Below are 57,671 nucleotides of genomic sequence, written 5' to 3'. Positions count from 1 at the left end.
ACCAATTTAACGCGATCACCGGACGCGGCGTGAGCGGCAGGATTTCAACGCAAGACATACTGCTGGGTAACCACGCCCTGATGCGTGAGCAAAACATCAACACCCAGGCCGTTAGCGACGCCGTCACACGCTTAACACAAACCGCTCACACACCCATCTTCATAGCCATAAATGGCCAGCTAGAAGGCGTACTCGCAGTTACCGACCCGATTCGCCACGACTCTGTCAACGCCATAAAGCGTCTGCAAAAAGCCGGCATTAAAGTAATCATGCTTACCGGTGACAACCAACAGACAGCGGCGGCCATCGCAAAACAAGTGGGTGTTGATGAGTTTATTGCAGAAGTCATGCCTGCAGACAAAGCCCGCAAAGTTAAAGAACTACAACAGCAAGGCTCCATTGTTGCAATGGCCGGTGATGGTATTAATGATGCCCCTGCTCTGGCACAAGCCGATGTGGGCTTTGCTATTGGTAATGGCACAGATATCGCTATCGAGAGCGCTGATATGGTACTGATTCGCAACTCTTTACACAGTGTTGCTGATGCTATTGAGTTGTCTAAGGCGGCTTTAAAAAATATCCGCCAGAACCTGTTCGGCGCATTCATCTACAACAGTCTGGGGATACCAATTGCGGCAGGGATACTGTTCCCGTTTACAGGCATTCTGCTAAGCCCGATCATTGCAGGTGGCGCTATGGCATTTTCATCAGCAACCGTGGTCGCCAATGCAAATAGATTAAGATTATTTAAGCCATCAGCCTGATAGAAGAAATAAACGAACAGCCAGATGCATGGGATAGAAAATAAGCACCAGAAAGCAGGAAGAGGAAGTGAAATAACAGCTCAATGACATTCAGGAATGGCGTCGCCAATATGACGACGCCAAGAACAATCGTGTAGTGACGCCTTTATCCTAAACTTGAACTTTTTTGATGCATCTAAAACAGTAGGAGGCTCTCGCTGATAGCCTGAACGGTCAGCTAATGATTAATCCGGCACTTTCTCCGAAGCTGTGAGAAAAGCCTCTGCGTCTGAGGTCGCACTATGAGGCACAGAAGAAGGATCAGCACTGGTTTCAATCAGCTTCACCCAATCGGTCATTATATTCAATTGCGCTGCTGCGAGCTTGAGGCATACCAGTAACGGGACGGCCAGCAGTACACCCGCCGCCCCCCAAAGCCAGCCCCAGATAAATAGCCACACGACTAATATCAATGGATTTAATCGTAAGTGACGCCCCAACACTGTCGGTGTTATAAATTGAGCTTCTAACAGATTAATTCCAAAATAGACGGCGGCCGGCAATAGTGCAATCCATTCCATGCCGTATTGAGTAACGCCCGCAAGACTGAGTACCATTAGAGCGAAAATAGGACCAACATACGGGGCAAAATTGAGTACGCCAACCAGCGCACCCCAGAGCAACGCATCGTCTACATCCATCATCCAAAATACGCCTGCAGTGACTATTCCCAGCCCTGAATTAATGATAGTGACCGTCAGAATGTAGCGTGATAACTCTTTCTGCAGCTTTCCTTTAAGCGTAGCTGGCCGACGATGCTTTTGCTCTGAGAGGAAGATCTCCAGGTAGCTGTCATATAATCGCGGACCAAAGACCAACAGAAACAGCACCAGAATAACGAAGGCGACAAACTGAGCAATGACTACGGGTGTTGCGCCCAATATAGAGATGATTTTTTCTATCCCACCACGCATAACGTGCTCAGAAAGCTCGCTATTCACATGGACGCCTCCCTCCTTCCCATCGCTGACTATTACTTCTGGCGCGTCATCTTTACCGAATAAACCAAATAATTTGAAGCTTTTGTCCTTAGGTGGCGATGCTTGTGTATCGACCTTAGGCGCAGACTCAGGACTTATAGCCAGGCTAATATCATCTAGCTCTTTGGTCAGCTTAGTCGACAACTGAGGCAGCTGCGCCAACCATTTTTGTGCAGGTTCTGTTAGTTCAATAGCCAACATCGTCACAGGCCCGCCAATCATGGCTAGCAGTAAAATTGCCGACAGTGTTCGCGGTATGTAAAAGCGCTTAAAGAGTGTCACCAACGGGCTGAGTAGCAACGAAAACAACAGCGCAACGAGTATAGGCATTAATAATGATTTAGCGAAGTACAACGTATATAAAAGCGCCAGGGCCAGCAGGACGTAGATGGCCATAACATAGCCTGAGCGCTTAGGCCCAACGCCCGCGGTTACTGGCTTATTTGTAGCGGCTGGCTCACTTTCGTTATTAATCATCATGCATACTCATTAAGCGACGCGCGCAACCAGTCAGAAAGGGAGAAAAGCTATAACCAGCTTTCGCCACTGTAAAAACTTTACGCCAGCCAATAACACCCGCCATTAATCCGGCACACAGGCCACCGCCTACTATCAGATAAGGATTGATCTTTTTCAGGGCGGCTTTTGATTGCTCGTTAGTCAGCTGAAATTGCGCCTGACGTAGATTCAGGCGCTGGTGTACGGATTGAATATCGCGACATAAGGATTTACGCGTCACTGTTCCTATCTCCAACCAGCCGACTTATATGCTGCCGGGTTAATGGCAGGGTCAGGCTTTTCTTATAATGCTTCCAGCCTATAGAAATACCCACCAAGCCTAAGAACTGGATGATAAAAAAAGTGAGCAAGCCCTGTGTTACTGACGCATTTAACAGGTAAATCAGCCATGCGAGCAACGCACTAAAACTAATCCATGTTAACATCAGAACCGGGATAAACAGCAGCGCCAATACCAGTAAGCGCGGGCTATCGGAAAGAGCGAGTCGCAACTCAAGCTGTAATAGTTTAAAAATATCGGAACCGCTAGCAGACGCCTGCTCCAGCCAACGCGCCCATAACTGCAACTCATCTAACTGCCTGGCTTTGTCAGCATTGTCTTGCGGGCTTGCCGTATCAGACTGCTCAATCATTTACGCGTAAATAATTGAGAAATGACAAAGCCGGTAATAAAGGCAATACCTAACGTAGCGAGTGGCTTTTCGCGGATAAAGCCAGATGCTTGCTCACCTAGCGCTTCGGTTTTGTCGCGGCCTTTAAGCAATTGCTCGGTTGCTTCATCCTTTATGTCGACGCCAGCGGCTTCTGCGGCCAACTTAAAATGCTCTTTCGCCTCTAATAATTTATCGAAAGCGCTCAACATGGCATCTTTACTGGCGGCCAGTTCATCTGCTTTGGTTTTATTCGTAGTTGTTGGCATTTTTATTCTCCTTGAACCTTGCTGCATTTTGTCACGGATATCATCAGGCTACTACAGTCCGCTCTTTAGTGTCACGCCTCTATACCCAGCGCGATCAGTTAAAAACCACTTACCTGAAAAGCATATATCTTCAAACCAGGTTATATAGCGACGCATAGTGCTGATTTCGTGCTGAACTTAATCGAATATTTCCTTAGAGGGCAATATACAATCAATAGAAATATAATTGGAATATATTATTTTTTGTCTTTCTCGCACTGTTAATCATTTCAGTTAATGATGGGTATTCTGCATGGCAGGCCGTTTATCATTTAATAGCGCACTATTTAAACAATTTAATTTGCCAGGTCGGCGTCATGAACACAGGTATTACTGATGAGAAATGGAAATAAATAAACATGCCGGAAACAACAACGTTACACAGGGAGAGAGCAATATTTAGCGTGCAGGGGTGAGTCTTAAGTGGAACCGGGAGGCTTTGAGCCTTTCGCGCCCAAATTTACCAGTATTATTACTACTATTCGTATCTACGCCTGAAATGGTGCGCCCAGTAGGATTCGAACCTACAACCTACGCCTTAGAAGGGCGTTGCTCTATCCGGTTGAGCTATGGGCGCGTAGAAATCTAAGCGAACTAGATCCTTTATGTGGCCTTGCTGCTGAACCGAGATTCAAAGGCCCCATAAAGGAGGGCGTATCCTAAAGGAGCACTGGTATGCCGTCAATATCTTTTTAAGCAGCATAGCATTTATTCATCCTTCTTAGGCCTAATCACCCAGCGACTACTTGGCCGCAGCGCCTTAACATGAGAAAATCTGCGCTATTTTGATATATTGCCAGCATCGGGAATCGCCAAATACAATGAGCGCACAGATTATTGACGGAAAACAGATTGCTGCCGACGTTCGTCGACAGGTAGCACAACGCATACAAAATCGATTAAACGAAAATAAACGCGCTCCCTGCCTGGCCGTTGTTATTGTCGGCAACGACCCCGCTTCCCATGTTTATGTTCGCAATAAAAAGAATGCCTGTATTGAGGTGGGAATCGAATCAATTTCATACGACCTGCCATTTGAGACAACACAAGAACACTTACTTTCTCTGGTAGATGAACTCAACAGCAACGCTGATGTTGATGGCATTCTGGTCCAGCTGCCACTGCCCGCACACCTGAATAGCAATGAGATTCTGGAGCGTATTCAACCCGCCAAAGATGTCGATGGATTTCATCCATTCAATCTTGGCCGATTAGCACAACGACTACCCGCCTTACGCCCTTGCACCCCCAAAGGGGTTATGAAATTGCTTGAATCTACCGGCATCGACCTACACGGACAGGAAGCCGTGGTGGTTGGGGCTTCAAATATCGTCGGCCGCCCTATGTCGCTTGAGCTACTCCTGGCTGGCTGTACAGTCACAACAACGCACCGCTTCACGCGCGACCTGGCCTTTCATGTAAAACGTGCCGATATTGTCGTCGTGGGTGTAGGCAAGCCGGGTTTGGTAAAAGGTGAATGGATTAAACAAGGCGCTATTGTTATTGACGTAGGCATAAACCGTTTGAGCGATGGCCGTTTAGTCGGTGATGTAGACTATGAAATAGCTGCTAAAAAAGCCGGCTGGATTACCCCAGTACCTGGCGGCGTAGGCCCAATGACAGTTGCCTGTCTGATGGAAAACACGCTGGAAGCAGCATCAAAAGAAGATTAACGCTTTGCAGACAATAAAAAAGCGAGCAACATGCTCGCTTTTTTACATTCAAACCTAACTAGCTTTCACGAAACCAACTGGTCCCTTCACGACTATCCTTTAAAATCACACCCTGCTCAGCCAAAGCATCACGAATTTTGTCCGATTGCGCATAATCCTTATTCGCTTTTGCGGCATTACGCTGCTCAATCAACTGCTCAATGGCAGCGGCATTGATCTCACCTTCTTTATCCGCACCTTTCAAAAAAGCATCCGGATCCTGCTGTAACAAGCCGAGAATTCCCGCCAACTCTAGCACCTTTGAGGCAAGAGCAACTGCCGCCGATTCAGAGGTTTTCTTTAATTTGTTCAGCTCATTGACCATTTCAAAAAGCACCGAGATTGCTTTAGGTGTATTGAAATCATCATCCATTGCCTCATAAAAACGTAATTCAAACGCTTTAGCACCCTCATCGACACAAGCCGATTCATCAGCACTTTTTGATAGGCTAACGCCATTCAAAGCCTGATAAAAACGCTCTAACATGACGCGCGCTTCCTTCAAACTGTCTTCGCTGTAATCGATATAGCTTCGATAATGTACGCGCGCGAGGAAAAAACGTACCACTTCAGGATCATACTTCGCCAACACATCCCTGATCGTGAAAAAGTTGCCTAATGATTTAGACATTTTTTCACTGTTCACCCTTACCGGCCCTGCATGCATCCAATGATTAGCATAGGTACAGCCATTTGCCGCTTCGGACTGCGCTATTTCGTTTTCATGATGAGGAAAAGGCAGATCTGGGCCGCCTCCATGGATATCAAATGTATCACCCAAACAACATTTAGACATGGCGGAACACTCAATGTGCCACCCGGGCCGGCCCGCCCCCCAAGGAGACTCCCAGCTCACTTCACCAGGCTTGACGGCTTTCCATAACACAAAATCAAGCGGACTCTCTTTAGCCTCATCAACCTCAACACGAGACCCGGAGCGCAACTCATCGATATTCTGGTTCGTTAACTTGCCGTATTCTGCAAATTTTTCAACACGATAATAAACATCACCGTTTGACGCTGGATAGGCATAACCTTTTTCAATCAGCGTACTAATAAGCGCAATAATCTCATCAATGTGCGCTGTTGCCTTAGGCTCCTGATCCGGGCGAAGCACACCTAACGCATCTTCATCCTCGTGCATTGCTGCAATCATTCGCTCCGTCAATTGCTCAACAGTTTCACCATTCTCATTGGCGCGCTTAATAATTTTATCGTCAACATCAGTGATATTACGTACATAATTGACACGCCAGTTGCGCGCACGCAGGTATCGCGTAATGACATCAAAACACACCATCACTCTTGCATGCCCGATATGACAATAGTCATACACTGTAATACCGCAGACATACATATTAATCTGGCCTTCTACTAACGGCTTAAAAGGGGCTTTTTGTTTGGTGAGTGTGTTATAAATCTGAAGCATGATCTACTGATGTATTCCTGAGTAATATAAAAAACAAAACTGCTCAATATGACCAGATAAACGACGATTATAATAGAAATCCGTGGCTAATGTGGTAATTGCAGCGCTCTTTTGGGCTGCATCCAAACACAATTTAATCAGATAGCCTTAAACGACCCACCTGCTGCGTTCCCAAAGGACTCTTTTCAGACGTCAGCAACAAGGTTTTATCATCCTGCCAGATCACCGCTTCCCACTGCCCATAAGGTAAAATCGTGTGATATCTTGCACTCTCCCATACCGGCAGATCAGATTTAACATCAATAATCCAAATAAACGACTGACCAAATACACTGGCTTTCTGGTAGCCAAGCAAGACCAGCTTGCCGGTCTTCTGATTATAATCTGCCGCAGTAATAAGTCCTGAGACAGGTAAGGTGACGCTAGAACGAACGGCTTGTTGAGATTTTTTGGCATTTAAAATATACAAGCGAGACTGTAAATCTCCTCGATTTTTAGTAAACAACCATAGCTTTTCACCGACAACAGTTAATGCTTCACAATCATAATTATGCTCCTTACCAGGATCATCTTCACCCCGGTCGGTGTATTGAAAACTGATTTTTTTAGCCGTTACTTTCTCTTTATCTTTTGCCTTAATAAGTTTTTCCCAGCTCACCTTATAAATATCAAGAGTCTTGCGCTTTCCCTTGTTGTTACCACAATCAGCTATAAATAAGTGTTTATCCGTTTGCGCTAATGACTCCCAATCAATATTTTTGGAACCACCAATCTTTATTCTCTTTTCAAATTCATAATCCTGAGCCCCAAAGGCATAGACTGCATCCTTACCGCCACTGTCATTAATCGTCCACAAATAACCACCGAACAGAGCAAGCCCGGATGTTTCGGATACCTCCTCTGGCAAATACTTTAGACTTTCATTCGACAAAGTCTGCCCTAACTGATCTCTGGATACCGCTAACGCAGAGCATCCCACTAACAGCCCAGATATAATCAACAGCAAAAAAAATCTTCTGTATATCATTGAAATACCGCACATTTTATTAAATTTTAACATAAACAAACCAAGCTAAAAAAACCGTAACACCGGGTGATGTAATGACGCATTTTTTTATTGCTGAATATCAGCCTTCAGTATATTGAGCAAACAATGCTTTAACACTCTGTTACGTCAGAGTCATTACATTTTTTATACTGTCTTTAACACTTTTTCTAATCTGGTTGTAATAGACTTATTACGCTACCATGAAACATACATAGATTCCCTTACGGACATCAATTATGCCCAGCGTTGATAAACATTACAGCCAAAGCTTACAACCGGATGAAATTTTAAAACGGCTTAACGAAGCGTATCCCGACGGCCCCAACGTCTATCAGCTTGCACCTATTGATCAGTTACATATAGGCGGCATAAAAGCCTCAGAAAAACTGGCTCAACGCCTAAGTGAGTTCAAAGCCAGCAAAGTACTGGATATTGGCAGCGGTGTGGGCGGATTATTGCGCGTGTGCAGCCAACAGCATGAGGCTATTTATGTAAGCCTGGATATTACCCATGAGCTTAGCTGCATTAACCAACACCTCAATAAACTAAGCAAAACGAACTGCCCCAGCATGGTTGTCACCGGCAATGGCCAACAACTTCCTTTTCCCAATCAATCATTTGATCTGATTATAATGCAGCACAGCCTGCTGAATATGCCTGATAAGCGCGCTGTACTCAATGAATGTAAACGCATTCTGAGCCCTGACGGACATCTCATTCTTCATGAAGTATTAACAGGAAAAAATTCAGATAAAATGTTATTCCCCGTGCCTTGGGCAAGCACATCTGACCTATCTCACCTTATATCCTCAGCAGAGATCAGCGCACTAATAAGCTCCGTCTCGATGAAAGTTGAATCCATGCAAGACTGGTCAGCCGAAGCCTTATCCTGGCGGTCGCGTCAAACCAGCAAGCAGCAAACGCTGCATGCTCCGGTAGTGACTCCCGGCATGATCCTAGGCTCTGATTTTGCTTTAATGGGAAAAAATGTACAGCGCAATCTGGAAAAAAGCGCAATAGAGATTGTAGAAATTGTGATTAGCTGATGAAAAACATATCAATTATTTGTTTTTCATATACTCAGTAGTATCAAAATAGATGGTTTGCTGGCCCTGCTTCACCTGGCCACTTAAATCCACCAGACGAATTCCTAGCAACACCGATTCGTAAAATCGACCGCCGATCTCATCTACAGAGCCCCCAAGAATATCCCAGCTTAATTGCTTGTTACGACCCAAAGCCCAAAGTATAGCTTTCTGAACGGTTCGTTTATCATGAATGCCATCCTGGTGAATAATGATAGCCGTCTCTATGGTCCGGCCATTCCCACCGGAAATCGACGCATTAAACCCAGAGTGTTCTAACACTAATGCTTTCAGCTCAACTGACATTACATCCCCAACTAACATCCATATCAACTGAGCATAGCCATAGTTTACAAAATAGCTATTATGCAAAACTAAACACCTGTCCGGGCTTAACGCCCGGACAGGGGAAATGCGATTATTTAGCCTTCAGCCTTCAGTTCCGCTTCAGCCTCTTCCATTGCAGATTTGGCTTCTTCAGCGGTATCTTCAACATCATCTGCAGAATCACCCACGACGTCTGATACAGCACTCTTTGTTGAATCTACAGCACTGCTTGCAGCACTTTTAACGGCATCTACAGTGTTAGCAGTCGCTTCTTTTACAGCATCAACAGCCTCTGCTGAAGCTTCTTTAGCGTCCTCTACTGCTTCAGCAGTGACTTCTTTAGCACTATCAACAGCTTCAGCTGCGTTCTCTTTAACAGCGTCCATTGCAGATTTAGTGGCGTCAGACGCATCTTCTACTGCTTCAGTTGCTGTCACTTTAGTTTCTTCAGCTACTTTTTTAGCTTCATCACTATCGCAACCGGTTAAAATAACAGCGGAGGCCAATACAGTAGCCATCAATACGTTATTAATTTTCATCTTCAACTCCTTGGTTTTCAAAAAAAGTATGAGTATTCCATCAATAATGGCTAATACCTTAAGCCAATAAACCTTAACAATTACTCCATTATGCCGCATTGCACAAATATAATCGATTTATCAAAAGCTCATAATGTCTCAAAATCAGATATAAACATAATAAACAATAACAAGGCGCCACGTATTGAATCTTTTACTCGCCCTTCATTAGTCGTATGCTTTACGCATGGAACCTTACACGCTCAGAGCATACCAACAAGACGCTGTCGATCTTACCATCCGGCACTTTCGACACAGCAACGATTCAGCGGTCATTGTTCTCCCTACCGGGGCAGGCAAAAGCCTGGTCATTGCTGCACTCGCTAAATACGCACGTGGCAAAGTATTGATACTGGCTCATGTAAAAGAACTGGTGGAGCAAAACCACCAAAAATTTATCGCTTCGGGCATCTCCGCAGGTGTTTACTCTGCTGGCCTTAACCAGAAAGAAACACACCACAGCGTAACCTTTGCCAGTATTCAATCAATTTCACGCAATCTACAAGCACTCGATTCTCCCTATACACTATTGGTCATAGATGAGTGTCATCGCTTAAGTGATGATGAGGATAGCCAGTATCTAAAAACTATCGAGCATCTGAAAAAACTCAACCCGAACCTGAAAGTGCTGGGGCTGACAGCCACTCCCTACCGTATGGGGCTTGGCTGGATTTACCAATATCACTATCGCGGCTATGTTCGCAGCGATACACCCAGGCCATTTATACGCTGCATTTATGAACTACCCCTACGATACATGATCAGCCACAATTATCTTACACCACCGCACATAATTGACGCGGCTGTCAGCCAATATGACTTTTCAGCGATTACTCCTGACGCCTTCGGCCGCCTACCGGAAAAACCTGTTAACGAGCTGCTTACCCGTTGCAAACGGGTAACCCAAGCCATTGTCCAGCAAGTTGAGAAGCTAGCCACCGACCGCCAAGGCGTAATGATTTTCGCTGCTACGGTTCTGCATGCGCATGAGATTGCCGGTTATCTGCCTGCAGGAGAAACGGCACTGATCACCGGCGAGACCTCTCAACTGACACGTGACCAAACTATTCATGCCTTCAAACAGAAGCAACTCAAATACTTAGTCAATGTTTCTGTTTTGACGACGGGCTTTGACGCTCCCCATGTTGACTTTATTGCGCTACTGCGTCCAACCCAGTCTGTCAGCCTGTATCAACAGATTATTGGTCGCGGCTTGCGCCTCAGCCCAGGGAAAACTGATTGCCTGATTATTGATTATGCAGGCAATAACTTTAACCTACATCACCCCGAAATTGGTGAAGCAAAACCTGATGCTGAATCAGAACCGGTACAGGTGTTCTGCCCTTTATGTAATTTCGCCAACATTTTTTGGGGAAAAACAGATAACGATGGCCAGGTAATTGAGCATTTTGGGCGTCGCTGCCAGCAGGCAGAAAAAGCAGCCAATGGGAAAATTGTACGTTGCGACTATCGTTTTCGTTTTAAAAGTTGCTCTTTTTGCGGTGCTGAAAATGATATTGCGGCAAGACAATGCCATCAATGCAAAGAAGCACTAACCGACCCTGATGATCAGTTAAAAAAAGCGCTTCAACTCAATGATGCGTTTATTTTACGTTGCACAGGCATAAGCCTTGAATCTAGCGGCAGCAAAATAACGGTGATATATCATGATGAGCAAGGCGAAACGCTCAAAGAAAGTTTCAACTTTAACAGCGCCGCACAAAAATATATTTTTAACCAGGTCTTTGGCCGGCGCTTTCTCAACAGCTCTCGCCCGGTAACTTTTGACAGCACCGATGAGGTGCTGCAGGCAGAGAACAAATTAACACCACCTGACTTCGTCATCGCCCGCAAAAAAGGTAAGTTTTGGCGAATACAAACAAGAATATTTGATTATGACGGAAATTACAGAAAGGCTCATCAGTTAAGATAAGTAAACGGATGACTTTCAGACCACCACCTTATTAAAGAGCCCAGACAAGCATTGAGGTTTCAGTTCAACGAAACCTCAATGATAACGCCAGGCGTTACAGTGACAAGTTACGCTGACTGGCTTTTAAAAACTCTTTTTTCAGCTCAGTAAAGGTGTGAACGGCAGGAAATTGCGGAAATTCATCAATCACATTCTGAGGCGCATGGAACAAAATGCCCGACTCCGCCTGTGTTAGCATCGTGGTATCATTATAGGAATCTCCCGCTGCAATCACGCGGTAATTCAGCAATTGAAACGCCCTTACCGACTGACGCTTAGGATCTTTCTGGCGCAAAGTATAATCAGTAATACGACCACTCTCGTCAACTTCAAGTTTGTGGCATAAGAGTGCAGGATAACCTAGCTGTTTCATCAGCGGCGCAGCGAAATCGTAGAAGGTATCTGAAAGAATCACTACCTGAAAACGCTCGCGTAGCCAGTCGATGAACTCACGCGCACCCTCAAGAGGGGCCAAGCCGCTGATTGTGTTCTGAATCTGGGGTAATGTCAGACCATGCTCATCAAGTATGCGTAAGCGCTGCTTCATCAATACATCATAATCCGGAATATCACGAGTTGTTGCCTTTAACTCTTCTATGCCGGTTTCTTCAGCAAATGCAATCCAGATTTCTGGGATTAAAACACCTTCCAAGTCAAGACAAGCCAGTTCCACAAGCAACTCCTCCAAAGTAAATTCAATTAAAAAGCGGCGGCAATGAAACCTCTGCCAGTCCTGCTTAGCAGACAGCTTCTGGTCGACATAACAGAGACGCCTATTTAAGGATCAGGTTAAAGATCAGGTAATACCTGATGAGCAAATATTTCATCAATTTCTGCACGGCTAGCGCACTCAAGCACCTGCTTAATAACATCTTTCGTCAGATGCGGTGCAAAAAGATTTATAAAATCATACATATAGCCACGTAAAAAGGTTCCTTTCCGGAATCCGATTTTGGTTGTACTGGGCTCAAATAGATGACTGGCATCCAACACCACCAGATCTTTATCAACCTCAGGTTCATACGCCATGGTCGCGACAATACCAACCCCCAGATTGAGACGTACATATGCCTTGATAACGTCCGAGTCTACGGCGGTAAAAACCACTTTAGGCTCTAACCCTTCTTTCGCAAAGGCATCATCAAGTTTTGATCGTCCGGTAAAGCCAAATACATAGGTGACAATCGGATAATCCGCAATATCCTTCAGCGTAAGCTTAGATACTTGTGTCAGCGGATGATCCTTGGGAACAATAACAGAACGGTTCCAGCGATAACAAGGCATCATAATCAGATCAGAAAAATGCGTCATAGCTTCGGTTGCGATAGCAAAATCGACCGTACCATCGGCCGCCATTTCAGAAATCTGCATCGGGGTGCCCTGATGCATATGCAAAGAAACATCCGGATAAGATTTTATAAACTCGGTAATCGTTTTCGGAAGTGCGTAACGCGCCTGAGTATGTGTTGTTGCTACCGCCAGGCTGCCTTTCTTTTCATCGCTGAATTCCTGAGCAACCTGTTTAATGCTTTCTACTTTTTGCAGGATCTGACCCGCGACTTCAAGAATGGCTTCACCCGCAGGGGTTACTCGCGTTAAGTGCTTACCACTTCGCGCGAAGACCTCGACACCTAATTCATCTTCCAGCAAACGAATTTGCTTACTAATGCCTGGCTGAGATGTATACAGACTCTGAGCAGTCGCCGATACATTTAAATCGTGACGTGAGACCTCCCAAATATAACGCAATTGTTGCAGTTTCATGTCAGCCTTCCGCCCAGATTAATCTTATCCATTCAATCCATACTATTATTACAACTTTGCATTATAACTGTAAAGAATAACAAAACAGCAAACTGCTCTATCAGAGACATTACAGGCGTGAATTCAACCTGCGAAGCTCCTCATCCTGAGTGATAATACGCTTTTCAAGGCTGGTCAAACGGGCAAGCGTTCTAACTAACTCGTCTTCCTTGTCTTTTAATACTTTGCGTAAACTGTTTTCACGACGACTCCAGTCGACCGTGGAGTTATGCTGCTTTTGATTCAGACGCCGTATCTCACCATCCAAATCACGCGCCTTATCTTCAAGACGCTTAGTTTTATTGGTTTCAGCTAAAAGCGACGAGGTATAACGAGATAACTCCCGACTCTGCAAGGCGCTGTCCTGCTTAAGCAGCTTCAACTCCGCATCCTGGCTACGCAACTGTGTTCGCTGCGTTTCAATCTTGACATCTTTTTTGGCTAACTCAGCTTTCATGTCATGAATCGACTTGGTGAGTGCAGATTCTTTTTTGCCCACTTCGTCACGTAATTTTTCCAACGCATTTTTATAGTAGCGAGCATCAACATCCGCTTTGCTGACGGCCTCAAGCATATGTCGCTGTTCATCTTTTATACGCTGATCAAAAGTACGTTTTGAGTCTTCATAGGTTTTACGTAAGTGTGCTAACTCATGTTCAACATTAGAACGTATTTGCTCTTCTTGCTTACGTTGGGTTGTTTCTGACGCGAAGCCGCTCTTTAATACTGACAACTCAGCTTCAAGCGCTTTATTCTGCCCCCCCAGCTCACCTACTTTCTGGTTTTGCTCACGCAAACGATTTTCAAGATCCTGCTGACGATATTGCATCTCTTTAATCGTATCGTCAGTAACACGCCCGGCTTCCTCGACATTAGTACCCAGATGCCTTTGATCACTAACCAAACGTGAACTGGCCTCCTCAACAGCCTGCTGCCAGATCCGACCAAACACTATACTCAATGAATCAGGTGCATCAGGCACATAGACGTCCTTTTGACCAAAACTGATACGCGCAGACAAATCACGCTTCCAGCTTTGCCAGTGAGGCAGCACCTCTTCAATACTCATCTGACAATCGATGCTAATATCTTCTGGAGTTGGCTGAACTCCGGTTGTCAAAATACGATCTGCACAACGATAAATTTGCTCTTTTATCATTCAGACTCTTCCTGATATGCTTTATTCTGTTGTTCTGTCAACCGTTCCAGTGCACTGCTTAACGCTTGCTCCAGCGGCGCACTGACCCGTAAAACTTCGTTTTCCAGCAGAGTTACTTCTAACATTGCCGAGTGTAAAAACAAACGTTTAATTCCTTGTTTTTTCATGTCTCGGTTAATCGATTCCACGCCATATTTGTCATCGCCAATAATCGGGTGTCCGGCGAACTGAGTATGGACACGAATCTGGTGCGTTCGTCCGGTAACAGGCTTAGCCTCAACCAATGTCGCCTGTGTGCCGAAGCGCCTGAGTACTTTAAACCGGGTTAGCGAGGCCTTTCCATCCGGCTGAACCCTGACAATCCGTTCACCTGATTGAAGTTCGTTCTTGCGCAGCGGCGCATCGACAGAGCTATCTTTAGATTCCCAGCGCCCGACTACCAAGGCGTGATAAACTTTATTAACCCGGCTTTGACGCAGCGCTTCGTGCAGATGACGTAACATGCTGCGTTTTTTGGCAATCATGATACAACCGGAGGTATCACGATCAAGACGGTGAACTAACTCAAGAAAACGTTCATCCGGTCTTAATTGACGCATCGCTTCTATCAAGCCAAGATTGATCCCACTTCCACCATGCACCGCCAGTCCGGAGGGTTTATTAATAACGATCAATGCTTTTGATTCATAAAGGATAGATTGCTCAAGCAATTCAAGCAGCGCTTTACCCACCATAGGTACATCGGTTGGCTCTGGCACGCGAATAGGCGGAATACGCACAACATCTCCGCCTTGAATCCGACCATCAGGCTTTATACGCTTCTTATTAACTCTCACTTCGCCTTTTCTGATAATGCGATAGATCATGCTTTTAGGGACGCCTTTCAAAGCAGTGCGTAAGAAATTATCAATACGCTGCCCCGACTGATCTTCTTCTATTTCGATATAACGAACGCTATTGATGGCCGACGGCTTATTATCTGACATTGAGGGAATTGTGTTCTCGATTGATGCTGTATGGGTTAGCTGCTATATTGTAGCGTCGCCGAACGCTGTTGGCTTTAGCTATTGTTAAAAAAATAGATAATGGGCTACTGTGAAGATATTTTTTCACTCGTGTCAACTCTAGTATCACTATTCGATTGAGTACTTCGTTTTAGTACTTACAGTTTAGTTAGTATCAGTAAGATCTAAGCCTAGAGCAGCTAAATCTAGCTAGTATCTTCCACTGGTCACCTGACAGCGCGGCAGTATGTGTATTTAATAAAGTTTTTAAGAGAGTGCATTCCCCCCCTGAATATCCCCTGTTGGATTTGATTGGAGGTGGAGAAGCATTAACAGCCTGGAACCTGCGACTTTATTGCGCAGACACAAACACTTAGAAGAAAAACATTGGCTGTTTTTTCCTCCACCGCAGATGCATTTGCGCAGTACTATCATCTATAGATACTGGCATCCTCAATACTGGACGGCATCGAATGATTGAATCGTGTAACGTTTTCACCAGACGGATCGAACAGGTTGGAGCGCACTCTCTGTAATAGAGAATTAATCTAAAATGAAAAGAATGTTGATCAACGCAACTCAACCTGAAGAGCTGCGTGTCGCACTCGTGGATGGCCAACGCCTTTACGACCTCGATATAGAATCAGAAAGCAGAGAGCAGAAAAAAGCTAATATTTACAAAGGTAAAATAACCCGCGTAGAACCAAGCCTTGAAGCTGCTTTTGTTGATTATGGCTCAGACAGACATGGCTTTCTGCCATTAAAAGAGATCTCCCGCGAGTATTTCTCCAAACAACCGCAACGAGGAAGCCGTCCGAGCATTCGGGATGTCCTGAAAGAAGGCACCGAAGTCATCGTACAGGTTGATAAAGAAGAGCGTGGTAATAAAGGCGCCGCACTCACTACTTTCATCAGCCTGGCTGGCCGTTATCTGGTATTAATGCCGAACAACCCTCGTGCGGGCGGTATTTCACGTCGTATTGAAGGTGAAGAGCGCACCCAACTAAAAGCGGCTCTGGATGGCGTCAACATTCCAGACAAGATGGGCATTATCGTAAGAACAGCAGGTGTAGGCCGTTCGTCACAAGAGCTACAGTGGGATCTTGATTACCTCAAGACCCTATGGGATGCGATAAAAGAATCCAGTGACAAACCCTCCCCTTTCCTTATATATCAGGAAAGCAACGTTGTTATTCGTGCTATTCGTGATTACCTGCGTGCTGATATTGGCGAAGTCCTGATCGACGACGACGAGGTTTACCAGAATGCGCTTGTGTTCGTTCGACAGGTTATGCCTTCTTACGAAGCAAAACTGAAACTATATAAAGAACAGACGCCTCTGTTTAACCGGTTCCAGATTGAAAGCCAGATTGAAACAGCATTCGAACGCGAAGTTCAACTGCCATCAGGTGGTTCGATTGTTATTGATCCGACCGAAGCACTGGTATCAATTGATGTAAACTCGGCTCGCGCAACACGTGGCGGAGACATTGAAGAAACCGCATTACAAACCAACCTGGAAGCAGCAGAAGAAGTATCCCGACAATTACGTTTGCGTGATATTGGCGGCCTTGTCGTTATCGATTTCATCGATATGACGCCGATCAAAAACCAGCGGGCGGTTGAGGATAAGCTCCTGAATGCCTTGAAACTGGATCGCGCTCGCGTTCAGATGGGCCGCATTTCCCGCTTTGGTTTGTTAGAAATGTCTCGCCAGCGTTTACGCCCTTCACTTACGGAAAGCCGTGGTGTTGTTTGCCCTCGCTGTAACGGACAAGGCTCTATACGAGATACTGAATCACTCGCACTCTCCATTATGCGTCTGATCGAAGAAGAGTCCTCTAAAGATCGCACAGCACAAATCCGGGCTATATTGCCGGTAACGGTAGCGACCTATCTGCTCAACGAAAAACGCCGTATCGTCCACGACATTGAGCTACGTCACGATGTTCGTATCGTTATTGTTCCTAACCCAAACATGGAAACCCCTCACTATGAGGTGGTACGCCTGCGTGATGACCACACCATCACAACGATTAACGATGCCAGCTATACGCTTCAACCGGAACCAGAAACAGAAGCTGAAGATATTGCACGCACCCCGCCAGTGAAGCGCGAAACCGCTGCTGTTCGTAGCGTCACACCGCCATCACAGGGACCCGCAACCACAACAAGCGCACCCGATACGGCTACAGAAGCAGCAACGCCCCGCAGCCCAGCAGCCACTAAACCGGCAGCACAACAAGCCGCAAGTCAGCCGGAAAGCTTCGTAACTCGCATCATTGCTGCGCTTAAGTCATTGTTTGCACCTGAAGTAGAGAAAAAAGAAAAACCTGTAGTACAACAACCAGCTGCAAAGGAAAGCTTCAGCAAGAAGAGCAACAGCAGAGACAGAGATAGCAACCAACGCAACCGTAAACCACGCAGAAACGGGCGAGATTCATCAGACCGCCAACGCTCTTCAAAGCAGCAAGATGAAATTATTACGGTGACTGCGGAGCAAGCTCCTCAAGCCGTGGGCGCTGTTGGTGCTGGTTCAACTACAAACTCAGCTTCTGCCCAGTCATCAGACGATGATAAGAACGGTAAGCCGCGTCGCCGTCGCCGCACACGCAAAAACAATGACAAAGTCGAAAAAACGGATGCAAGCAAAACGACCAAGGAAGCAGATAACGCCAGCGAACCGGCCAGCGAACCACGCAGCCGTAATCGTGGACGCCGTCGCAGAAACAGCGAACGCTCTGCAGAACGAACCTTAGTTGCTGACTCGGAAGCTTTACAGCCTGACGAGGCAGTTGCACCCATCGCTGCAGCCGCAGCAGCCATTGCTGCTGACGCATCAGAAAGCACCAAAGCAGTCACTACTGAACCTAAAGCTGAACCTAAAGCTGAAGGTAAAGCCGAAGTAACGGGCGCAGCTAAACCTGCCAGCGAAACGACAGGGACTGAAGTAACTGAAACAGCAGCTGAAGCGACAGATGCCGTAGCGGATACAGCAGCTGAAGCAACAGATGCCGTAGCGGAAGCAACAGCTGAAACAACAGATGCCGTAGCGGAAGCCGCAGCTGAAACAACAGATGCCGTAGCGGAAGCCGCAGCTGAAACAACAGATGCCGTAGCGGAAGCCGCAGCTGAAACAACAGATGCCGTAGCAGAAGCCGCAGCTGAAACAACAGATGCAGTAGCAGATACAGCAGCTGAAGCGACTGATGCTGTAGCGGAAGCAGCAGCTGAAACAACAGATGCCGTAGCGGAAGCAGCAGCTGAAACAACAGATGCCATAGCGGAAGCCGCAGCTGAAGCGACTGATGCCGTAGCGGAAGCCGCAGCTGAAACAACTGATGCCGTAGCGGAAGCAGCAGCTGAAGCGACAAATGTTGAAGTCGCCCCAGAAGAAGCAGCCACTGCCAAGGAAGCACCGACAGCAGTAGTCGCAACTGAAGCAACTGAAGCAACTGAAGCAAAAACCTCGTCAGCACAAACACCTGCTGAACAGCCTGCTCCACGTCGCCGGGCCCGTCGCACCAGCAGAGCGCCTAATGATCCGCGTGAAATACGCCGTCGTCAGGAAGAGTCTGCTAAGGGCAACAACGCTGATTCAAGCAATTAAGTAAAAAGCAAAAACAAAAAAACCGCGACAATTGTTCGCGGTTTTTTTATGAACTAAAAATACCAGAAAATCCGGAATGTGTTTAGACAGCCATAGACACTAACGTAGCGATACAAAGCTGCTTTCGGTGTTTTTCACCCCCCCCCCCCTCAAGTGGTTAATGCCTCTTGCCTCGTTTAAACGGCAAACCTGTACTCAATGCTTGCTGTTCGGTTCAACTAACTCATCCATCACTCAGCGCTTTTGAAGCAAGGTCTCGCCTCCCTTAAGGCCTGATACAATCTCAACCATACCTTGCTGATAACCCAAGCCCGTTTTCACAAAACGCTTTTCAATGCGCGCGCCTTCGGGTAAGGCATTTACTACCCAGACAATATCTAACTGGCCGACTTCCGCCACAAACTCTTTCGGCACTAAAATTTGTTGTGCAGTTCCGGCTGGAACCAATAAACGTGCGTACAATCCGGGCAATAAGCCATCAATATCACTGATCTGGCTTTTTACTAAAAAAGTCCGCGAAGCAACATTGCCGGCTGGCACTAATTCTTCAACTACGGCCGTCAGGGATAGCCCTTTAGATGGAATCTCCATTTTTAAGGTTTGCCCCAGTTGCAGCTGAATGGCTCGCCCCTCTCTGACATTCGCCTCAACTCTTACCGAAGCAGGGTTGTACAAAGATAATAGTGGCAAACCAGGCTGTGCCGTACTGCCGGGGTCGGCCAACCTATCGACAATCAAACCATCAAAAGGTGCCAATACCGTGGCATACCCTAAAGCCGTTTCAGCCTCAACTAAGTTTTGTTGTGCGCTTTTCATTTGGGCTTGTAAACTGGCGTAGTTTGCCTGATTAGCCTCCAGAGGCGCCAAGGCAAGTAAGCCACGCTTATTTAATTCCTGTGAACGGCCCAGTACTTGTTTTGCCTCTTTTAAACGCGCTTCAATCGAGCTAATTTGTGCTTGCGCTTGTGACACTCGTGACTGCAGATCCGCTCTTTCCATGAGCACTAATTCTTGGCCCTTTTTCACATAATCACCAGCACTTACTTTTATATCTTCGATACGCGCCAGAATACGTGCTGAAATGAGCGCTGTTTGTTTGGCAGCAATCGTCGCTGGTACAGGCTCTAAGACTTCAACTGTCGTAGTTTTCACCTCAAATAAACGATCAAGATCCAGCGGGGCCAGACTTTTCTCCCTTAAACCCAGGGCCTCTTTTTTATCAAAACTACCTGCCAGCCATGCGACCACCAGTCCCAAAATAAGCACCGTGAATAAAGGCACAAAGTATTTCGTTAGTAACAACTTAGCGTGTTGCATGTTGATCTTCCCTCTCGATAAGCTCACTTTGGGGCGAATCAAATACTAAAAAATAAACAATGGGCACCAGCACCAAAGTAAATAAGGTTGAAGCGATAATGCCAAAAATAATGGCCAAGGCTAAACCACTAAAGACCGGGTCCAGAATAATAACCAAATTACCTAATATCGTGGTGCCTGCCGTTAACAGTACCGGCCTCATTCTTACGGCTCCTGCCATTACTAAGGCATCTTTTATTGGCGCGCCCTGCTTTCTTGCCTGAGTAATAAATTCAACCAGAATAAGCGAATTTCTGACAACAATACCGGCTAAAGCGATCATCCCTATCATGGCGGTAGCTGTAAACAGTACAGGATCGGGCGACCCAGCCACCATGCGCTCACCAAAAAGATTCAAAATCGCAAAACCCGGCATTATACCAATCACCGTTAACGGAATGGCTGAGATGATAATTAAAGCTAAACGAGTCGAATCTGTTTGAAGCTTGAGCACCAAAAAGATACCCACCAAGGCAAACAAAAAGGCCAACCCCATATCTCTGAATACATCAATCGTGATTAACCATTCACCCTCGCCTCCCCAATTCAACTGCGCATCTTCCGGTAAATGCCAGCTATCTCCTGGTGCGTTGCCAAGAAATACTTCAATAAAGTTTCGCTCTTGCCATGCTGTAACTTCATTGGCATTACTTGTTATTGACGCAGTATTCAGATCGGCACTTACATCCGCAATAACTTCAGCGGGGGTGCGGCCGGATAACTCAGCCATGACATAAACCACTCGTTGTAAGTTCTTATGCTGAATAGATGTATCTTCCTGCAACGTAATAAATTCACCCAACTCCCCTAAAGAAACTAAGGGTTGCGGCACGCTATCCAAACCGTTCTGACTACTGGCTTTGACCACGCCGGCACGCCCTTTTACCTGTAAACGCTCAATATCTTGCAGCGCACTTCTTTCAGCTAACGGGAGTTGCAAAATAATGGGCAAGGACTCGGTCTCTCGATCTGTCTGAAAATACCCTGCTTCAATACCCCTGGTTACCAACATCAAGGTTTGGTTAACATCCTGGGTAGAAATACCTGAAAGCGCTGCCAGCGTTTTATCAGTTTCAAAGCGTAAACGTGTCTGCGCATCTTCAATACTGGTATCGACCTCAACGACAAAAGGCTCTCGCTGCAAACGGGCCTCTACTAATTTGGCGGCGGCCTGAAGGTCTTCATAAGAGGTCAATGCAGAGCCGGTAATTTCAGCCACCAGGGTGCTCAACACCGGTGGACCCGGAGGCACTTCAACCACTGTCAAACGCAAGCCCGGTTGCTTTAATTGCTGCGCGGAAAACACCGCTAAATGCTCACGCATCCGTAAAACCACGGCATGCGACTGGTGCTCCCGGAGTGTTCTGTCTAATAAGGTCAGCCTGAGATCCGCTTGATAAGGTGCCTGGCGCTGGTAGTAATGACGAACCATACCGTTGAAATCAATAGGAGAAGGCACGCCCACAAAACTCGCGACGGCCTCAACTTCATTAAATCTTAGTAATTTCTGGGATATTCGTTTGGCGATAGTAGCCGTCTGCTCAAGCGTCGAAGATTCTGGCATATCAATGATCACCTGCACTTCATTCTTATTATCAAAAGGGAGCAGCTTCAACGGAACCCAGCGCATCATTGGCAACATAGCTGCGGCGATAAAAAGCAGCAGTACCGTCCAAAGAAATATTTTAGATTTCCGACGGCTGGTAAAAAACGGCATCAACAGCTTGTGGTAAAAACGGTACAAGCCAGTTGCCGTCTCAGGGTCAAGCCCATTAGCGGATGAACCATCTTCTGATGAAGAATGTACCCGCAAAATTTTCCTAGCGAGCCACGGCGTTACCAAAAAGGCCACCAAAGTACTAACGATAACGCTAACAGGTACATTAAAAGCCATTGGTGCCATATAAGGCCCCATCATGCCGGTAATAAAAGCCAAAGGAATAAATGCAAGAATAATGGTAATGGTCGACATAATCAGCGGTATTTTAATCTCGGCAATGGCCTCCTGAATTCTGGCTAGCTTATCCTGAGCAGGATCAGTAGCGTGCTTTTTTAAAAAGCGCTGAATATTATCGACACCCGTAATGGGATCATCAACCAATAATCCAAGGGATAAAATCATTGCAAACAGGGTGACGCGATTAATGGTATAGCCAAATGCCATATCCAGGGCCAGAGTTACGCCATAACTTATGGGCACTGCAATACCGACTACCACCGCAGGTCGCCACCCCAAGAAAATGGCAATAAAAACCACGACAGTAAAAACCGCAAATAACAAACTATTGGTTAAGTTGGTCACTTTTTCATTGGCGGTTTGACCATAATCCCGCAAGGTTTCAATGTAAACATTGCCGGGTAACAGCTGAACTTTCAGATCATCAATTAAAGCATGCACTTCTTGCGCAACGGTCACCGCATTGCTCCCCGGTTTTTTAGCAATACTCAGGGCGACCATGGGGTAGCTTCCGCCAGCCGACTGCGGCTCACCCTGCTTAGTAGCGGCAAAATCAATCCAGGTATAACTATTGGCTTCTTCCGGGCCATCCTCAATACTGGCGACATCTTGCAAGAATACCGGCACACCATCGACAACATTAACAACCAGTTGTTGTAAACTCTTTAAATCACGCAGCACATCACCAGACTCTAATTGCACCGAGGATTGCGCCAAGGTCCAATAACCCGCTCGCTTCAGGACATTGGAAAGCTGCAAGGCCTGCAATACATCCATTGCCGTACTTTGGCGGGCAGCCAGGCTTTCCGGTTGCAGCAAGATGCGAATATTGCGGGCTCTACCTCCCACCACTTTCACTTCGCTTGTATTGGTGATGGCTTGCAGGTAATTGGCAAACTCGTCGGCGACCCGCTTTAATTGATAATCGCTGACCAAAGGCTCGCTTAAATCCGTCCACAAACCGAGCATTAAAATAGGAACGTCATCGACCTCAATGGGGTTCACTTGCCAGGTGCTGACGCCCGCCGGAATATTGTCTTGATTGGAATAAAGTTTGTTATAGGTATTGAAAATGGCGTCTTCTCGATCTTCCCCCACATAAAAGCGCAGGGTTACCAGCGCCTGGCCACTCATTGAGCGTGAATAAACATGCTCAACGCCGGGTATTTGAGCGAGTAATTTTTCGAGTGGAAAAGTGACCTGACGCTCTACCTGCTGAGCGGACATTGCCGGCGCTTGTACGCTAATATCGACCATCGGCACTACAATCTGAGGCTCTTCTTCGCGGGCGGTGAAATTTAATGCCAAGCCCCCCATGAATAAGGACAACACAATAATCAGTACCGGCAAACTTCCCGACAAACTATAGGCTACCGCTCTATCAATGAAGGATCGCGATGCTCGCCTGGATGCATTCTTTTGCATTTAAATATTCACTTTAGCTGTATTAGATCAAACTAAACCTGACTAACAGAAAAAACACAACACCTGTCCCATGAGGACGAGAGAATAAACGCCGAATGAACCCGTTTAAGAAGTCATTAGCTGATCTGAATCACCCCTCAGCCACTCTCCGCCCATAAAAAAACGCATCACTTGGATGCGTTTTTTTGTAAAAATCTGCTGACTGCTACACCTCGTCTAATGCTTCGACCACATACTGTGGTAAAGCAAAAGCAGCCACATGCATTTCAGGATTATAATAACGACTCTTAATACCTGACTGAACAAAGCGCTGTTTCAATGTATCAAGATCAACCTGACGCAGAGCCGCATCATCGGCAGCCCATGCCAATGTCATGTTGCCCCCTATATAGGTGGGTACAGCAGCACAATAGAAAGTCTGATCTGCAAAATAAGGGCGTAGACGTCGGCGCGTTGTCTGCACTTCGCCTACCTGCATGAAGACCACGCCATTTTGTGCCACAAAGACACCTCCTGTATTCAGGCAACGTTTGCAACCTTCATAAAAACGGCTACTAAAAAGCACCTCGCCAGGGCCTACAGGGTCTGTGCAGTCAGAAATAATAACATCAAATTTTTCATTGGTTTCACAAACAAACTCGATACCATCTGCAATCACTATATTGGCACGCGGATCATCATAAGCGCCATCAGAATGCTTTGGCAGATAGGTTTTGCACATATCAATAACAGACTGATCAATTTCCACCTGTGTCGCATGCTCAACTTCGGGATGTTTCAGGACTTCACGCAGAATTCCGCCATCCCCACCACCGATAATTAACACACGTTTTGCCGCGCCATGCGCAAACAAAGGCACATGCGTCAGCATTTCATGATAAATAAACTCGTCACGCTCTGTTGTCTGAATAATACCGTCCAGCGCCATGACTGTACCGAACTCTTTATTGCGGAAAATGATCAGATGCCAGGAATCCGTCTGCTGTTCGAACAAGACCTCTTCGATTGCGTAAGACTGTCCGTAGCCATCATAAAGTGTTTCAAGAAAGGTAGTAGTCATCAGTTTAAATCCGCCTTTTACTGCATAATATGTCATCAACCTGCATTCCATCCGGAACAGCAAATTATTGAGTTAAGCTAAAAAAACAAATGCCCAGCCAAAACTGAGCACTCAAAATAAAATTATTTAACCCCTTGATAAGAGGCTTCACCGCAAATTAAGAGGCTTCACCCCAGATTAAGAGGCCTCACCGAAAATTAAGAGGCCTCACCCCAGATTAAGAGGCTTCACCGCAAATTAAGAGGCCTCACCCCTTTATCCCTTTATAACAGGGGTACTGCACTTAACATCGGCATTCTGAGCACGATGACGTAAAAAGTGATCCATCAACACGATAGCCATCATTGCCTCAGCAATAGGTGTAGCACGAATGCCAACGCAAGGGTCGTGACGCCCCTTGGTCACCACTTCAATAGGCTCACCATTAATATTGATGCTGCGGCCCGGCAACCTCAAACTAGACGTTGGCTTCAAAGCTATATGCGCAATAATATCCTGGCCGGTTGAAATGCCCCCCAAAATCCCGCCCGCATGATTGGAAAGGAAGCCTTGTGGCGTCATCTCATCACGATGCTCAGTACCTTTTTGCGCAACTACTGCGAATCCATCACCAATTTCGATGCCCTTAACCGCATTGATGCTCATTAAAGCATGTGCTAATTCGGCATCTAAGCGATCAAAGATCGGTTCACCCAGTCCTACCGGTACCCCGGAGGCCACGACAGATATTTTAGCACCCACAGAGTTACCCTCTTTACGAAGGTCATCCATATAGACTTCCATCTGTGCGGCAGCATCAGCATCCGGTGAGAAAAATGCGTTTTGCTCCACCTGATCCCAATCAAACTTTTCCGGATCAACAGCAATCGGGCCTAACTGTGATAAATAACCGCGAATCTCTATCCCTTTACTTGCCAGATATTTTTTAGCAATCCCCCCTGCCGCCACACGCATCGCTGTTTCCCGCGCCGATGAACGACCACCGCCACGATAATCACGAAAACCATATTTGTGCGTATAAACGTAGTCAGCATGAGCCGGACGAAATGTTTCAGCAATATTAGAGTAATCTTTAGAACGCTGATCGGTATTTTCAATCAATAGACCGATAGAGGTTCCGGTCGTTTTACCTTCAAAAACACCTGAGAGGATTCTCACCTCATCGGCTTCACGACGCTGAGTAGTATGACGCGATGTACCAGGCTTACGACGATCCAGATCATGCTGTAAGTCAGTTTCTGATATATCTATCCCAGGAGGGCAACCATCAATAATACACCCTAATGCTGGCCCATGACTCTCACCGAATGACGTGACTGTAAACAACTTCCCATAACTATTGCCCGACATTAGTTCATGTTCTCTCTTATTAATTCTGCTGGCTTATTATAACGCCCGAATCAAATGTTTTAAATTCAGTTGTCATCCGCACTTGATCAATCAGCATAACTATCGGGATAATACCCGCATCTGATTAGGTTTCGATCTGACAGTTTAATGAATTCATGTGCGCGGTGCTATGTCTGACAAAATAAACTCCGGCAAGACTCAAGCAGAGTTATCTTTTACTGAGATGATGGCTGATGTTTCACCTATTAAGCAGGGTAAAACCGTGGTGCGGACGAATGGCCCGATTCGTAAAGACAAACAACGCGCCTACCACCGCTCCATGGCTGAAGCAGATATAGACCAAGTCATTGATGGCTTATCCAGTGAAATTGTAGCGATTGTTGAGTCCGATGAAGAACTAATCTTCGCGGCTCCCGGTATACAAGTCAGCATGATGAAACGGCTCCGTAAAGGTCATATTCCCTGGGAAGCAGGTATTGACTTGCACGGAATGACCGTAGATACCGCGCGTGACGAGCTGAGCTTGTTTATTCGCGATGCTCAACGTCAGGGCATGCGTTCTGTCATGGTCATCCACGGCAAAGCTTTTAGCCAGTCAGGCCAGCAACCCGTACTTAAATCCTACGTCAATGACTGGCTGCGACAACTCTCCCAAGTACTGGCGTTTTGCTCCGCTCAGCCTAAAGATGGCGGTTCTGGCGCACTCTACATACTGATAAAACAAAACAAGCAATAAATTAGCCCTAGCCACTTTACCTAAGTGTCTTGTTCGCGTAAGTTAGCATGCTTTTTAATACATATTACTGGGGATTTTCCCAAATGATGGAAAAAGCATACGCTACCATTATCGAACAGGTAGGCGAAGACCTGAATCGTGAAGGTCTGCTCGACACACCCGCCCGGGCTGCTAAAGCAATGGCTTACCTGACCCGCGGATACCACCAAAACCTGGAAGAGGTCGTTAATAATGCTCTCTTCCCGTCTGATAACAGCGAAATGGTGTTGGTAAAAGATATCGAACTATACTCACTGTGTGAGCACCATTTACTACCATTCATCGGAAAAGCTCACGTTGCTTATATCCCTGATGGCAAAGTCATTGGCCTGTCCAAGATTGCTCGCATTGTAGATATGTATGCCCGCCGTCTGCAAATTCAGGAAAATATGACAAAAGAAATTGCAGAAGCGATTATGTCAATGACAGGCGCAAAAGGTGTTGGCGTAGTTATTGAAGCTAAGCATATGTGCATGATGATGCGAGGCGTTGAGAAGCAAAACGGCTCAATGAAAACATCCATGATGCTGGGTACTTTCAGATCAAAACCTGAAACACGAGCCGAGTTTCTTTCATTACTATGCTAAGTAAAGTTAAGTTGATTAAGGCCTGCCTTTCTATGTTCGGCATCTCTATATCAACTTTACTGATTGATCAGACTTACTCCTGAGCAAGTCTGATCGACTTCTGCTGTTATAAAACTCATATTATGCAAGTCATTTATAACAGCAGTATTATGATAATTTTTTTTCCAATTTATCCAAACAGGTAGCAGCCAACTTACGACCCACAGCAATAACATCACTGGCTCGATGAAAATCATGAAAGCGGCAAGTCTCAGTCGGTATATTTATCAAAAGGTCCGGCCGATAACCCGCTATTTTATATTGAGTCAACGCCCCCTGCATCACCTCCAGCGCACTCATCATTACATCCAGATTGCTATCTAGTTTCAGCTTATTTTCGCTGCCACCTTCACCATGCAATAATGCGGCAACACTTCCGTTATCTGGCGAACTCGCCACCAACACGTCATCAACCTGAGGAAGGTTAATCTCAGGAATCACAGGGCTACTGTTCAAATCCACCGCAATAATCAGATCAGAGTGCGCGGCAACTGTTGGCGTGATCGGTAGAGGATTCAGAACCCCTCCATCCACTAAGACCCTATGCGCATCAATCACCGGAGTAAAAACACCCGGTACCGCCACCGAAGCCCGAATCGCCGCTTGTAAGGAACCTCGCTGAAACCACACCTCTTTTTGATGAACTATATCTGTCGCGACAGCCGTAAAGGGAATCGGCAAAGATTCAATCGTCGGATCACCGGTCATCTCCTTTATTTTTTGAAATAACCGGTCGCCACGAATAGTTCCCATACCAAAAGTCAGATCCAGTAAACGCAAAATCTGCAACCGGGTGAGACCAACAACCCACTCTTTATAAGTATCCAGCGCACCCGACGCGTACAAACCCCCGATCAAAGCGCCCATCGAACTGCCTGCTATACAATTAATCTGATAGCCTCTGGCCTTTAACTCTTCAATAACACCGATGTGAGCGTAGCCACGCGCACCACCACTGCCGAGCACTAAGGAAACACTTGTCATAACGATGACGCGCCGGAAACCAGCACCACTGTCAATTGATTCTGATTAAGTACCGAGGGCACAAGCGCCCCCACAGAGAACACCTCTACCCCGGATATTTGATGCATTGAAAGCAACTGTCGTAACTCGTCCGCTTTCGATAACCCCAGCTCACTGGCAGTTGCTAAGGTTTCTCCTTGGTGATGCACAACAAGAGCGATATCAAGGGTGTGCTTTTTCAGTTGATCAACCAACTTTTTCAGCAGCTCCGTATCAGGCAGCGCATTCGTTGACAATTCAACATAACCTTTGCCCTTTATCGTCGCGACCATACGTGCTGCCGCATCGGTTTCAATGAAATCAATATGCGCATAAACTCTGCGATTACCCCGCTCAGTCACATAAATAACGGCCGTGACACCAGGTAACCGGGCTGCCAGAACATACTGTGACTGCTCAACACCATAGAGTTTAGAAAATCCGAAAATATCATTTGCCCAATAATTACTACTACCGCATGCACGCCCATGACAGTTAAAAAGCATCTCTGCATTCAGCTTGTCCAGCTGTTCTTTGAAATCATTAAACACAGTACGCGTCGTATTGCCGTCAGGGACACGATAACTGATACGCTTAAGGTAGCCGCTAATACGTTCTTCACGCTCAAGCCTTTCAACACCGTTAACCTTCTCAACGCCACCAAGGGGCAGGGAGTAATCCGTTAACAATGGAGGCTGATAATTAACGATCCATGATCCGCGAAACCGCTCAATCAAACTATCGTCAGAAGCCCCGGAAATATCATCTTCGGCAATGACTATAGAAGAACACATTAGCAATAATATCGAAACAAATCTTGTTAACCGCATAAGCAAACAACCTTTAATATTTAACCGTTAGAACATGATTTCTAAAAAACATTCACTGAATTACGTTTTTGATATCTTCAGCAATACTTTTAGCAGCCTTTGATTCCAAATGCAGGTGATGATTGCCCGGCAACAAGACAACTTTAACATCGGCTAGCTGAGCGATACGCGACTGCCAGGATTCGTCATGTATTCCGGCATCACCCAGATAAAGGGTTACCGGCGCGGTCACTGACTGCAAAAATGCGCTCACCTGTGCTTCACTCATACGCAAAAGGGAAGGCAGCATCAATCCCGGGTCACTTCGCCAGACATATCCTTCCAACGTCTGCTTTAAACCCCTCTCAATAAGCCATTCAGCCGCCCGCCGGCTTACAGGCCAGCGCCCTTGCATACGCACATTAATAGCCGTTTCTTTATCAGGGTAAGGTCTGAGTTTTTTAGATTTCATCCGACGGCGCTTAACAATAGCATCCGCCATCAAGGCCGGTAACGCCTCCTCTGCATATACCAGAGGCGCCAGACCCTCGATCAGCAACAGCTTATCAACCCTGTCAGGAAAAGCACCGGCAAATAAAGTGGCAATGCTGGCACCCATGGAGTGACCAAGCAGCGAGACTTTTTCAAGACCAAGCTGATCCAACACCCGCAAAAGGTCACTGACATTGTCCCAGATATAATAAGGCATTGATGCAGGGCGGTGATCGCTAAAGCCATGCCCGATAAGATCTAACGCGATAAAATGATAGTCACTGAAGTGCTGGCGCATTTCATGATAAGTGGCAGCATTGTCTAACCAGCCATGCAGCGCAACAATAACTTTATCCTGCCCGACACCCGACTCCAGAGCATGCAGTGTTAAATCATCAAGTTGGAATTGTCTTTCATTCATAGCTAATAAAGTAGCAGAGCTGTAACGATAAAGCTTTAGAAATTATAAGGATAAGCGCATAGCAGAGGCCCTTCCCGGCCAAAGAAGATTAAGCGTGACCAGTTGCCCGGGTAATAAGGGCTCAGGAGAACAGGTATTGCCCTCCAGAAGAAAACAGACTGCATAACCAATAATAGGTTGATGCGTAACAACCAGCAGATTCTCAACCCAATGCTCTTCCAGAGAATCCATTGCGTCACTCAGCGAAGCCTCGGGCGACCAACGGTCATCAATCACCCACTCAACACCAGGCATACCTTCCAGCATTAAGGCGCTGGTCTGCCTGGCGCGCGCATAAGAACTACTGATAACCCGCTGAACCGAAGCGAGCTGTGGTTGATAACGTACCCGCTGCTGCCCGACAAACGCAACTCCACTCGCCGTGAGCTGACGCCCCTTATCGTCGCTATACGTATCCCAGCTTGCCTCTCCGTGGCGCATCAGGATTAACACGACAGCGTATCTCTGGGTAACACAAACTCCACATCAGAACTCTGCTCATTCAGCATCATCGCTTTAACGACCTCCTGAACATGCGCGCCATTAAAAACCACTTCATACAAACCGGAAACTAATGGCATATAGATCTGCAGCTCATCGGATTTAGCTTTGATGATACGAATCGTGTTAACACCTTCGGCAACTTCACCCAGAGACTTTACCGCTTCATCCAGAGTTTTACCGCTACCCAAGGCATAACCGACGCGGTAATTGCGGCTTAATGGGGACATGCAGGTCACGATCAGATCCCCCACACCGGCCAGCCCGAGAAATGTCATAGGATTGGCTCCCATACTCACTGCAAAACGGCTCATTTCAGCGAGGCTTCGGGTTATTAACATGCTTTTAGTATTTTCACCCACACCCAGTGCTGCACTTAGACCTGCCGCAATCGCGTAGATATTTTTCAATGTGCCACCCAGTTCTACGCCGTACATATCAGTACTGGCATATACCCGAAAATAGGACTGGTGCAATGCAACCTGAACCTCAGAGCGTAGCGCTTCATCATCACTGGCGATAACTGTCGCCGTGAGCTGGTGACGAGCAACCTCTTTCGCAAGATTAGGGCCACTCAATACGCCTACCTTTGCGCCCGGCAGTTCATCCTTAAGTATTTCACTCATTAAACTAAAGGTATCGCCTTCAATACCTTTAGTTGTGCTGATCACCATTTGCCCCGCATGCAGAAATGGCTTTGCTTTGCGTACAACAGAACGAAAACTCGGACTTGGAATGGAGACAAACACAAGCGAAGCATCTTTAACCGCTGACTCAATATCAGTCGTCGCTTTCAACGATACCGACAAAGGGTAATCCGGAAGGTAGCGTGAATTAATATGCTGCTGATTTATTTCTTCCGCCCGGGCTGAGTCCCGCATCCATTGCGATACCTGGATCCCCTTCTCTGCCATTATATTTGCGATGACAGTTCCGAAACTGCCACCGCCTAACACAGCGACTTTCTGCTGCCCTGCTTGCATGCTTATACCCTTATTACAAATTAATCATTGTCCCGGCGGTCATCAACACTATCTAACAGCTTATCGATACCTTTAAAAATATAAATAATAACGATATAAGAGAGCGCCGAAACCCCCAAAAAGACCAGCAACTGCACGATATCACCAGTGCGCTGATACCCAGCCACGGCAATAACAGCAAACAACGCACTCATAAAAATCGCCAGTATGCGTGCGATGAGGCCTGTTTTATGCCGATCCTCAGACATTACCGTTCTTCACCTTTATAGTATCAACTTCTGCTTTATCAATATCTGCCAACGATTCAGGTTGCTTTTCTTGCGGCGGTGCGGCCAGGTGCTCTTCTGACGACGTCTCAGGCATAAGCTCAGGCTGATCGACCAGATCGTCTGCAGTATCAGGATTGATGCCAGAGGCTTCATTATTACTCAGCAGATTATCGTCCTGTTCAACCACAGCTGGCACTGAGTGCTTGTAGGCATTCGGATCTGCCAGTAACTCTTCACTCGGATGTATACACTCTAATTTAACCCCCGTTTCTGCTTCTATTTCCGGGATCATAAAAGAGTCATTTTCGCAGGCAAAGCAGATAGATGTTCCAGTAGCGCCTGCTCGCCCCGTGCGGCCTATACGATGCACATAATCTTCAGCATCTTCTGGTAATTGATAATTAACAACATGCGTTACACCATCAATATGAATACCACGCCCGGCAACATCCGTCGCTACCAGCACTTCTATTTTGCCACTTTTGAAGTCTTCGAGTGTTTTAACTCGTTTGTGCTGCGGAATTTCACCAGACATCAGTGCTGCTTTCACACCATCTCTTTTGAGCTTTTCTGCCAGATCCCGTGTTTCATGGCGACGATTGCCGAACACGATGACACGCTCAATGTTATTCACACGGATATAGTTACGTAATAGTTTGTATTTTTCATGACTGGACACCAAAAAAACTTTCTGGCTGATATTGTCAGTCGAGCGACGCTCAGCTTCTATTTCAATCTGTACCGGCTCATGCGTCCACTGACGTGCCAGACTCATAATATCGTCTGTAAAGGTTGCGCTGTACAAAAGGGTTTGACGCTCATCCCCTTTGCGTGGCGTATTGCGGATAATGGTTCTGACATCCGGGATAAATCCCATACTCAGCATTCTGTCCGCCTCATCTAACACCAACACTTCGACGTTATGCAGATCCACTTCTTTAGAACGTACAAAATCGATTAATCGACCCGGCGTTGCTACAAGAATACCAACAGGCCCGGCTTTCAGTTCTTTACGTTGTTTCTCGTAGTCCATACCGCCGACAATAGAGACAACATTAATATCGGTATATTTACATAACAGCACAGCATCAGCGGCTATCTGTAATGCCAACTCACGTGTGGGCGCAATGATAAGTGCACGCGGTTCACCCTGACGCTGCTTATCTTCCAGCTGAAAATCAAGCAGATCGGTGATAATGCCTACCAAAAAAGCAGCCGTTTTACCGGTTCCTGTTTGCGCTTTCCCGATGATATCTTTACCAGCCAGGGCCGGTTTGATCGTATCAGCCTGGATTGGTGTACAGTATTCAAAACCAAGGTCATGGATGGCATGCATTAACTTATCAGGCAATGAGAAATCATGAAAACGCTTCTTGCCTTCTTCGATGGCTACTGCAGAGTCATCGGGTGTCCAATCACTGCTTTTGTTCATAGGTTTACGAGCACGACCAGAAGAGCGACGTTTGTTATCGCGCTCACCTTTTTCTTTGGTGGCATCTGTAACGCTTGTCGACTCATTCAGGTTGCTCGGGTTTGATTCTTCCAATGTCATACTCACTTTTTAACTAATTTCACGACGAAAAGGAGGCAACGCATCCAGCAATTGCCGGCCATAACGGCGCGTTACTACACGTCGATCTAATAAAATAACCCGACCACTGTCCTGCTCGGTACGTAAAAGCCGACCGGTTGCCTGCGTCAATCGCATTGACGCTTCCGGCACAGTCCACTCCATAAAAGCATTGCCACCCCTTTGCTCGATCCACTCCGCCATTGTCGCATCGACCGGATCGTCCGGGACACCAAAGGGCAATTTAGTGATGATCACTTCTGTCAGATATTTTCCTGGCAGATCTACCCCTTCCGCAAATGAGGCCAAGCCAAAAATGATACTGGATTTCTCCGTATCAATAACTTCTTTGTGCTTTCTGATAATTTCGTTCTTCGTCAGATCACCTTGCGCTAATACTTTACTACGAATCGTACTTTCAAGCTTTTCCAGTACAGTAAACATTTGCCGCCAAGAACTAAATAATACGAGGGTCGCAGTCGATTCCCCCAGATTCTGGTTGAGAAAACTGATCACCTCCTGCGTATGCTCCTCCGGCTTACCGGGATCTGACAGCATACGGGGTACAGCCAACACAGCTGCCTGCGGGTAATTAAACGGACTGGGCAAGCGTTCACACAGAACATCCTGTGGCAAGCCAAGCTCACTAATGACGCGATTAAAATGCCCCAGCGCCGTCATCGTAGCAGAAGTCAGTACCGCACCAAAACAACAACTCCACAGATGCTCCTGTAATGTATCCGCTGCAGACACAGGGCTGCTACGACATTCAAAGTCAAGCCCTTCACTACCATCAATCAGATTGATCCAGCGAGCCGTAGGCGCAACCCCTTCAGGGTCGCTGACAGCATAACTTTTATTTAACCAGTACAGTGACTGCGCCCGCATCCACATCAGGCCCATACGCGGATACCAGCGCTCGGCAACTTCGCGGTTAATCTCTGGCACACCACCGTCGAGTGCCTCTTTTAACACATCAACAATTTGCTCGGCCTTTAACATCCACTTTTCCGCCGCTGCCGCTATCTCAACGGCTGAATGTATCATTACCTCTGGCAACAATCCTTTTGGAAAGCGAAAGCGTTCAGAGGATGGGCGCTGCACACCATCTATAAGCATAGCCCTGAGATTACTCTGCAACTGATCTAATGCCAGGTCGATATCCTGACGGGCCGGCGCCATGCGCTCTATATACTGCGCTAATACTGCATTGTTATCACACTCATCCAGCATCACATCCAACTGCTTGACAGAAGACTTCAACCAACGCTGGGTACCTTTGACACGCATGCTATATGCAAAATGGCCGGTCGCCTTTGATGAGAGGTGATGCGCTTCATCAAATATGTAAATCGTGTCGGCGGGTTCCGGCAAAATAGCACCACCGCCCAGCGAAAGGTCGGCCAGCACTAAATCATGGTTGGCTACTACTATATCAGCCTTGTCCATGGCATCCCGTGACTTATAAAAAGGACACACAGAAAAATTACTGCAACGCCTGTTGGTACAACGAGTATGATCACTGGTTAAGGGGGTCCAACGGCTGGCCTCTATCTCTGACGCAAGGCTATCGCGATCACCATCCCACTCACCTGACGCAAATTTACCCAGTAATTCCTGGTAAAAAGCCAACGATGACGGATCTATCTGATGTTGAATCTCATCTTCATACAAGGCTATCTGGCCCGTCTGATGCTGGGAGTCCAATAACTTTTCAGCCTGTGAGATACAAAAGTAACGACCACGCCCTTTTGCCAGCACATAACGCACATCTTCACTGAGCAGTCGGGCTACTTCCGGTAGATCTTTATTCAACAACTGCTCTTGCAGTGCCACGGTAGCCGTAGAGATGACTAATGATTTGGATTGTGATTTTGCAATCGGAATAGCGCTGAGCAGATAAGCCATCGTTTTACCGGTGCCTGTGCCCGCCTCAATCACACAAAGATGATTTCCATTATCCCGTTCGCCTTTCTCATCCGTCTCGATTGAGCCGAGTGTCCGCGCAATATGCGCAATCATCATCTTCTGACCGTAACGCGGTTTCATATCATGATCAGCGAGAAACCGACGATAAGAGGTCTGAATAGAATTTTTGAGTGTGTCGCTGAGCAAGACGTACTACCTGAATAACTTTAGGCGTGGATCATACCAAGATACTGGATATATAAACAGAAAATTACTTTACATCACCTTCTTGCTGTATATAATCACAGATACTGTATAAATAAACAGGCATTATTATGAAACTAACAAAACGCCAAGAAGAAGTACTCGAGTGCATTCGCGGGCATATCGATGCAACCGGATACCCTCCAACAAGGGCTGAGATCGCTACTGCACTGGGTTTCAAATCAGCCAATGCCGCAGAGGAGCACCTCAAAGCCCTGGCCAGAAAAGGGGCTATCGAGATCATTCCCGGCACTTCCAGGGGTATCCGCCTGCCAGAACTGGAAAGCGAATCTGAAGGTATCCCGGTGGTTGGTCGTGTAGCTGCCGGCTCACCCATCCTTGCTCAGGAGCATATCGAAGAACACTGCACCATTTCAGCTGATTTTTTCCACCCGCCTGCCAACTACTTACTCAGAGTACACGGCACCAGCATGCGGGATATCGGCATCATGGATGGCGACCTGCTGGCCGTACATCAATGCACAGAAGCACGCAATGGCCAAATCGTGGTTGCCCGCATAGACGATGAAGTCACTGTAAAGCGCTTCAGGAAAGATGGCCATATGGTTTACCTGATAGCAGAAAACACCGAGTTCTCTCCCATCGAAATAGATCTGAGAAAACAAGAATTATCGATTGAAGGCTTAGGTGTAGGCGTGATCAGACAGGGAGGTGATCTATGATTCAAGTTCGCAACCATCGCGGCAGATCTCATCTTGGGCTATTACCCAAAACTGAGCACAACCAGATCCATCAGAAAACGACTTCAGCGAAACCTGACTTCGGCAAAATCACTGAAATAGTCACCAGCAGTGGCGAGTTAAATGATATCCCGCTGCTGATGCCGCTGTTGGCTCAACTCAGCCATGAAGACAGATGGTTCGCGTGGATTTCACCGCCCGTCAATCTACCGAGATCGTTACTTGAGAATGCAGGCATCGACCTGAACAAAGTCATTTTGCTCTACCCTGATGCGCACCACTCCGTACTACAACTGGCCAGGAAAGCACTCAGTGCGGGCACTTGTCATGCGGTGATCAGTTGGGCAGAGGAGATTTCAGAACACGAAATAAAGAATCTTGAGCAATCTGCCCGGCAAGGACGTAGTAATGGCATCCTCATACGTGGACGCCATCACCATTAAAACAAACGTGTGAAACAGTAGTTGGAAATCAGATGAAACTGAATGGACTTATTTAATGGATTACTGGCTTAGGAGGCCTGGATGCTTCCGTAGACTCCAGCGACAACTCAGACATCATTTTCGCGCCAGCAACCAGAATCATTCTTGCCAGCTCTTCAGACTGACCATTGAGACCATCTTTAACGCGCTGAGACAAACTCACCGTTATTAACGGCTCCTCTTCCCCTGCTTTACGCATAGCGTATTCGCCAGAAGGAAGCCGTATAATTTCAAGTACCGTTTGTTCCAATACTTTTTTATCGTCTACCACTCTTGCATATCCGAACGCAGGCGCTCTACTAATGAGCGAAACTCATTTAACCATAGTTTATATTCGGCCAGGATTTCACCATCTTCAGCATGGTTCGGATTGACCTGTACAACATGTATCTCCGAAACACTCACCGTATCACTGGCCACTTTAGAATGGTTATCCATCGCCTTCCAGCAAGCATCATAAGCTGCCAGCATCTTATGCAACCAACTGACTTCGCTTTGCTCAAGAATGGACAGCTCAGACCTTTCTGGCGATTCCTGTCCGGACTCCTCAAACATACTTTCCAAGTCAGCCAGCTTACTGACCTTACTGGTATCAAAGCTATATCTCTCTGCCACTTCCCGCAAAAAAGAAGCGTAACCAGAAGCCAGATGAAACAAGATTGATTCGTTGTAAGATTCAATCTCGTTGTGCTTACTCCATTTCGTAGAGTTCTGCGCTACGGTTAAAGCATCCAAATGAATACGTGCAAAATTAATTTTCTGATTCGTCCTGACCAGATATATATTACTCATACACTACCTCTGTAAAATGACCATTTTCAGGCTATTTCTTTTTAGTCTTTGGCTCTTCCACCACCCAAGCATTACCCTGATAGAATGCACGCCATCCGGTTGCTTTGCCATCGACCTCGGTCATCACATACTGCTCCTTTGTCTTACGGCTATAACGTACAATAGTCTCATTGCCTTCGCTATCACGCTTTGGTGCACTGAACAGGAAGCTGTATTTAGGGTCAATTTCGGCCTGATGAGGCAGCAATTCAATAATTTTCGGCGCTCTTGTCTCACGGTTCCGGGGGAACTGGCTGGCAGCAAGAAACAGACCTGATGCACCGTCCCGAAGAATATAAGTATCTTCAACTTTCTCACATGCCAATTCAGGCATAGGCACAGGATCCATTTTCGGTGGAGCCGCTTCGCCACTTTTTAATAATTTACGCGTATTTTTACATTCTGCATTAGTACAACCGAAAAACTTACCAAAACGGCCTGTTTTCAACTGCATCTCAGCACCGCATTTATCGCATTCCAGCGAAGGACCTTCATATCCTTTCAGGCGATAACTGCCCTCTTCAACTTCATATCCCGGGCAGTCCGGATTATTACCGCACACATGCAGTTTACGATGCTTATCTACCAGATAACTATCCATGGCACTGTCGCAAATACTGCAACGATGCTTGTTACGTAAAATACGGGACTCTTCTTCATCATCACCATCAACACTGACCACTTCATCGCCAGGCGTCAGGTTAATCGTCGCTTTACAACGCTCTTTAGGCGGTAAGCTGTAACCGGAACAACCCAGAAAAACACCCGTACTGCCGGTACGGATCGTCATATGACGGCCACATTCAGGGCAGGGAATATTCGTATCTGTAGGCGAGTTCGGTCGCATGCCGGTTTCAGGATGCTGCGCTTCTTCCAACTTACGTGTGAAACCGCCATAGAAGCGATCTAACAACACTTTCCACTCAGCCTCACCCTGCGCAATCTCGTCGAGCGCGTCTTCCATACGGGCTGTGAAACTGTAATCCATCAGGTCAGTAAAGTTTTCGGCTAAACGCTCAACAACGATATCACCCATTTTACAGGCATAAAAACGACGATTCTGAATCTCTACATAACCACGGTCCTGAATCGTGGAAATAATAGAAGCATAGGTAGATGGGCGTCCGATACCTTGCTTTTCAAGCTCTTTAACCAAACTGGCTTCGGTAAATCGAGCCGTAGGTTTAGTAAAGTGCTGCTTAGGTTCAAGCGCTTTCATTTGAAGTGTTTCACCTTTTTTCACATCGGGCAAAATCACATCTTCATCATTTTTTGCTTTGCTTTGCATCACGCGGGTATAACCATCAAAGCGCAAAATCCGCCCTTTGGTGGTCAGCTCAAAATCACCTGCTTTTACCGTAATGCGAGAGCTTGTGTATAAGGCAGGCATCATCTGACAGGCTAAAAACTGACGCCTGATCAATTCATAAAGACGCTCGGCATCGCGTTCCATCCCAGTCAAAGCGCTCGCTTCTGTATTTACATCACTTGGACGTATTGCCTCATGCGCTTCCTGAGCACCTTCTTTGCTGGAGTAGCGAGTAGCTTCTTCAGGCAAGTATTTACTACCAAAATGATCGCCAATATACACACGGCAGCTTTCAACCGCTTCAGCACTCAGATTGGTAGAGTCGGTACGCATGTAGGTGATGTAACCCGCCTCATAGAGACGCTGCGCCATCATCATGGTTTTCTTCACACCAAAGCCTAAGCGAGTACTGGCCGCTTGCTGCAGTGTTGACGTGATAAAGGGGGCCGAAGGCTTACTGCTGGTCGGCCGGTCATCCCGGCTCAGCACTGTATATTCTGCGTCTTTTAGCGCGGCCAGATGGATATTCGTTTCTTTTTTCGATGCCGGACGAAAGGCCTTTCCAGCAACCCGGGCAACCTGTAAACGCAAAGCCGCATCAGCAGCCGTTGTTGTATCTGCGTGAACTTCCCAAAACTCTTCAGGAATAAAGGCACGAATCTCTTTTTCTCGCTCAACGACCAATCGAACAGCGACAGATTGAACACGACCTGCCGATAGTCCACGCGCAACTTTTTCCCATAGTAATGGCGACAGCATATACCCTACCACGCGATCAAGAAAACGCCGCGCCTGCTGTGCATTTACATGGTTCATGTCCAGCGTACCCGGTGATTCAAACGCACTGGATATCGCTTTCTTGGTAATCTCATTGAAAACGACGCGACGGTATCTATCATCATCACCGCCAATCGCTTCTCTCAAGTGCCAGGCAATCGCTTCTCCCTCGCGATCCAAATCGGTCGCGAGATAGATAGTGTCTGCATCTTTTGCCAAGCGCCGTAGCTCTTCTACGACTTTTTCTTTACCTGGAAGAATTTCATAATGCGCTTCCCAGCCTTTCTCTGGGTTAACACCCATACGAGCAATGAGCTGCTCTTTGGCCTTCTTCGCTTTATAAATGACTTTTTCATCGGCAGGCATTTTTCGTGTCAAAGCAGCCTGTTTCGCACGTGCTTTTGGATCTGACTTTTGAGCACTACCGCTCGTAGGCAAATCACGGATATGACCTACACTCGATTTAACAACATATTCATTACCAAGATATTTATTAATCGTCTTAGCTTTGGCGGGCGACTCAACAATAACGAGCGACTTTCCCATAGGGTAACTATCCTCGGGCAGATACGGCACAATAAAAAATAGCGAGCATATATAAGTGCTAATACAACTCGGGTCAAGCAAGTCTCATAAAAAAACCAATAAGTAGTATACTTAGTTGATCAGAAATAACTTACATACCTGCTTTAACAACAGTGTCTTCTGACTATATAATTCATGGACTTAGCGAGGCAGTTGCATAACATGTTGCAAGATAACCTGATTTATATAGTCATCATAGCTCTAATTGGCGCAATTGCGCTCGGCATTAGCCATTTCATTTCACAGCGAGAGCACAATGCAATCGTTAAAAGTGATCGTTTAAACTGGCTACGCAAGCAAGCTTTTTACACACTTGATGCCATTGCAACACTCAAAGCGGCTGGCTGCAAGCCGGAAATTCTTGAAAAACTAAATCAGCATGCGATGCTACAAATTGAAGAGATTAGCATGCTGGCACCTGATTCTGATCTTATGACAGAGGTTAATAATCAAAAAGAAACCGCGGATAGAACACCACCCGGGCAAGGTGTTTTCAACAGTGACAAAGATCTGAAACGCTTCAAAATTTATGTCAATTTTACTGAAAAACTACTCGCAGAAATGCTTAAAAAAGGCAAACTTTCTCCTATTTTGGCCGGGAATTACGCTCAGGAATTATACTGGCTGAACATATCAATCGTAGCCGATGCACATATGCATCAAGCACAACAATTTCTGACTCAAGATGAAAAGCTACTCGCACTATCGCACATGAAACATGCCAAGGCCGTCATAGTACGCGCCATGGTGCCACAAGTGAAAAAGCAGCCTAAACTTGATCTTATACAACCACAAATTAATGCTATCCAACCCCGTAAAGTCAATCAGGGCGGGGCTTTAGCAGACTCGCTGGATAACTTTCTTAAATAGCTTGCTCAAAAAGGACAGGCACACTCCGCCACCATCCTCTCACCTGTGACAGGGTGGTCAAACGCCAGTGTTAACGCATGTAATAATAAACGTCCGGACGCTGCCCGCGTTTGTTCAGTACCATACAGATCGCAACCTAAAATAGGATGCCCCAGCTCCTGGCTGTGGACCCGTAACTGATGTGTACGCCCCGTATAGGGCTTAAACAATACCCGGCTTGCATCGGGGTGTTGCAAGCGCTGTAGTACTTCAAAATGGCTGGCCGCTTGTTTGCCGCTTTCATGACAGATTTTCATCAACGGAAAATTCGGCGGATCTTTAGCAATAGGCGCATCAATAACCCCCTGATCAACACCGATATGACCCGATAATATGCTGATGTAGGTTTTTACCACTGTACGATCTTGAAATTGTTTTGTCAGAATAGCATTCACGCTTTTATTTAACGCCAGCAACATGATGCCTGAGGTGCCGAAATCGAGTCGATGCAGCAGTGTTGCTGTCGGAAAATCCTGCACCAGCCGAAAATGAACCGAGTCTTTATTTAATGGATTTTTACCTGATAAGCTCAACAACCCGCTGGGCTTATTGATCAACAGAATATGCTCATCCTGATAGAGCACTTCTATTTTCTCGTGACAGACGGGCGCAACAAAAGTATCAACAGGGCTTGAAACCGGGATTGAATCAGAAGTTGAATCAGGAGTACTCATGACCCTTTCCTCATACCCGGCCTTTTTACCGAAGAAGCTTTCGCAGCAGTGCTTTTTACAGAATCATTTTTTACAGAAGCCCTTTTGCTGGCGGCCGGTTTTTTTCTACGCGGCCTCACCATAGCTTTTCCTTTACCCTGCAGCCCGTCAAATCGAACGGTGCCGACCTCTGCTATTAATTCCCGCAAGCTGAGCGCCATCGGTTGCATAAAATGATTATATTTCAGCTCTCTTTGACTGATCGCTTCTAATTGCGACTCCCAATGGGCAGTCATATCCGGATGCGTCATATTTTCAGGCAAACTGGTGATCAGTTGACGCCCCACATCGGTGGCTCTTATCTCTTTCCCGCTACGTGTTAAAAATTGACGTGTGAAAAGTAATTCAATAATACCGGCACGCGTCGCCTCTGTACCCAGTCCATCAGTATCGCGTAGTACTTTCTTAATCACAGGATCGTTGACAAACCGAGCAATGCCCGTCATGGCGGCTAACAGTGTCGCATCCGTAAAGTGCTTCGGCGGGCTGGTTTGCTTCTCATCTACATGAGCCTCGGTGCACAAAACTGCATCGCCTTGCTGAACATCTGGGAGCCTGACGCTCGAAAAAGCCTCCTCAGCCGCTTCGCCCGGACTGCTATCAGAGGTTTTACCTCGATTGCCAGACGGCTTACTTTGTGGAAACAGCGTTTTCCAGCCCTCAGCCAGCACATCTTTTTGTTTTGCGACAAATAATCCCCCGCTAACTTCTGTATCGATCTGTTTATCCATATATTCAAAAGGCGGATAAAACTGAATCAGGTACTGGCGCGCTATGAGCTCATACAGATTAGCCTCCCCTGAGCTTAAACGGCTACTATCAACAGATTTAGCGGTGGGTATGATAGCGTGATGAGCACTTATTTTTGCATCGTTCCACGCTTTACTTTTCAAACGAAGATCCGCCTTAGCGACAGCATCGCTGAGCTTATGGCAGGTTTTAGCTATCGCCGCCGTCACTTGCTGTGTTCCACTGTAATGCTCCATCGGCAAATAGCGGCAATCAGAACGCGGATAGGTAATTAATTTATGTTTTTCGTACAATTGCTGGCACAGATCCAACACCTGCTTGGCACTCAACCCATACCTTTTAGCAGCATCAATTTGCAATGCAGATAGATTATAAGGTAAAGGCGCAGGCTGCTTCTTTTTACTCTTCTGCACCTTTTTAACCAGCCCGTTTTGATCTACAACGCGCGCCACAACATTATCAGCCAACTTACGTGAAAGCACCCGCCCATCCTCATCCATGAAGGACTCGCAAGCCTCACTGGGTTTCCACTTCGCCTGATAACATTCACCTGCACCTGTTTTAAGAGTAATAAATACCTCATAAAACGGTTTTGAGACAAAACCTTCAATTTCAAGGTCACGATGCACAACCAAGCCTAACAAAGGTGTTTGCACCCGCCCTATGGATAAAACACCGTTAAAGCCTGATTTCTGCCCTTGCAAGGTACACAGCCGTGTCATATTGATGCCATATAACCAGTCGGCTCTGGCACGCGCTAACGCGGAAGTTGCCAGTGGAATAAAATCGTTATTATCCCGGAGGTTGTTCAGAGACTTTTTTACCGCATTGATATTTAAGTCGCTAATCAGGCAACGTTTTGCAGCGGAGCGCTTGCTAGCAGATACGCCACTGAAACTAATCACTTCATCGACTAAAATTTGTCCTTCACGATCCGGGTCACCCACATTAACCAGAACATCGGCCTGTCTGATCAACTTTTTCAAAATATTGAACTGTTTTTTTGTTTTCGGCTTTACTTCCAGTTTCCACTGATCAGGCACAATAGGAAGGTGCTGTATGCTCCATTTTTTAAAAACCGGATCATAAGATTCAGGCTGCGCCTGCTCTAACAGATGTCCGATACACCAACTGACGACATCACCCTTTCCTACATAGATACAACCATCACCTTTTTTGTGTGGTGTCGGTAATGCATCAGCAATAGCACGGCCAAGACTTGGCTTTTCAGCAATATATAAAATCATGGGAAAAACGGGCTCTGGTATCAGTCGAGTTGTTGGGTACGGATTACCTTTACAGGGCTAGCCGCTGTCGAGCCAGCTGCTTTATAGGCCACCACGCAATTGCGCCCTCTTTTTTTAGCGGCGTACAAAGCTAAATCCGCTGATTTAATAAGCGCTTCCTCATTTATCTGATCTCCCGGGCAGGTCGCAATGCCTACAGAAAGGGTAATAGCACGTTGGCAGTCGGGGACGTTCTTTGAATCCTCAGCTACTTTAGCAATCAGCATCTTAAGTTTTTTATACGCTTCCAGTTTGCTGGTGTTGGGTAAAACCAGGATAAACTCTTCACCGCCATAACGAGCAACAACATCCCGGGATCTGATATTTTTTGCCAGGGTCTCTGCCACAAATTTAAGTGCTTTATCCCCTTCAGGATGGCCAAATGAATCATTGTATTGTTTAAAGTGATCTATATCTATCATGGCCACAGTAACGTCATAACCCTGCAGCTGAGACGTTTGTATTTCACGCTTAAGCGTACTCCCCAAACCCCGGCGGTTGAGCAGCCCCGTCAGCTCATCACGGTTAGATGCCATGCTTAATTCAGTGCGTAACTGGGTATTATGAAAATGTAAACCAATGGTATTACAAACCTCAATCACCCGCTGCTCCTCCTCACGGGATAGCAGTGATTCGGTCAACCTTTCTGAGCGAATATGTAGCACACCATACTGCATTTCATGGCTCGCAATGGGATAACAGGCAACGCTTTTGATGGTGGTTAAGTTGGCGTTACTGCACAGCATGTTCTGCGTATTAGAAGAGTCGATATAGGCTTTACCTTGTTGCAGCACCTGACACTCTTCAAGCTTAACATTCAAATACACCTTATCTTTGTGAGTCCCCCACGCGCCCGCAAGACCCCAGTTTTTAAAGGACTTATTAGCAAATAATACCGCCACGGTATGATCAGGAATGATATTTTTCAGATATTTTACAGAAACTTTCTGTAGCTCTTTTAATGTAACCGCTGCCGCCAGTGCATCTCCCATCATCCGCACCTGTTTCAATTTTTTATTACGTAAATACTCTGACTCCAGCATCTCATTTTTTGTCTCTGACAACACCTGAGCATGCTCAACCGCCAGCATTCGCTCTTCCACCTCCGTTTGTAACTTCTCAATGGTTTCTGATAGCTGCTGATGACTAACGCTCGCATCCTGCAAACGCCGCCAGGCATACCACCCCAGTGCAAAAGACAAAAAAGACAATCCAACCGGAAGGTCCTCTAAACCTATCATCGAATAGGCAGAGGTCCATGACAACCAGTGTTCATTGAAATCGGAAATAGTAGCGATAAGGTATGCGACAAGAAAAACGCCAATAACGATAAAAAAGTCAGAATCACTTCTTTTCATGCATTCATCCTGGAGGGGTAAGCGTTCACCTGAAAACAATTCAACGTCCCATAAATCCGTGTCATTAATCTTCAGCTTTTATATAACAGTTTCAGCATAGATCAATACTGTTGATTTCGGGGTATTGATTTGGGGATATTCATTGAGAAACATTACTTTCGTGGCATTTGTTTAAGCTTTTTGAAAATCACATTCAAGCTCTTCTGCATGCGCCCGATAGCATCTGCAAGCTCACCAATCTCATCGTTAGAATTAACCGAGATCACTGTATCCATTTTACCCAGGCTCATTTGCCGCGCACTTTCAGCTAAGTCACGAATGGGCTTCACTAAAGCGCGGTTAGAGAACCACACGCTGAGAATGATCACGAGGACGAGAATCGACATACCCACCAACAAAGAAAGAATGATGGTGGTTTGTACTTTTGCATCAACCTCCTGCTGCTTTAACAAAACTGCATCATCGATGTCGTCTACATAAAAACCGGTACCCAATATCCAGTCAAACTCATCAAGAACAATGGCATAGCTCAGTTTATCGACTGCACGACCTTTGGTGGGCTTATCCCATAGATAACTGACGTAGCCACCGCCATTTTTGGCTGCCTGAATAAGCGCCTCAATCAAGCGCACGCCATTTGCATCAACCAAGTCTATCAAACTCTGACCTTCCAACTGAGGCTGAACAGGCTGTACCTGAGCAACGCCGCTGTAATCGAAAGCAAAAATATAACCATCTTCATCACCGTAGGAGATAGCGCGCAAGACGGTTTTCACCCTTTCCTGCGCTTCACTTTGATTGGCTACGTTTTTAAGAACCGACCGAATAGCCGTTTCGGTAATTCCCATATAATTTTTTAATGATTCACGCTTCGCTGCCATCATAGTACTGCGTATCTGCTCAACTTCCTGCGAGCCCAGAGAACGCATCTGATAAATGGATACGGCCATCACAGCCACCACCGTTAAAATTAACGGAATTACCGTCAGGATCAGAATTTTTTGTTTAATCTTAAGGTTTTTCACTTACAGCACCCCGAGCCAGCTACACGCTGATACTCATTATTTTTATTCATATCAAATCGACACAGAAGACGAAATCATAGCTTGGCTGCACATAACTATCAGTCGAGATATGCAATACAACACTATGATTCAAAAGACAAAGCCATAGGAAAAAGTTGCGGCTCCATCTCCAGGTTCACATTAAAAGCCGCAAAAACAGAAGCCTGAATGTCGCTAGCCAATTGTAACAACTCCTGCAGTTCTCCCCCACCAAAATGCACTAATACCAGCGCCTGTTTTTCATACACACCAACATGCGCTCGCCTTTTGCCTTTCCAGTGGCACTGATCTATCAGCCAGCCGGCCGCCAGCTTCATAAAACCAGCCGAATCCGGATAAGCCACCAGCTGCGGCCATTGCTGTTTTAACTGCTGATATTGAGATTCACTGATCACAGGATTTTTGAAAAAGCTCCCGGCGTTACCCAGTACAGCGGGATCAGGCAGCTTGCTCTGTCGCACAGCGCACACCGCATCAAAAATCTGCTTTATATCGGGCTGGGTTATATTGTGCTGATCAAAATAGCTCTGTAATGCAGCATACCTGATTGACGAATCCGGTATCCGTGACAGCCCAAGAGTCACTTCAGTGATAATGAAACATCCGGGCAGGCGCTTAAAAACACTGTCCCGGTAAGCAAACTCACAATCGTCATTCGAGAACTCGATAAAGCAGCCATTTGCTACATCCAAAGCACGCACGTGAGTCAAAACGTTTTTCAACTCAGTTCCATAAGCGCCGATATTCTGAACCGGCGCCGCGCCGACACGTCCGGGAATCAAGCCCATGCTCTCGATTCCTGAATAGCCCTGCTGAACACACCAGTGCACCGTTTTATGCCAGTTTTCACCAGCCCCCAACACCAGAGATATCGAGTCAGCCGATTCAGTGACCTGTTGGCGCATAATATCAATACGAATCACAAGACCGTCGATGAGCGGAGCCATCAACACATTACTACCACCACTCAACACGCGGATCGGTAGTTGGTGTTGCTGCGCATAAGTAACAGCGGCGACCAATTCCGCTTCACTATCTACGGCAATAAATTGCGCAGCGACACAAGGAAAACCCAATGTATTCGCGGATTGCAGTGGATAATCAGCATGAATCTTATGTTGTATATCCATTATCGTGGTGCTTGCTGAAGTTTTAACAACAGCCCGAAAGCTGCGTTCTCAACCAGGTCCAGCACATGGCCGAATCCTGCATCACCACCGTAATAAGGATCAGGCACCTCCCGCTCGACACATTGAGCAAAATCCAGAAACAAGCCTAAGTGCCCGGCATAATCGGGAGGCGCAATCGCCTTGAGGTTACGCAAATTCTCTTCATCCATCGCGAGGATATGCGTAAATTCCGAAAAGTCTTCAGGGGTAGCCTGACGAGCGCGCAGGTGATCCAGTTGATAGCCCCGTTCTGCAGCTGCGCCGATAGAACGCGAATCTGGTGGGTTGCCTACGTGATAAGCCGCTGTTCCGGCAGAATCCACATCAATCACACCCGCCAGCCCCTGCTGGGCAGCTAAAGTTTCAAACACACCATGTGCTGTTGGCGAACGACAGATATTCCCCAAACAAACAAATAAAACACGCGCTTTTTTCATTTAAAACAACCACTTAAATAAACATTCTAAAGCAGAACAAGATTAGTAAGATCAACAACAATGATGATTATAAATGAATTGATCAGCAAATAGTTTTACAAACAGAAAATAGACTGCCGATATCAAATAATTTATAGCGGCAAGAGCAACAAGCAGATATTTTGGCTGGTAAACCAGCTATTTGATTTAGGTGCGAAAAGCCCGGAGAGCCGACATCAAAGGCGCACAATTAAAGGTTATGTGCTGATGTCATACTCCCTTACATCAAAAGACTCAACTAAAGAGAACATGTCATTTTCAGGGCCTGATTTTCGAAATGCATCCAACGCCTGACGAGTTTTCCATTTTTCGAAAATATTGACTCTATTTAAGTCAACCGGGTCTGGTGATACAGAGAAATCCTCACAAGCATCGTCATTTCTGGCCAGCAGGATTGCTTGTCGTGATTTCTCAATGAATTCATCCCGAAAGTTCGACTTTATAGTCAGCTTACCCGCAACGATTATTGACATCTTTGTCTCCCGGACACACAACTGAATGATCTCAGCAAACCTACAACGCCCCCCGCTATCGGGTAAGTGTTATCGGTTTTTCAATCTCATAGATGGCATCTGCTATGTTTTCGAGTTGTTTTTCAAGCACGGCTTGCGCGTCGTGCAGGCCTTGATTGTAGTAATAAGCGCCGACCTCTTCAGAGAAAAAATCCAATAGAAACTGCGCATCAAACTGCCCCATTTCCTGATCCAGTTCCTCCTGGAAATAGCGCTGAATCTTTTGAACCATCATATTTTTTGTTCACTACTGAACTCAATTTTTGACATGAATGACTATCTCCTTTTGGGTTTACCCGTATACCGCTTACCCGTTTAAATGGGATCTGACGGCAAGACAACAGTAGCGCGCAGCCCACCCGCTTTTCCATTTGTGATTAGCAGCGAGCCTTGATAGTTCTCCACTATATCCTGACAGATAGAGAGCCCCAAACCCGCACCCTGTTTGCTTTCATCCAGACGCTCGCCTCGTTGCATCAGCCGTGCAATGCTTTCAGCCGGCAAACCCGTGCCATCATCCGTCACTGATATAACAATATTTTTATCTTCCTGACGTATCTGCAAAGAAACATTATGCACGGCAAATTTGCAGGCGTTATCCAGTAAATTGCCAAGGAGTTCGAGCATATCATCGCGGTCCTGATACAGAACAAGTTCAGCCGGATAATCACTGGTAATAACTACATCAGGAAAGAGCTTAGTCAACACATCCAACAATGGCGGAATATCTTCCGCAAGATGCGTTTGTCTGCCGGGAGATGAGACGCCAACAATGCGTGCCCGCTTCAACTCACGCTGAATCAGCCATTGAATATCGCCCAGCAGGCGTTGAGTCTCCTCTGAATGAGGATTGGAAGCCTCTTCTAAGAGCTGCTGGACTCTTTGCAGTGGTCGCTTCAACTCATGCGCCAGATTACCCAATGAATTACGCGAACGGCTGACACGCTTTTGCAGCTGAACCAGAAGCTGCTCGATATCTTCTGCCAACGGCATCAATTCTTCTGGCACCTTATTCAGGTCTGTTTTCTCTCTGGAGTAGCGTAACGATTGAATTTTCGTTCTGACTGCGTCCAGGTAGCGGAAATTCTTTTTAATAATCCACTGCTGCAAAAGCAGCAATAACACAGTGCCACTTAAAACGACACCGATGGCCCAAAGACTGTAATGCCAGGTGAGCGCTTCAATAGGGGCGATATCTTCAGCTATTGTGATGGTGAAAGTACTCGATTTTTTACTGAACCCCTGACTCCAGACCAGCCAATGCTCATCATTAGCGCCCGGCATCAGCTCACTCGTGGTAACGCCCTTATGTAAACTCACCACCTCCAGCGGATAATCCCACAGCGAGCGGCTTCTGATATTCAGGTTTTCACCTTTAATAACGAAGTAGTGTCCGGAAAAAGCACGCTCATAGACCCTGCCAAGCCTGTCTGAGTTGAGTTTCCACTGTCCATCTTGCGGGTCTTTATCCAAAGCAGAAATAATTGATTCGGCATCATGCTGTAAGCGCGACTGGATATACCCATGAGTTAACTGGCCGACACCCCAATGAATCACTAACAACAAAGCGCCCATGGTAAAGCAGAGAGCGAAGAACAGACTGCGACTTAATTGCGCGCGAATAGACATTATCTATTGTCCGTTCCTGATCCCAGCCGATACCCCTGGCCCCGCCGGTTTTCAATAAAAGATTTTCCAAAATGATGTCGTAAACGGTTGATATACACTTCGATCACATTGCTGTCTTTTATCTGTTCTTCTTCATAAACATGTTCACTCAGCACGCTTTTAGAATGCACTTTTTCCGGATGCATCATCAGATAACGCAACAAGCGAAACTCGATGCCTGTAAGCACTACAACTTCACCGCTTTCTTTAACGGCTTGCTGTTCAGAGAGCAACAAACGTACACCGTTGGATACGATTTCATTATCGGCTTTGCCGTGCGAGCGCCGAATCAGTGCCTCTAAACGCGCCAGTAATTCATCCGTATGAAAGGGCTTGCCCAGGTAGTCATCCGCACCGGCTTTTAAGCCATCAACCCGTTCATGCCAGGCATCCCTGGCGGTTAAGATCAGCACGGGAACCGTCACACCCTGATGACGCCAGTTAGTTAAAACATCCAAACCCGGGCGCTGCGGGAGTCCCAAATCCAGAATAACCGCATCGAAGCTCTCTTCCTCTCCCTGAAACTGAGCATCAACACCATTATTAGCGGTTTCTACGACATAGCCTTCGCGCTGCAAGCGCGGTTTAAGGCTATTCACCAGATCCATATCATCTTCTACCAGCAGGACTCTCATTCTCTGACTGCCTCATTTTCTGACTGTCTCATCCTTAAACTGACTCATTCTGCAGCTGCCTCAATCTTCAGCTTTCTCTTTTATAAACTGCCCGGTAACGGCATCTATATAGACTTCTGACACTTCGCCATTCTCTTTAAGCTGCTCAATCTCATAGACGATACGCCCGTGCTGTTTTTCAACTTCCAGATCAAGAATTTTTCCTGAAAGGTAGCTTTTATTCAACTGAAAAATCTCTTCGAACGAGAGTATCTTGCCACTCTCTACCCAGTCGCGCACCGCTTCTGGTTTTATATCACGACCAGCCCATACCCATGTGCTAGTCGTCCCAACGGCCATAACCAGGAATAATAGCCCTATCTTCATCAAAGTCTCCCTTAGCAGCACCTTCATGACATACATTGCAGTTACTAAAACTACCCACATCAGGATTACCTTCTACCAGCCTATCAGGAATCTCATCATGCTTTCTCAGAAAATAAGGTAATGCGTCAGGCGCGCTTCAATCACATCCGCCTGGGCTATCACTGGCGCTAGCCCGACAGCCAATAACAACAAGCATTTAATAGTTATGGCCCAACTCTCATACCAACTCTCATACCAACTCTCATACCAGCTCTCATATCAATCATGCCCTCTTCTCAAGTCAGCGGCCTCTTCTAAATGCTGCTCTTCAGCAACCGCTTTGTGCACCTTAACCCCAGTGAACATGGCGCGAATCAGGTTTTCACGATGCAACAAACTACTCACGAGCACTCCGGCCACATGCAACACAACCAACAATACTGAGGTATTCGCCAAGAGCTCATGCAACCCTTCTAATAAATCTTCATTGAAATTCGCAATTAAAGTTCCTGCTAATGGTCCGCCTCCATCAACGGCTAATAACGCCATGCCGGTAAACCCGGTAGCCGCCAATACCACCAGCAAAGCCACTACCATCATGCCGCCAGCGGGGTTGTGCCCGATATAATGCCGGGGGTTTCCTGTTATCAGGCTTTTCAGATAAGCCAACGTCTCAGCGGGGCCTTTAACAAAATTACTGAATCGCGCATATTTTGGTCCGATCGCCCCCCAGATAAGCCGAAACCCAATCAAAATCGACACTGCATATCCTGCATAGATATGGATATTCTCGAAGTCATCTTCGGTTAGATAAGCGGTTAAAAAGAAAAGCACTAAAGACCAGTGGAATATCCGTACCAGCGGATCCCAGACCTTAATGACGTTTTGTGATTCTACGTTAGACATAAGCCACCTCCTGTTAATGGAGACAGCTTATCGTGTGCGAATTAAACGAAACTTAAAATAAGGAGTGAGAGCGAAATTGGATGAGAAAATTAATGATTAAATTGATGTAGCGCTACCCAACACTTGTCGGACCATTCAATAAGCCATGCATTCCAATAAGCCATCCATGAAGTGGCACTATTATTGCTATTACATTAATAACTATAGTTAGCGGATCACATTAAAACGTTTTAGGCGGCGATCTGTCGTGATGAGTGCCTGTTATTGATCGGCACCATTAATAATGCACCGCACTAGTGCAAAACCGGAATAGATACCGCTTATCTTATCTGCCAGGTTTTGCAAAGCCTGAATATTATTCTGATAAACGGAGACTCTATGCTTCCCACTTCAATTATTAATGGTATGAATACAAAATTTGCCTTTATTAAACCCTATATGCCGGTTGTAGAAGCATGTGGCGAATTAATAAAGAAAGAAATGCTCGGCGGCCCGGTTATAAATGATGATGGCGAACTGGTGGGCTGGATATCAGAACAGGAATGCTTACAAGTCATCATGCAGGTTGTTTATCACAATCAGCGGGTTGCAACCGTGCAGGATATTATGCGTACGGATGTTTTATCCATAACGCCTAATGATGAATTTATGGCCATTGCAGAACAAATGCTGCAGCAAAAGCCAAAAAGCTACCCCGTGGTTGATAGCAACAACAAGGTCATTGGCGTAGTAAACAGACGCCACATTCTCAACATGTTACTTAAGCAACTGGCAGATGTAACCAAGCAATAAGCAATGGGCAATAATCAGAAAAGTATTTACGATAACATTTAGTCGCTAACAGCTAGCAGCGAAGACCCACTGCAACTTTGTTAACAACTAATCAAGTTGGAAACAGATACTAAACCGCCAGTGCTTTACCAGACGCCTTCCAGCCCTCCCTCTAATCAGTGGCGATATTAACTTAGAACGCATTTGCTAAATGGGAGGAGTCCATATACTAACCGGTCTTTTACGTTTATCTAATATAAGAAATGTTGCAAAGACAAAAAACAACCTAAACCTACCGCTATCAAAACCGCTTCAATTACTTCTGGCTGGATCGAAATCGTCGGATGGGACTTTCACCCTCTGGAAAACGCCGCCTTAATACGACGCTAAACTATTGCAGTTTTCCATTACTCGGCTTTGGTCAAGTTGCCCTGAGAAACATAACCATGTAATTTCTTTCACATGGAGCAATATTTGCGTCTTGAGTGGACTTGTGATTATTTTGACTCATTGATTGCAAACAGTGAATTCCGAAAATTATATAAGAGAAAACAACCTTCGCTAAAGCGCCGTCCATACAAACCGCCGTTCTGATCTACATGGATTATCAATACTAAAAGGAATCAAGAATGAAGAATAAGATCCTGCTTATACTCGCCACTCTATGCGCGGTTTCACTAATTGGATGTAAAACTGCCGGAGACGTCAAAACATCTAATGTCGGAGATTCCCAAAAGGTGATAATAACCGAAACAACCCAATATGGAGGCCTGTCTGGACGATGGAAGTCCAAAGTAAACAATAGTTGGGGTGGTGGTCTCAATATATACATTGAACCGAATGACGGTAGTTCTGCTTTCAAGGGAAAGTTAATTTTTTCTCAATCTGGTTGTCCCTGGAAGGCTCGGTTTGACGGAACTGTCTCCGAATCTGGCGAGATTGCATTAAAGGCCAATCCAGGCGGAAAATGCGGCAAGATTGCTATAAACGGTACCTTCAAAGACGGAATATTAACTGGGACCTACGAAGCTGAATATCCAGATAATGGCACTATAAGCCTAGATTGATTGCGTAAAAGTTCCCGACAATTACCCCTGCCCGGCCTCTGTTCCGGGTTTTTCTTATCTGTCGCATGACCGGCTTCAAGTATCGCCGGGGTTGGTTGGCAGCGCCAGAAACCGCGGCAGGTGTGTGCAAAATCAATAGCTATATTTGTCTTTCTTAGAATTCATTGAAAAACGAGTCTCAGTCTGGGTAAGGTTTTCTTGCTAAACGGGAGAGGCCCATATATTAAGCGGTCTTTCTAGCCTAGGGCGCTCAATTACAAAACGGACGAAAAAGTTATGGCAGGCGTTGCGATAGAGTGTGTCTTACGTAAAGGAAAATCTGGGTCTAAAAGTAGGCTGGATTAAGTAAACTGTCCCCGGATTTCCTGAGAATCTAGATGCTATTAAATGCGGCTAACGTTAACAAAGTTTCCACTAAAATATAGCCATTGCGTTAACCTTACAAGTTTAACATAAATGGGTCAGGGTAGAATCGCGCTAAGTTAAGCGTGCTTAGCAACCATCGCAGCGATCACGTGCCATGAATGACCTCCTTGTGGGTCCGATGTTCAGCGGAACAATGCAGTTATATTAGCAACAACTGTGATCCGACCCCGTTTTTCTTTTTCTTTTCTAACTGCTACTGCTTTGGTTTAAATAAACGAACAAAGGCTAATACAACGGTATAGACCATAGTAAATAGCATTATTCCTACTGCTGTTTCATGTAGATTAGCGACACCCCATACGTTACCAGCCAGGTCGGTGATTAATTCTTTATTGTTTATTTGATGCAGGTAATGACCAATGTAAGACAATCCAATTAACATATAGAAAATTACAGGTTGTAACCAATATGACCTTTTCTCGGTTTCATCTGATTCAATGATTAAATGGCTATTTTTAGATAGATATATAGCGAAGATCTGCATGAATAAATAACAGGTTAGGTACCAACCCAGAAAGTTTACCAGTGGAACACCAAATATACCGCCAGCATTTTCCCAGATCCATATACCGTCAAATGTTGAAGTGAGAGGGTCTTGCACTAAATCAAACTGACACATAATAAAAGCACTGACAGCAGGCAATGCAATAAGGTTAAATTTCTTATCTAAATGTTTCTCAGCATGGTCAAGAATAATAGAGCCAATTGTCCATGACATATAACCGACCGCAATGTAAACCGGACCAACCAAAACCGGAACCTGGTCAATATGTAACCCACCAAGCGTGTAGTGGTAGTTACCAAAAGGAAACCCGGTACGAATGCTCATATCTTCTAGAATGGTACTGACAATATAAGCGGTACCGATAAATACAAATGTACCTTTCCAGCCATACCTTTTGGGGGCGTGCATTAATACAAGGATAGATCCAAGTAAAAACAGTTGCCCTGTACTATGGTCCATCTGACCGGCAAAGACAATGGTGCTTATAAAATAGATAGCTACCAAAAACCATCTTGCAATATGTAGCTTATTTTTGTTCATCGTAATTTCTCATATTTATACGATTATTTTAAATTATGTAAATTGGACTAATTGACTAGGATTTAAATCTATTTGTTTAAACGAAATAGCTTTCTATATTTATCTATGAAAAGTTTTTCACCTTTTATTTTTCTTGTAATCCAATCACCAAAAGTACCGATAACCATGTATGAATTGCCCTTACTTGGACCTAAAGGTAAAAACAAAGGCGCTTTTCTCCATGGGGAATATGGCTTAAGTTGTTCTAACTGCTTTCCAGCAGCTAAGGCTTTAAAGGTCTTGGTTAACCAAGGTATTTGGCGACTAACAGCAACAATGGTCATTGCATCACCACAACTAGCCATATCACCGGCGCTGAATACATTTGCGTATGCCGATGGGCGCAAGTAAGTATCGACGTCAACTTGGCCGTTTTTCCTTATAGTGGAATTCGGTAACTCTCCGACTAATGACGATACTGCGCGAGATCCGATGGCTGGAATAATAAGATCAGCCTCTATTGACGAGCCATCTGACAGATGAAGCGTTCCAGAATACGCATTTGAGGTACTTTTAAGATTTTCAACTCGCATGCCGAATTTTATATCGATATTCGCTGTTTTGAGTTTCGACATAATTGAAGTAGCGAATTTTTTTGGTAGTTGTGAAAAAAGCGTTGAATCACTCGATATTAACGTTATGTCTTTCTCAGGCATGGCGCTACTAATCTCACCCGCCATTTCCGTACCAACTGTTCCGGCACCGACAATAGCGACAGATTGTGCGCTTGCCAGCTTCTTATTTAGATCAGTCACAACAATGCGGAAGTCATCAATACTCGTGCCTGTCGGTTTCAAAAACGCGCTATTAGTAGAGCCCGTTGCAAGCACAATATAGTCAGCGCCAAATTGAGTTCCATCTTCAAGTGTCACGCTATGCTCTTCAACTTTGATGACTTTGGCTTTTACAAATGTGCCTTTTGTAAGAAGTTGCTCATAAGATAACAACACCGTATCTAACATGGATGGTTTAACAATGGCTCGTATCATGGCTGGAGCATGAACAAATGCGTCACGCTGCTCGATAAGAGTCACATCTAAATCATGTTCAAGCGACTGAGCTAACTGTGCTCCTAAATATCCACCACCTACAATTACAAGTTTCTTAGTCATTTCATCATACCTCTTTAAGTTTTGGCACTTGAGTACTGAATAAAGCTAAAAGATAGTCAATATGTTGTTCTACCATGGAATGGGAAAACGGATCCTTACCGGATAGTCGAGAGAACTCTGGTGCGAATGTAAAAATCGATGTAGCTGCACCTATAAATAAGTAACGCATGTGCAGGCTATCACCTTGCGGAATGAATCCTAATTTTTGAGCCTGTTGCAACATTCCCAGTTCAGTCTCAGAGCCGGAACGAAGGAAGCGATCAACAAGCCAATTTAAACGCTCTTCGTCCCCCTGATTTGCTTGCATCATAAAACGAGTAAAATCAGGAAAGTTAACGCAGAACTCGATGAAATCTCTGATATAGATGCGAAGCTTATCTGTAGCGTCTACTTCATTTAATGCTTTACGACGGTTAAGAAACTCTTGGTTATAGGTATTAAAAAACCACTCAGCGGTTGCCTTCCAAAGCGCATCCTTAGAACCAAAATGGTGAGAGATAAGAGTATGATTTACGCCTGCATTGGTAGCGATAGATCGAGTCGATACCCCTTCAAACCCTGATTTGGCAAATTCTGAAAGTGCCGCACTCAGTATTTTTGCTTTCGTTTCTTGAGTGCGTTGTTGCAGAGAACGCGTATTCGCTTTTTTCGTCACCGTTTTATTCATAACCACCTCATATCATTCAGCACTATATTAAACACTTGGTCAGTACAGATCAATTAAATTAAACAGTTGGTTAATTTAAGAACCTAAGACCAATAAGCTTATGCCCAAGCTGTTGAGTTGCGGGAAAGCTTCAGGTCTTATTTTCAATCTACTTTCTTTCAGAATTGCTCCAGTTTCTTATATGGCGTATTGGTTCAAAATGTTTCACAGAGGTTTTGGTTTAATCATATAAACAACGAGGGTGAGTTTTGATGGAATACATAGTAGGTCAAAT

54 protein-coding genes, 1 tRNA gene and 1 pseudogene (1 of these 56 running past the window's edge) are annotated in these 57,671 nt (G+C 45.9%); 12 read left to right on the top strand and 44 right to left on the bottom strand.

Annotated elements, in window-relative coordinates; translation table 11 throughout:
• A protein-coding gene (locus ABY436_RS01375) for a heavy metal translocating P-type ATPase (protein WP_372737234.1) crosses the window boundary here: on the top strand, positions 1-764 show its final stretch. 1,453 nt of this gene lie to the left of the window's left edge; the window shows 764 of its 2,217 coding nt (coding positions 1,454-2,217); its start codon lies off the left edge, out of view; its stop codon occupies positions 762-764.
• A gap of 224 nt (positions 765-988) precedes the next feature.
• Here ABY436_RS01375 and ABY436_RS01370 read toward each other — a convergent pair whose 3' ends face one another.
• From ABY436_RS01370 to ABY436_RS01350, 5 genes are all read right to left on the bottom strand, one after another.
• Positions 989-2,263: an AI-2E family transporter gene (locus ABY436_RS01370; RefSeq protein WP_372737233.1), complete on the bottom strand. Its 1,275-nt coding sequence runs from the start codon at positions 2,261-2,263 to the stop codon at positions 989-991.
• Positions 2,253-2,522, bottom strand: a complete 270-nt coding sequence (locus tag ABY436_RS01365) for a hypothetical protein (RefSeq protein WP_372737232.1) — start codon at positions 2,520-2,522, stop codon at positions 2,253-2,255. Before ABY436_RS01365 ends, ABY436_RS01370 begins: the two co-directional genes overlap by 11 nt.
• A complete protein-coding gene (locus ABY436_RS01360; RefSeq protein ID WP_372737231.1) occupies positions 2,512-2,934 on the bottom strand; it encodes a hypothetical protein in 423 nt (140 codons plus the stop codon). Before ABY436_RS01360 ends, ABY436_RS01365 begins: the two co-directional genes overlap by 11 nt.
• Positions 2,931-3,221: a hypothetical protein gene (locus tag ABY436_RS01355; protein ID WP_372737230.1), complete on the bottom strand. Its 291-nt coding sequence runs from the start codon at positions 3,219-3,221 to the stop codon at positions 2,931-2,933. Before ABY436_RS01355 ends, ABY436_RS01360 begins: the two co-directional genes overlap by 4 nt.
• A gap of 539 nt (positions 3,222-3,760) precedes the next feature.
• A tRNA-Arg gene (locus tag ABY436_RS01350) sits at positions 3,761-3,837 on the bottom strand.
• A 244-nt stretch (positions 3,838-4,081) separates the two neighbouring features.
• Here ABY436_RS01350 and folD point away from each other — a divergent pair.
• Positions 4,082-4,933, top strand: a complete 852-nt coding sequence (gene folD / locus ABY436_RS01345; RefSeq protein ID WP_372737229.1) for a bifunctional methylenetetrahydrofolate dehydrogenase/methenyltetrahydrofolate cyclohydrolase FolD — start codon at positions 4,082-4,084, stop codon at positions 4,931-4,933.
• A gap of 58 nt (positions 4,934-4,991) precedes the next feature.
• On the opposite strand, the gene cysS is transcribed toward folD, so the two are convergent.
• Both cysS and ABY436_RS01335 read right to left on the bottom strand, forming a co-directional pair.
• On the bottom strand, positions 4,992-6,401 hold the full coding sequence (gene cysS / locus ABY436_RS01340; protein WP_372737228.1) for a cysteine--tRNA ligase: 1,410 nt from the start codon (positions 6,399-6,401) through the stop codon (positions 4,992-4,994).
• A gap of 133 nt (positions 6,402-6,534) precedes the next feature.
• Entirely contained in the window at positions 6,535-7,461 is a 927-nt protein-coding gene (locus tag ABY436_RS01335) for a hypothetical protein (RefSeq protein WP_372737227.1), read from the bottom strand.
• Between the two features lie 224 nt (positions 7,462-7,685).
• Between ABY436_RS01335 and ABY436_RS01330 the strand changes: the two genes are divergently transcribed.
• Positions 7,686-8,495: a class I SAM-dependent methyltransferase gene (locus ABY436_RS01330; RefSeq protein ID WP_372737226.1), complete on the top strand. Its 810-nt coding sequence runs from the start codon at positions 7,686-7,688 to the stop codon at positions 8,493-8,495.
• A 15-nt stretch (positions 8,496-8,510) separates the two neighbouring features.
• On the opposite strand, the gene ABY436_RS01325 is transcribed toward ABY436_RS01330, so the two are convergent.
• Positions 8,511-8,906, bottom strand: a complete 396-nt coding sequence (locus ABY436_RS01325) for a hypothetical protein (protein WP_372737225.1) — start codon at positions 8,904-8,906, stop codon at positions 8,511-8,513.
• Between the two features lie 50 nt (positions 8,907-8,956).
• Positions 8,957-9,400 carry a hypothetical protein gene (locus ABY436_RS01320; protein WP_372737224.1) on the bottom strand — a complete coding sequence of 148 codons (444 nt, stop codon included), beginning with the start codon at positions 9,398-9,400 and terminating at the stop codon, positions 8,957-8,959.
• A 226-nt stretch (positions 9,401-9,626) separates the two neighbouring features.
• Here ABY436_RS01320 and ABY436_RS01315 point away from each other — a divergent pair, with 226 nt between their 5' ends.
• Complete coding sequence (locus ABY436_RS01315; RefSeq protein WP_372737223.1) at positions 9,627-11,372, top strand: DEAD/DEAH box helicase; 1,746 nt, start codon at positions 9,627-9,629, stop codon at positions 11,370-11,372.
• A 94-nt stretch (positions 11,373-11,466) separates the two neighbouring features.
• Here the strand turns inward: ABY436_RS01315 and thrH are convergent, their stop codons facing one another.
• The 4 genes from thrH to rluC all read right to left on the bottom strand — a co-directional run bounded on the left by thrH (position 11,467) and on the right by rluC (position 15,359).
• Positions 11,467-12,084, bottom strand: coding sequence for a bifunctional phosphoserine phosphatase/homoserine phosphotransferase ThrH (thrH, locus tag ABY436_RS01310; protein WP_372737222.1), 618 nt, complete (start codon positions 12,082-12,084; stop codon positions 11,467-11,469).
• Positions 12,085-12,200: 116 nt separating this feature from the next.
• Complete coding sequence (gene cysB, locus ABY436_RS01305; RefSeq protein WP_372737221.1) at positions 12,201-13,175, bottom strand: HTH-type transcriptional regulator CysB; 975 nt, start codon at positions 13,173-13,175, stop codon at positions 12,201-12,203.
• Positions 13,176-13,284: 109 nt separating this feature from the next.
• Entirely contained in the window at positions 13,285-14,373 is a 1,089-nt protein-coding gene (locus tag ABY436_RS01300; protein WP_372737220.1) for a DNA-binding protein, read from the bottom strand.
• Positions 14,370-15,359 (bottom strand): 23S rRNA pseudouridine(955/2504/2580) synthase RluC, encoded by a 990-nt coding sequence (gene rluC / locus ABY436_RS01295; RefSeq protein ID WP_372737219.1) that lies wholly within the window; start codon positions 15,357-15,359, stop codon positions 14,370-14,372. The genes ABY436_RS01300 and rluC overlap by 4 nt, the downstream gene beginning before the upstream one ends.
• A gap of 571 nt (positions 15,360-15,930) precedes the next feature.
• Here rluC and rne point away from each other — a divergent pair.
• Positions 15,931-18,987, top strand: a complete 3,057-nt coding sequence (gene rne / locus ABY436_RS01290; RefSeq protein WP_372737218.1) for a ribonuclease E — start codon at positions 15,931-15,933, stop codon at positions 18,985-18,987.
• Between the two features lie 234 nt (positions 18,988-19,221).
• Here the strand turns inward: rne and ABY436_RS01285 are convergent, their stop codons facing one another.
• The 4 genes from ABY436_RS01285 to aroC all read right to left on the bottom strand — a co-directional run bounded on the left by ABY436_RS01285 (position 19,222) and on the right by aroC (position 26,135).
• Positions 19,222-20,304, bottom strand: coding sequence for an efflux RND transporter periplasmic adaptor subunit (locus ABY436_RS01285; RefSeq protein WP_372737217.1), 1,083 nt, complete (start codon positions 20,302-20,304; stop codon positions 19,222-19,224).
• Positions 20,291-23,725 carry an efflux RND transporter permease subunit gene (locus tag ABY436_RS01280; RefSeq protein ID WP_372737216.1) on the bottom strand — a complete coding sequence of 1,145 codons (3,435 nt, stop codon included), beginning with the start codon at positions 23,723-23,725 and terminating at the stop codon, positions 20,291-20,293. Before ABY436_RS01280 ends, ABY436_RS01285 begins: the two co-directional genes overlap by 14 nt.
• A gap of 205 nt (positions 23,726-23,930) precedes the next feature.
• A complete protein-coding gene (speE, locus tag ABY436_RS01275) occupies positions 23,931-24,785 on the bottom strand; it encodes a polyamine aminopropyltransferase (RefSeq protein WP_372737215.1) in 855 nt (284 codons plus the stop codon).
• A 255-nt stretch (positions 24,786-25,040) separates the two neighbouring features.
• Positions 25,041-26,135 (bottom strand): chorismate synthase, encoded by a 1,095-nt coding sequence (aroC, locus tag ABY436_RS01270; RefSeq protein ID WP_372737214.1) that lies wholly within the window; start codon positions 26,133-26,135, stop codon positions 25,041-25,043.
• Between the two features lie 169 nt (positions 26,136-26,304).
• Between aroC and ABY436_RS01265 the strand changes: the two genes are divergently transcribed.
• Together ABY436_RS01265 and folE are read left to right on the top strand one after the other, a co-directional pair.
• On the top strand, positions 26,305-26,871 hold the full coding sequence (locus tag ABY436_RS01265; RefSeq protein WP_372737213.1) for a Smr/MutS family protein: 567 nt from the start codon (positions 26,305-26,307) through the stop codon (positions 26,869-26,871).
• A gap of 86 nt (positions 26,872-26,957) precedes the next feature.
• Positions 26,958-27,497: a GTP cyclohydrolase I FolE gene (gene folE, locus ABY436_RS01260; RefSeq protein WP_090728711.1), complete on the top strand. Its 540-nt coding sequence runs from the start codon at positions 26,958-26,960 to the stop codon at positions 27,495-27,497.
• A gap of 147 nt (positions 27,498-27,644) precedes the next feature.
• On the opposite strand, the gene ABY436_RS01255 is transcribed toward folE, so the two are convergent.
• From ABY436_RS01255 to dinG, 8 genes and pseudogenes are all read right to left on the bottom strand, one after another.
• Positions 27,645-28,520: a patatin-like phospholipase family protein gene (locus tag ABY436_RS01255; RefSeq protein WP_372737212.1), complete on the bottom strand. Its 876-nt coding sequence runs from the start codon at positions 28,518-28,520 to the stop codon at positions 27,645-27,647.
• Positions 28,517-29,368, bottom strand: coding sequence for a DUF4892 domain-containing protein (locus tag ABY436_RS01250; protein ID WP_372737211.1), 852 nt, complete (start codon positions 29,366-29,368; stop codon positions 28,517-28,519). Before ABY436_RS01250 ends, ABY436_RS01255 begins: the two co-directional genes overlap by 4 nt.
• A gap of 52 nt (positions 29,369-29,420) precedes the next feature.
• Positions 29,421-30,260 (bottom strand): alpha/beta fold hydrolase, encoded by an 840-nt coding sequence (locus tag ABY436_RS01245; RefSeq protein ID WP_372737210.1) that lies wholly within the window; start codon positions 30,258-30,260, stop codon positions 29,421-29,423.
• Between the two features lie 42 nt (positions 30,261-30,302).
• Entirely contained in the window at positions 30,303-30,752 is a 450-nt protein-coding gene (locus tag ABY436_RS01240) for a phosphoglycerate mutase family protein (protein ID WP_372737209.1), read from the bottom strand.
• Positions 30,746-31,783: an NAD(P)H-dependent glycerol-3-phosphate dehydrogenase gene (locus ABY436_RS01235; RefSeq protein ID WP_372737208.1), complete on the bottom strand. Its 1,038-nt coding sequence runs from the start codon at positions 31,781-31,783 to the stop codon at positions 30,746-30,748. The genes ABY436_RS01240 and ABY436_RS01235 overlap by 7 nt, the downstream gene beginning before the upstream one ends.
• Positions 31,784-31,803: 20 nt before the next feature.
• Positions 31,804-32,031 (bottom strand): hypothetical protein, encoded by a 228-nt coding sequence (locus ABY436_RS01230; RefSeq protein WP_372737207.1) that lies wholly within the window; start codon positions 32,029-32,031, stop codon positions 31,804-31,806.
• Positions 32,032-32,275: 244 nt separating this feature from the next.
• Positions 32,276-33,574: pseudogene (rhlB, locus tag ABY436_RS01225) on the bottom strand (ATP-dependent RNA helicase RhlB); the annotation flags it as partial.
• 39 nt (positions 33,575-33,613) lie between these two features.
• Complete coding sequence (dinG, locus tag ABY436_RS01220; protein WP_372737206.1) at positions 33,614-35,737, bottom strand: ATP-dependent DNA helicase DinG; 2,124 nt, start codon at positions 35,735-35,737, stop codon at positions 33,614-33,616.
• Positions 35,738-35,862: 125 nt separating this feature from the next.
• Between dinG and lexA the strand changes: the two genes are divergently transcribed.
• The gene (gene lexA / locus ABY436_RS01215; RefSeq protein ID WP_372737255.1) at positions 35,863-36,477 is read left to right on the top strand and encodes a transcriptional repressor LexA; all 615 of its coding nucleotides are present in this window, start codon (positions 35,863-35,865) and stop codon (positions 36,475-36,477) included.
• Positions 36,474-36,938 (top strand): cell division inhibitor SulA, encoded by a 465-nt coding sequence (locus ABY436_RS01210; protein ID WP_372737205.1) that lies wholly within the window; start codon positions 36,474-36,476, stop codon positions 36,936-36,938. Before lexA ends, ABY436_RS01210 begins: the two co-directional genes overlap by 4 nt.
• Before the next feature lie 52 nt (positions 36,939-36,990).
• Here ABY436_RS01210 and ABY436_RS01205 read toward each other — a convergent pair whose 3' ends face one another.
• Genes ABY436_RS01205 through topA form a run of 3 tightly spaced genes read right to left on the bottom strand, consistent with a single transcriptional unit; the run spans position 36,991 to position 40,440 of the window.
• A complete protein-coding gene (locus tag ABY436_RS01205) occupies positions 36,991-37,248 on the bottom strand; it encodes an ABC transporter ATP-binding protein (protein ID WP_372737204.1) in 258 nt (85 codons plus the stop codon).
• Positions 37,242-37,769 carry a DUF6586 family protein gene (locus tag ABY436_RS01200; protein WP_372737203.1) on the bottom strand — a complete coding sequence of 176 codons (528 nt, stop codon included), beginning with the start codon at positions 37,767-37,769 and terminating at the stop codon, positions 37,242-37,244. Before ABY436_RS01200 ends, ABY436_RS01205 begins: the two co-directional genes overlap by 7 nt.
• A gap of 31 nt (positions 37,770-37,800) precedes the next feature.
• On the bottom strand, positions 37,801-40,440 hold the full coding sequence (gene topA, locus ABY436_RS01195) for a type I DNA topoisomerase (protein ID WP_372737202.1): 2,640 nt from the start codon (positions 40,438-40,440) through the stop codon (positions 37,801-37,803).
• Between the two features lie 201 nt (positions 40,441-40,641).
• On the opposite strand from topA, the gene ABY436_RS01190 reads away from it, so the two are divergent.
• Positions 40,642-41,349, top strand: coding sequence for a DNA topoisomerase I (locus ABY436_RS01190; protein ID WP_372737201.1), 708 nt, complete (start codon positions 40,642-40,644; stop codon positions 41,347-41,349).
• Positions 41,350-41,354: 5 nt separating this feature from the next.
• Here ABY436_RS01190 and ABY436_RS01185 read toward each other — a convergent pair whose 3' ends face one another.
• The 13 genes from ABY436_RS01185 to ABY436_RS01125 form a co-directional block, all read right to left on the bottom strand.
• Positions 41,355-42,062, bottom strand: a complete 708-nt coding sequence (locus ABY436_RS01185; protein ID WP_372737200.1) for an RluA family pseudouridine synthase — start codon at positions 42,060-42,062, stop codon at positions 41,355-41,357.
• A complete protein-coding gene (locus ABY436_RS01180; RefSeq protein WP_372737199.1) occupies positions 42,059-44,098 on the bottom strand; it encodes a DNA topoisomerase III in 2,040 nt (679 codons plus the stop codon). The genes ABY436_RS01185 and ABY436_RS01180 overlap by 4 nt, the downstream gene beginning before the upstream one ends.
• Positions 44,099-44,118: 20 nt before the next feature.
• The gene (locus ABY436_RS01175; RefSeq protein WP_372737198.1) at positions 44,119-45,495 is read right to left on the bottom strand and encodes a GGDEF domain-containing protein; all 1,377 of its coding nucleotides are present in this window, start codon (positions 45,493-45,495) and stop codon (positions 44,119-44,121) included.
• A gap of 152 nt (positions 45,496-45,647) precedes the next feature.
• The gene (locus ABY436_RS01170; protein ID WP_372737197.1) at positions 45,648-46,520 is read right to left on the bottom strand and encodes a cache domain-containing protein; all 873 of its coding nucleotides are present in this window, start codon (positions 46,518-46,520) and stop codon (positions 45,648-45,650) included.
• 122 nt (positions 46,521-46,642) lie between these two features.
• Positions 46,643-47,689, bottom strand: coding sequence for a UDP-N-acetylmuramate dehydrogenase (gene murB / locus ABY436_RS01165; protein ID WP_372737196.1), 1,047 nt, complete (start codon positions 47,687-47,689; stop codon positions 46,643-46,645).
• On the bottom strand, positions 47,689-48,165 hold the full coding sequence (locus ABY436_RS01160) for a low molecular weight protein-tyrosine-phosphatase (protein ID WP_372737195.1): 477 nt from the start codon (positions 48,163-48,165) through the stop codon (positions 47,689-47,691). Before ABY436_RS01160 ends, murB begins: the two co-directional genes overlap by 1 nt.
• A gap of 236 nt (positions 48,166-48,401) precedes the next feature.
• On the bottom strand, positions 48,402-48,677 hold the full coding sequence (locus ABY436_RS01155; protein WP_372737194.1) for a putative quinol monooxygenase: 276 nt from the start codon (positions 48,675-48,677) through the stop codon (positions 48,402-48,404).
• A gap of 55 nt (positions 48,678-48,732) precedes the next feature.
• The gene (locus ABY436_RS01150; RefSeq protein ID WP_372737193.1) at positions 48,733-48,951 is read right to left on the bottom strand and encodes a DUF2164 domain-containing protein; all 219 of its coding nucleotides are present in this window, start codon (positions 48,949-48,951) and stop codon (positions 48,733-48,735) included.
• 80 nt (positions 48,952-49,031) lie between these two features.
• A complete protein-coding gene (locus tag ABY436_RS01145; protein ID WP_372737192.1) occupies positions 49,032-50,345 on the bottom strand; it encodes a sensor histidine kinase in 1,314 nt (437 codons plus the stop codon).
• Positions 50,345-51,019 (bottom strand): response regulator transcription factor, encoded by a 675-nt coding sequence (locus ABY436_RS01140; RefSeq protein ID WP_372737191.1) that lies wholly within the window; start codon positions 51,017-51,019, stop codon positions 50,345-50,347. The genes ABY436_RS01145 and ABY436_RS01140 overlap by 1 nt, the downstream gene beginning before the upstream one ends.
• Positions 51,020-51,079: 60 nt before the next feature.
• Positions 51,080-51,385 (bottom strand): PepSY domain-containing protein, encoded by a 306-nt coding sequence (locus tag ABY436_RS01135; protein ID WP_372737190.1) that lies wholly within the window; start codon positions 51,383-51,385, stop codon positions 51,080-51,082.
• A complete protein-coding gene (locus ABY436_RS01130; protein WP_372737254.1) occupies positions 51,339-51,494 on the bottom strand; it encodes a hypothetical protein in 156 nt (51 codons plus the stop codon). The genes ABY436_RS01135 and ABY436_RS01130 overlap by 47 nt, the downstream gene beginning before the upstream one ends.
• A gap of 149 nt (positions 51,495-51,643) precedes the next feature.
• Positions 51,644-52,270: a cytochrome b/b6 domain-containing protein gene (locus tag ABY436_RS01125; RefSeq protein ID WP_372737189.1), complete on the bottom strand. Its 627-nt coding sequence runs from the start codon at positions 52,268-52,270 to the stop codon at positions 51,644-51,646.
• A gap of 378 nt (positions 52,271-52,648) precedes the next feature.
• Between ABY436_RS01125 and ABY436_RS01120 the strand changes: the two genes are divergently transcribed.
• Positions 52,649-53,062, top strand: coding sequence for a CBS domain-containing protein (locus ABY436_RS01120; RefSeq protein WP_372737188.1), 414 nt, complete (start codon positions 52,649-52,651; stop codon positions 53,060-53,062).
• Positions 53,063-53,670: 608 nt separating this feature from the next.
• Complete coding sequence (locus tag ABY436_RS01115; RefSeq protein ID WP_372737187.1) at positions 53,671-54,108, top strand: hypothetical protein; 438 nt, start codon at positions 53,671-53,673, stop codon at positions 54,106-54,108.
• 619 nt (positions 54,109-54,727) lie between these two features.
• Here ABY436_RS01115 and ABY436_RS01110 read toward each other — a convergent pair.
• From ABY436_RS01110 to ABY436_RS01100, 3 genes are all read right to left on the bottom strand, one after another.
• Positions 54,728-55,579, bottom strand: a complete 852-nt coding sequence (locus tag ABY436_RS01110) for a carotenoid biosynthesis protein (protein WP_372737186.1) — start codon at positions 55,577-55,579, stop codon at positions 54,728-54,730.
• Between the two features lie 68 nt (positions 55,580-55,647).
• Complete coding sequence (locus tag ABY436_RS01105) at positions 55,648-56,730, bottom strand: NAD(P)/FAD-dependent oxidoreductase (protein WP_372737185.1); 1,083 nt, start codon at positions 56,728-56,730, stop codon at positions 55,648-55,650.
• 4 nt (positions 56,731-56,734) lie between these two features.
• Complete coding sequence (locus tag ABY436_RS01100; protein ID WP_372737184.1) at positions 56,735-57,397, bottom strand: TetR/AcrR family transcriptional regulator; 663 nt, start codon at positions 57,395-57,397, stop codon at positions 56,735-56,737.
• Positions 57,398-57,671: the final 274 nt, after the last annotated feature.

Source organism: Neptunomonas sp., from assembly GCF_041601355.1.
In the GTDB taxonomy this organism is placed as follows: domain Bacteria; phylum Pseudomonadota; class Gammaproteobacteria; order Pseudomonadales; family Balneatricaceae; genus Neptunomonas.
Note: the sequence above shows the minus strand (reverse complement) of the source record. Positions and strands in the feature narration are given on the sequence as shown.

What these genes read in the sequence shown, in the direction of transcription:
- ABY436_RS01370 (WP_372737233.1), bottom strand. Translation starts at nt 2,263, where the DNA reads ATGATGATTAATAACGAAAGTGAGCCAGCCGCTACAAATAAGCCAGTA.
- ABY436_RS01360 (WP_372737231.1), bottom strand. Translation starts at nt 2,934, where the DNA reads ATGATTGAGCAGTCTGATACGGCAAGCCCGCAAGACAATGCTGACAAA.
- ABY436_RS01355 (WP_372737230.1), bottom strand. Translation starts at nt 3,221, where the DNA reads ATGCCAACAACTACGAATAAAACCAAAGCAGATGAACTGGCCGCCAGT.
- folD (WP_372737229.1), top strand. Translation starts at nt 4,082, where the DNA reads ATGAGCGCACAGATTATTGACGGAAAACAGATTGCTGCCGACGTTCGT.
- cysS (WP_372737228.1), bottom strand. Translation starts at nt 6,401, where the DNA reads ATGCTTCAGATTTATAACACACTCACCAAACAAAAAGCCCCTTTTAAG.
- ABY436_RS01335 (WP_372737227.1), bottom strand. Translation starts at nt 7,461, where the DNA reads ATGTTAAAATTTAATAAAATGTGCGGTATTTCAATGATATACAGAAGA.
- ABY436_RS01330 (WP_372737226.1), top strand. Translation starts at nt 7,686, where the DNA reads ATGCCCAGCGTTGATAAACATTACAGCCAAAGCTTACAACCGGATGAA.
- ABY436_RS01320 (WP_372737224.1), bottom strand. Translation starts at nt 9,400, where the DNA reads ATGAAAATTAATAACGTATTGATGGCTACTGTATTGGCCTCCGCTGTT.
- ABY436_RS01315 (WP_372737223.1), top strand. Translation starts at nt 9,627, where the DNA reads ATGGAACCTTACACGCTCAGAGCATACCAACAAGACGCTGTCGATCTT.
- cysB (WP_372737221.1), bottom strand. Translation starts at nt 13,175, where the DNA reads ATGAAACTGCAACAATTGCGTTATATTTGGGAGGTCTCACGTCACGAT.
- ABY436_RS01300 (WP_372737220.1), bottom strand. Translation starts at nt 14,373, where the DNA reads ATGATAAAAGAGCAAATTTATCGTTGTGCAGATCGTATTTTGACAACC.
- rluC (WP_372737219.1), bottom strand. Translation starts at nt 15,359, where the DNA reads ATGTCAGATAATAAGCCGTCGGCCATCAATAGCGTTCGTTATATCGAA.
- rne (WP_372737218.1), top strand. Translation starts at nt 15,931, where the DNA reads ATGAAAAGAATGTTGATCAACGCAACTCAACCTGAAGAGCTGCGTGTC.
- ABY436_RS01285 (WP_372737217.1), bottom strand. Translation starts at nt 20,304, where the DNA reads ATGCAACACGCTAAGTTGTTACTAACGAAATACTTTGTGCCTTTATTC.
- ABY436_RS01280 (WP_372737216.1), bottom strand. Translation starts at nt 23,725, where the DNA reads ATGCAAAAGAATGCATCCAGGCGAGCATCGCGATCCTTCATTGATAGA.
- speE (WP_372737215.1), bottom strand. Translation starts at nt 24,785, where the DNA reads ATGACTACTACCTTTCTTGAAACACTTTATGATGGCTACGGACAGTCT.
- aroC (WP_372737214.1), bottom strand. Translation starts at nt 26,135, where the DNA reads ATGTCGGGCAATAGTTATGGGAAGTTGTTTACAGTCACGTCATTCGGT.
- ABY436_RS01265 (WP_372737213.1), top strand. Translation starts at nt 26,305, where the DNA reads ATGTCTGACAAAATAAACTCCGGCAAGACTCAAGCAGAGTTATCTTTT.
- folE (WP_090728711.1), top strand. Translation starts at nt 26,958, where the DNA reads ATGGAAAAAGCATACGCTACCATTATCGAACAGGTAGGCGAAGACCTG.
- ABY436_RS01255 (WP_372737212.1), bottom strand. Translation starts at nt 28,520, where the DNA reads ATGACAAGTGTTTCCTTAGTGCTCGGCAGTGGTGGTGCGCGTGGCTAC.
- ABY436_RS01250 (WP_372737211.1), bottom strand. Translation starts at nt 29,368, where the DNA reads ATGCGGTTAACAAGATTTGTTTCGATATTATTGCTAATGTGTTCTTCT.
- ABY436_RS01245 (WP_372737210.1), bottom strand. Translation starts at nt 30,260, where the DNA reads ATGAATGAAAGACAATTCCAACTTGATGATTTAACACTGCATGCTCTG.
- ABY436_RS01235 (WP_372737208.1), bottom strand. Translation starts at nt 31,783, where the DNA reads ATGCAAGCAGGGCAGCAGAAAGTCGCTGTGTTAGGCGGTGGCAGTTTC.
- ABY436_RS01230 (WP_372737207.1), bottom strand. Translation starts at nt 32,031, where the DNA reads ATGTCTGAGGATCGGCATAAAACAGGCCTCATCGCACGCATACTGGCG.
- ABY436_RS01210 (WP_372737205.1), top strand. Translation starts at nt 36,474, where the DNA reads ATGATTCAAGTTCGCAACCATCGCGGCAGATCTCATCTTGGGCTATTA.
- ABY436_RS01200 (WP_372737203.1), bottom strand. Translation starts at nt 37,769, where the DNA reads ATGAGTAATATATATCTGGTCAGGACGAATCAGAAAATTAATTTTGCA.
- topA (WP_372737202.1), bottom strand. Translation starts at nt 40,440, where the DNA reads ATGGGAAAGTCGCTCGTTATTGTTGAGTCGCCCGCCAAAGCTAAGACG.
- ABY436_RS01190 (WP_372737201.1), top strand. Translation starts at nt 40,642, where the DNA reads ATGTTGCAAGATAACCTGATTTATATAGTCATCATAGCTCTAATTGGC.
- ABY436_RS01185 (WP_372737200.1), bottom strand. Translation starts at nt 42,062, where the DNA reads ATGAGTACTCCTGATTCAACTTCTGATTCAATCCCGGTTTCAAGCCCT.
- ABY436_RS01180 (WP_372737199.1), bottom strand. Translation starts at nt 44,098, where the DNA reads ATGATTTTATATATTGCTGAAAAGCCAAGTCTTGGCCGTGCTATTGCT.
- ABY436_RS01175 (WP_372737198.1), bottom strand. Translation starts at nt 45,495, where the DNA reads ATGAAAAGAAGTGATTCTGACTTTTTTATCGTTATTGGCGTTTTTCTT.
- murB (WP_372737196.1), bottom strand. Translation starts at nt 47,689, where the DNA reads ATGGATATACAACATAAGATTCATGCTGATTATCCACTGCAATCCGCG.
- ABY436_RS01160 (WP_372737195.1), bottom strand. Translation starts at nt 48,165, where the DNA reads ATGAAAAAAGCGCGTGTTTTATTTGTTTGTTTGGGGAATATCTGTCGT.
- ABY436_RS01155 (WP_372737194.1), bottom strand. Translation starts at nt 48,677, where the DNA reads ATGTCAATAATCGTTGCGGGTAAGCTGACTATAAAGTCGAACTTTCGG.
- ABY436_RS01150 (WP_372737193.1), bottom strand. Translation starts at nt 48,951, where the DNA reads ATGATGGTTCAAAAGATTCAGCGCTATTTCCAGGAGGAACTGGATCAG.
- ABY436_RS01145 (WP_372737192.1), bottom strand. Translation starts at nt 50,345, where the DNA reads ATGTCTATTCGCGCGCAATTAAGTCGCAGTCTGTTCTTCGCTCTCTGC.
- ABY436_RS01140 (WP_372737191.1), bottom strand. Translation starts at nt 51,019, where the DNA reads ATGAGAGTCCTGCTGGTAGAAGATGATATGGATCTGGTGAATAGCCTT.
- ABY436_RS01135 (WP_372737190.1), bottom strand. Translation starts at nt 51,385, where the DNA reads ATGAAGATAGGGCTATTATTCCTGGTTATGGCCGTTGGGACGACTAGC.
- ABY436_RS01125 (WP_372737189.1), bottom strand. Translation starts at nt 52,270, where the DNA reads ATGTCTAACGTAGAATCACAAAACGTCATTAAGGTCTGGGATCCGCTG.
- ABY436_RS01120 (WP_372737188.1), top strand. Translation starts at nt 52,649, where the DNA reads ATGCTTCCCACTTCAATTATTAATGGTATGAATACAAAATTTGCCTTT.
- ABY436_RS01115 (WP_372737187.1), top strand. Translation starts at nt 53,671, where the DNA reads ATGAAGAATAAGATCCTGCTTATACTCGCCACTCTATGCGCGGTTTCA.
- ABY436_RS01110 (WP_372737186.1), bottom strand. Translation starts at nt 55,579, where the DNA reads ATGAACAAAAATAAGCTACATATTGCAAGATGGTTTTTGGTAGCTATC.
- ABY436_RS01105 (WP_372737185.1), bottom strand. Translation starts at nt 56,730, where the DNA reads ATGACTAAGAAACTTGTAATTGTAGGTGGTGGATATTTAGGAGCACAG.
- ABY436_RS01100 (WP_372737184.1), bottom strand. Translation starts at nt 57,397, where the DNA reads ATGAATAAAACGGTGACGAAAAAAGCGAATACGCGTTCTCTGCAACAA.